55 protein-coding genes and 2 tRNA genes (2 of these 57 running past the window's edge) are annotated in these 56,395 nt (G+C 65.6%); 15 read left to right on the forward strand and 42 right to left on the reverse strand.

The features are described 5' to 3' along the window. The 3 genes in view from J2X98_RS07605 to J2X98_RS07615 are tightly spaced (at most 31 nt apart) and all read left to right on the forward strand, a layout consistent with a single transcriptional unit that may run on beyond the window. Positions 1-357: the 3' end of an HNH endonuclease gene (locus J2X98_RS07605; protein ID WP_141941708.1), read on the forward strand. The gene continues 513 nt to the left of window position 1, outside the view; only the last 357 of its 870 coding nucleotides appear in the window; the start codon falls outside the window, past its left edge; its stop codon occupies positions 355-357. 31 nt (positions 358-388) lie between these two features. Next, entirely contained in the window at positions 389-1,471 is a 1,083-nt protein-coding gene (locus J2X98_RS07610) for an alpha/beta hydrolase (protein ID WP_307306233.1), read from the forward strand. Between the two features lie 29 nt (positions 1,472-1,500). Further along, positions 1,501-2,448 (forward strand): alpha/beta fold hydrolase, encoded by a 948-nt coding sequence (locus J2X98_RS07615; protein ID WP_307306475.1) that lies wholly within the window; start codon positions 1,501-1,503, stop codon positions 2,446-2,448. Here the strand turns inward: J2X98_RS07615 and J2X98_RS07620 are convergent. After that, entirely contained in the window at positions 2,402-3,205 is an 804-nt protein-coding gene (locus J2X98_RS07620) for a glycosyltransferase family A protein (protein WP_307306235.1), read from the reverse strand. The genes J2X98_RS07615 and J2X98_RS07620 overlap by 47 nt on opposite strands. Positions 3,206-3,412: 207 nt before the next feature. Here J2X98_RS07620 and J2X98_RS07625 point away from each other — a divergent pair, with 207 nt between their 5' ends. The 3 genes from J2X98_RS07625 to J2X98_RS07635 all read left to right on the forward strand — a co-directional run bounded on the left by J2X98_RS07625 (position 3,413) and on the right by J2X98_RS07635 (position 5,410). Further along, positions 3,413-3,898 carry a hypothetical protein gene (locus J2X98_RS07625; protein ID WP_307306238.1) on the forward strand — a complete coding sequence of 162 codons (486 nt, stop codon included), beginning with the start codon at positions 3,413-3,415 and terminating at the stop codon, positions 3,896-3,898. A 60-nt stretch (positions 3,899-3,958) separates the two neighbouring features. After that, positions 3,959-4,513, forward strand: coding sequence for a DUF3090 domain-containing protein (locus J2X98_RS07630; RefSeq protein ID WP_307306241.1), 555 nt, complete (start codon positions 3,959-3,961; stop codon positions 4,511-4,513). 309 nt (positions 4,514-4,822) lie between these two features. Next, positions 4,823-5,410 carry a hypothetical protein gene (locus J2X98_RS07635; protein WP_307306243.1) on the forward strand — a complete coding sequence of 196 codons (588 nt, stop codon included), beginning with the start codon at positions 4,823-4,825 and terminating at the stop codon, positions 5,408-5,410. 60 nt (positions 5,411-5,470) lie between these two features. Here J2X98_RS07635 and J2X98_RS07640 read toward each other — a convergent pair whose 3' ends face one another. Further along, a complete protein-coding gene (locus J2X98_RS07640) occupies positions 5,471-6,016 on the reverse strand; it encodes a hypothetical protein (RefSeq protein ID WP_307306246.1) in 546 nt (181 codons plus the stop codon). 139 nt (positions 6,017-6,155) lie between these two features. After that, positions 6,156-7,094: a serine hydrolase gene (locus tag J2X98_RS07645; RefSeq protein WP_307306248.1), complete on the reverse strand. Its 939-nt coding sequence runs from the start codon at positions 7,092-7,094 to the stop codon at positions 6,156-6,158. 270 nt (positions 7,095-7,364) lie between these two features. Between J2X98_RS07645 and J2X98_RS07650 the strand changes: the two genes are divergently transcribed. Then, the gene (locus tag J2X98_RS07650) at positions 7,365-8,216 is read left to right on the forward strand and encodes a hypothetical protein (protein WP_307306251.1); all 852 of its coding nucleotides are present in this window, start codon (positions 7,365-7,367) and stop codon (positions 8,214-8,216) included. 262 nt (positions 8,217-8,478) lie between these two features. Here the strand turns inward: J2X98_RS07650 and J2X98_RS07655 are convergent, their stop codons facing one another. Beyond that, entirely contained in the window at positions 8,479-8,988 is a 510-nt protein-coding gene (locus tag J2X98_RS07655) for a hypothetical protein (protein ID WP_307306254.1), read from the reverse strand. 399 nt (positions 8,989-9,387) lie between these two features. Here J2X98_RS07655 and J2X98_RS07660 point away from each other — a divergent pair, with 399 nt between their 5' ends. Beyond that, positions 9,388-9,561: a hypothetical protein gene (locus J2X98_RS07660; RefSeq protein ID WP_307306256.1), complete on the forward strand. Its 174-nt coding sequence runs from the start codon at positions 9,388-9,390 to the stop codon at positions 9,559-9,561. On the opposite strand, the gene J2X98_RS07665 is transcribed toward J2X98_RS07660, so the two are convergent. Together J2X98_RS07665 and J2X98_RS07670 are read right to left on the reverse strand one after the other, a co-directional pair. Next, entirely contained in the window at positions 9,558-9,956 is a 399-nt protein-coding gene (locus tag J2X98_RS07665) for a DUF7793 family protein (protein ID WP_307306258.1), read from the reverse strand. The genes J2X98_RS07660 and J2X98_RS07665 overlap by 4 nt on opposite strands. A 304-nt stretch (positions 9,957-10,260) precedes the next feature. After that, positions 10,261-11,496, reverse strand: coding sequence for an alpha/beta hydrolase family protein (locus tag J2X98_RS07670; protein ID WP_307306262.1), 1,236 nt, complete (start codon positions 11,494-11,496; stop codon positions 10,261-10,263). A 471-nt stretch (positions 11,497-11,967) separates the two neighbouring features. Here J2X98_RS07670 and J2X98_RS07675 point away from each other — a divergent pair, with 471 nt between their 5' ends. Together J2X98_RS07675 and J2X98_RS07680 are read left to right on the forward strand one after the other, a co-directional pair. Then, positions 11,968-12,105: a hypothetical protein gene (locus tag J2X98_RS07675; protein ID WP_307306265.1), complete on the forward strand. Its 138-nt coding sequence runs from the start codon at positions 11,968-11,970 to the stop codon at positions 12,103-12,105. Continuing rightward, the gene (locus tag J2X98_RS07680) at positions 12,092-12,289 is read left to right on the forward strand and encodes a DUF4230 domain-containing protein (protein WP_307306267.1); all 198 of its coding nucleotides are present in this window, start codon (positions 12,092-12,094) and stop codon (positions 12,287-12,289) included. Before J2X98_RS07675 ends, J2X98_RS07680 begins: the two co-directional genes overlap by 14 nt. A 154-nt stretch (positions 12,290-12,443) precedes the next feature. On the opposite strand, the gene nrdF is transcribed toward J2X98_RS07680, so the two are convergent. From nrdF to J2X98_RS07720, 8 genes are all read right to left on the reverse strand, one after another. Beyond that, entirely contained in the window at positions 12,444-13,418 is a 975-nt protein-coding gene (nrdF, locus tag J2X98_RS07685; RefSeq protein WP_018769429.1) for a class 1b ribonucleoside-diphosphate reductase subunit beta, read from the reverse strand. 109 nt (positions 13,419-13,527) lie between these two features. Then, positions 13,528-15,648 (reverse strand): class 1b ribonucleoside-diphosphate reductase subunit alpha, encoded by a 2,121-nt coding sequence (gene nrdE / locus J2X98_RS07690; protein ID WP_141941727.1) that lies wholly within the window; start codon positions 15,646-15,648, stop codon positions 13,528-13,530. 20 nt (positions 15,649-15,668) lie between these two features. Next, a complete protein-coding gene (gene nrdI, locus J2X98_RS07695) occupies positions 15,669-16,139 on the reverse strand; it encodes a class Ib ribonucleoside-diphosphate reductase assembly flavoprotein NrdI (RefSeq protein ID WP_141946362.1) in 471 nt (156 codons plus the stop codon). Between the two features lie 84 nt (positions 16,140-16,223). Beyond that, positions 16,224-16,469, reverse strand: coding sequence for a glutaredoxin-like protein NrdH (gene nrdH, locus J2X98_RS07700; RefSeq protein ID WP_108600540.1), 246 nt, complete (start codon positions 16,467-16,469; stop codon positions 16,224-16,226). Between the two features lie 377 nt (positions 16,470-16,846). Next, entirely contained in the window at positions 16,847-18,085 is a 1,239-nt protein-coding gene (locus tag J2X98_RS07705) for a cyclopropane-fatty-acyl-phospholipid synthase family protein (protein ID WP_307306279.1), read from the reverse strand. Continuing rightward, on the reverse strand, positions 18,085-19,434 hold the full coding sequence (locus J2X98_RS07710; protein WP_307306280.1) for a cyclopropane-fatty-acyl-phospholipid synthase family protein: 1,350 nt from the start codon (positions 19,432-19,434) through the stop codon (positions 18,085-18,087). Before J2X98_RS07710 ends, J2X98_RS07705 begins: the two co-directional genes overlap by 1 nt. Further along, a complete protein-coding gene (locus J2X98_RS07715; RefSeq protein WP_141941729.1) occupies positions 19,431-20,162 on the reverse strand; it encodes a DUF1365 domain-containing protein in 732 nt (243 codons plus the stop codon). The genes J2X98_RS07710 and J2X98_RS07715 overlap by 4 nt, the downstream gene beginning before the upstream one ends. Beyond that, positions 20,159-21,556 (reverse strand): NAD(P)/FAD-dependent oxidoreductase, encoded by a 1,398-nt coding sequence (locus tag J2X98_RS07720; RefSeq protein ID WP_307306281.1) that lies wholly within the window; start codon positions 21,554-21,556, stop codon positions 20,159-20,161. Before J2X98_RS07720 ends, J2X98_RS07715 begins: the two co-directional genes overlap by 4 nt. Positions 21,557-21,652: 96 nt before the next feature. Between J2X98_RS07720 and J2X98_RS07725 the strand changes: the two genes are divergently transcribed. Both J2X98_RS07725 and J2X98_RS07730 read left to right on the forward strand, forming a co-directional pair. Continuing rightward, the gene (locus J2X98_RS07725; RefSeq protein WP_141941733.1) at positions 21,653-22,570 is read left to right on the forward strand and encodes a LysR family transcriptional regulator; all 918 of its coding nucleotides are present in this window, start codon (positions 21,653-21,655) and stop codon (positions 22,568-22,570) included. A gap of 45 nt (positions 22,571-22,615) precedes the next feature. Continuing rightward, entirely contained in the window at positions 22,616-23,122 is a 507-nt protein-coding gene (locus J2X98_RS07730; RefSeq protein ID WP_141941735.1) for a DUF2004 domain-containing protein, read from the forward strand. A 76-nt stretch (positions 23,123-23,198) separates the two neighbouring features. Here J2X98_RS07730 and metE read toward each other — a convergent pair whose 3' ends face one another. From metE to J2X98_RS07745, 3 genes are all read right to left on the reverse strand, one after another. Continuing rightward, positions 23,199-25,544, reverse strand: a complete 2,346-nt coding sequence (metE, locus tag J2X98_RS07735) for a 5-methyltetrahydropteroyltriglutamate--homocysteine S-methyltransferase (protein ID WP_307306287.1) — start codon at positions 25,542-25,544, stop codon at positions 23,199-23,201. Between the two features lie 77 nt (positions 25,545-25,621). Continuing rightward, positions 25,622-26,584, reverse strand: coding sequence for a methylenetetrahydrofolate reductase (locus J2X98_RS07740; protein ID WP_141941739.1), 963 nt, complete (start codon positions 26,582-26,584; stop codon positions 25,622-25,624). Between the two features lie 326 nt (positions 26,585-26,910). Beyond that, complete coding sequence (locus J2X98_RS07745) at positions 26,911-27,336, reverse strand: hypothetical protein (RefSeq protein ID WP_307306290.1); 426 nt, start codon at positions 27,334-27,336, stop codon at positions 26,911-26,913. A 141-nt stretch (positions 27,337-27,477) separates the two neighbouring features. On the opposite strand from J2X98_RS07745, the gene J2X98_RS07750 reads away from it, so the two are divergent. Beyond that, entirely contained in the window at positions 27,478-27,675 is a 198-nt protein-coding gene (locus J2X98_RS07750; protein WP_141941743.1) for a hypothetical protein, read from the forward strand. Here J2X98_RS07750 and J2X98_RS07755 read toward each other — a convergent pair. The 6 genes from J2X98_RS07755 to J2X98_RS07780 form a co-directional block, all read right to left on the reverse strand. Continuing rightward, positions 27,672-28,490 carry a carbohydrate ABC transporter permease gene (locus J2X98_RS07755; RefSeq protein ID WP_307306292.1) on the reverse strand — a complete coding sequence of 273 codons (819 nt, stop codon included), beginning with the start codon at positions 28,488-28,490 and terminating at the stop codon, positions 27,672-27,674. The two genes, J2X98_RS07750 and J2X98_RS07755, sit on opposite strands and share 4 nt — an antisense overlap. Next, a complete protein-coding gene (locus J2X98_RS07760; RefSeq protein ID WP_141941747.1) occupies positions 28,487-29,368 on the reverse strand; it encodes a carbohydrate ABC transporter permease in 882 nt (293 codons plus the stop codon). Before J2X98_RS07760 ends, J2X98_RS07755 begins: the two co-directional genes overlap by 4 nt. Positions 29,369-29,370: 2 nt before the next feature. Continuing rightward, positions 29,371-30,723, reverse strand: a complete 1,353-nt coding sequence (locus tag J2X98_RS07765) for an extracellular solute-binding protein (protein WP_307306296.1) — start codon at positions 30,721-30,723, stop codon at positions 29,371-29,373. Positions 30,724-30,728: 5 nt separating this feature from the next. Then, entirely contained in the window at positions 30,729-31,928 is a 1,200-nt protein-coding gene (locus J2X98_RS07770) for an ROK family transcriptional regulator (RefSeq protein WP_141941751.1), read from the reverse strand. 168 nt (positions 31,929-32,096) lie between these two features. Then, a complete protein-coding gene (locus tag J2X98_RS07775) occupies positions 32,097-33,281 on the reverse strand; it encodes a class I SAM-dependent methyltransferase (protein WP_373460851.1) in 1,185 nt (394 codons plus the stop codon). Between the two features lie 50 nt (positions 33,282-33,331). Next, entirely contained in the window at positions 33,332-34,414 is a 1,083-nt protein-coding gene (locus tag J2X98_RS07780) for an FAD-dependent oxidoreductase (protein WP_307306301.1), read from the reverse strand. Between the two features lie 46 nt (positions 34,415-34,460). Between J2X98_RS07780 and J2X98_RS07785 the strand changes: the two genes are divergently transcribed. Continuing rightward, positions 34,461-35,801, forward strand: a complete 1,341-nt coding sequence (locus tag J2X98_RS07785) for a class I SAM-dependent methyltransferase (RefSeq protein WP_307306305.1) — start codon at positions 34,461-34,463, stop codon at positions 35,799-35,801. Positions 35,802-35,861: 60 nt separating this feature from the next. Here the strand turns inward: J2X98_RS07785 and mctP are convergent, their stop codons facing one another. The 15 genes from mctP to J2X98_RS07860 all read right to left on the reverse strand — a co-directional run bounded on the left by mctP (position 35,862) and on the right by J2X98_RS07860 (position 51,521). Continuing rightward, complete coding sequence (mctP, locus tag J2X98_RS07790; RefSeq protein WP_141941760.1) at positions 35,862-37,538, reverse strand: monocarboxylate uptake permease MctP; 1,677 nt, start codon at positions 37,536-37,538, stop codon at positions 35,862-35,864. Continuing rightward, a complete protein-coding gene (locus J2X98_RS07795) occupies positions 37,535-37,912 on the reverse strand; it encodes a DUF3311 domain-containing protein (protein ID WP_307306309.1) in 378 nt (125 codons plus the stop codon). The genes mctP and J2X98_RS07795 overlap by 4 nt, the downstream gene beginning before the upstream one ends. A gap of 196 nt (positions 37,913-38,108) precedes the next feature. Beyond that, positions 38,109-38,181: transfer RNA gene (locus J2X98_RS07800), tRNA-Ala, on the reverse strand. A 195-nt stretch (positions 38,182-38,376) separates the two neighbouring features. Then, positions 38,377-38,449, reverse strand: a tRNA-Ala gene (locus tag J2X98_RS07805). Between the two features lie 117 nt (positions 38,450-38,566). Then, a complete protein-coding gene (rsfS, locus tag J2X98_RS07810) occupies positions 38,567-38,962 on the reverse strand; it encodes a ribosome silencing factor (protein ID WP_141941765.1) in 396 nt (131 codons plus the stop codon). Between the two features lie 54 nt (positions 38,963-39,016). After that, positions 39,017-40,234 (reverse strand): hypothetical protein, encoded by a 1,218-nt coding sequence (locus J2X98_RS07815; RefSeq protein WP_307306313.1) that lies wholly within the window; start codon positions 40,232-40,234, stop codon positions 39,017-39,019. Positions 40,235-40,241: 7 nt separating this feature from the next. Continuing rightward, positions 40,242-40,910, reverse strand: coding sequence for a nicotinate-nucleotide adenylyltransferase (gene nadD / locus J2X98_RS07820; RefSeq protein WP_141946368.1), 669 nt, complete (start codon positions 40,908-40,910; stop codon positions 40,242-40,244). A 1-nt stretch (position 40,911) separates the two neighbouring features. Continuing rightward, positions 40,912-41,151, reverse strand: a complete 240-nt coding sequence (locus tag J2X98_RS07825; protein WP_141941769.1) for a hypothetical protein — start codon at positions 41,149-41,151, stop codon at positions 40,912-40,914. 79 nt (positions 41,152-41,230) lie between these two features. Then, positions 41,231-42,595, reverse strand: coding sequence for a glutamate-5-semialdehyde dehydrogenase (locus J2X98_RS07830; protein WP_307306316.1), 1,365 nt, complete (start codon positions 42,593-42,595; stop codon positions 41,231-41,233). 26 nt (positions 42,596-42,621) lie between these two features. After that, positions 42,622-43,758, reverse strand: a complete 1,137-nt coding sequence (gene proB / locus J2X98_RS07835; RefSeq protein WP_307306319.1) for a glutamate 5-kinase — start codon at positions 43,756-43,758, stop codon at positions 42,622-42,624. Positions 43,759-43,762: 4 nt separating this feature from the next. Then, positions 43,763-45,352, reverse strand: a complete 1,590-nt coding sequence (gene obgE, locus J2X98_RS07840) for a GTPase ObgE (protein WP_141941773.1) — start codon at positions 45,350-45,352, stop codon at positions 43,763-43,765. 118 nt (positions 45,353-45,470) lie between these two features. Then, positions 45,471-45,734, reverse strand: a complete 264-nt coding sequence (gene rpmA, locus J2X98_RS07845) for a 50S ribosomal protein L27 (RefSeq protein WP_009372867.1) — start codon at positions 45,732-45,734, stop codon at positions 45,471-45,473. Between the two features lie 61 nt (positions 45,735-45,795). Next, entirely contained in the window at positions 45,796-46,104 is a 309-nt protein-coding gene (gene rplU / locus J2X98_RS07850) for a 50S ribosomal protein L21 (RefSeq protein WP_141946370.1), read from the reverse strand. A gap of 265 nt (positions 46,105-46,369) precedes the next feature. Then, complete coding sequence (gene thiD, locus J2X98_RS07855) at positions 46,370-47,890, reverse strand: bifunctional hydroxymethylpyrimidine kinase/phosphomethylpyrimidine kinase (RefSeq protein ID WP_307306486.1); 1,521 nt, start codon at positions 47,888-47,890, stop codon at positions 46,370-46,372. A gap of 268 nt (positions 47,891-48,158) precedes the next feature. Then, positions 48,159-51,521 (reverse strand): Rne/Rng family ribonuclease, encoded by a 3,363-nt coding sequence (locus J2X98_RS07860; protein WP_307306324.1) that lies wholly within the window; start codon positions 51,519-51,521, stop codon positions 48,159-48,161. A 438-nt stretch (positions 51,522-51,959) separates the two neighbouring features. Between J2X98_RS07860 and J2X98_RS07865 the strand changes: the two genes are divergently transcribed. Continuing rightward, a complete protein-coding gene (locus tag J2X98_RS07865) occupies positions 51,960-52,628 on the forward strand; it encodes a vitamin K epoxide reductase family protein (RefSeq protein ID WP_307306327.1) in 669 nt (222 codons plus the stop codon). A 114-nt stretch (positions 52,629-52,742) separates the two neighbouring features. Here J2X98_RS07865 and ndk read toward each other — a convergent pair whose 3' ends face one another. The 4 genes in view from ndk to ileS are tightly spaced (at most 37 nt apart) and all read right to left on the reverse strand, a layout consistent with a single transcriptional unit that may run on beyond the window. Beyond that, a complete protein-coding gene (gene ndk, locus J2X98_RS07870) occupies positions 52,743-53,159 on the reverse strand; it encodes a nucleoside-diphosphate kinase (RefSeq protein ID WP_141941779.1) in 417 nt (138 codons plus the stop codon). Positions 53,160-53,196: 37 nt separating this feature from the next. After that, entirely contained in the window at positions 53,197-53,661 is a 465-nt protein-coding gene (locus tag J2X98_RS07875; protein ID WP_141946374.1) for a DUF4233 domain-containing protein, read from the reverse strand. A gap of 2 nt (positions 53,662-53,663) precedes the next feature. Then, the gene (locus J2X98_RS07880; protein WP_307306331.1) at positions 53,664-55,022 is read right to left on the reverse strand and encodes a bifunctional folylpolyglutamate synthase/dihydrofolate synthase; all 1,359 of its coding nucleotides are present in this window, start codon (positions 55,020-55,022) and stop codon (positions 53,664-53,666) included. Positions 55,023-55,025: 3 nt separating this feature from the next. After that, on the reverse strand, positions 55,026-56,395 hold the final stretch of the coding sequence (ileS, locus tag J2X98_RS07885; protein WP_307306334.1) for an isoleucine--tRNA ligase. The gene runs 1,939 nt beyond the window's last position; 1,370 of the gene's 3,309 nt are visible here — the last part of the coding sequence; the start codon falls outside the window, past its right edge; it ends in the stop codon at positions 55,026-55,028.

Here is a 56,395-nt window from a genome sequence, read left to right on the forward strand (position 1 = left end):
GAGAGGGACCCCGACGCGCGGCGGGCTTGCCTTGCGTTCCATGGCACGAGATGCGCCGCCTGCGGCTTTTCCTTCGAATCCACTTACGGCGAAACCGGCACAGGAGCACTTGCCGTGCACCATGTGGTACCGCCGGCGATGCTTGAGGGCGGGTATGAATTGGATCCCATCGCCGACCTCGTTCCGCTCTGCCGCAACTGCCACGCGGTGGCGCATGGCGCCACTCCGCCATTGAGCGTCACCGAACTCCAAAGCATGATCTCCGGCGCGGGCCACCTTAGGGGCGACGTGGTAGCCGCCCCGGTCCTCCAGGCACAGGAGGATGCACGGCGGATCCTCGAAGCCGGCCAGGCGTAAGGTTTCCGTAACCGGCGGTAAAATTGCAGGGATGACATTGGCCGCACGCACCGGCAGGGCCTTCCCCTTCGCACGAAGCGCCCGGAATGCGCTGCGCCGCGTCCCCGTGTGGACCTGGCGGCTCCTGATGCATTCTGTCAGTGCACGCGAGCAGGCGCGGTTCAATACAGATCCGATAACCGAGGTGGCCTACACCCACGACATCGACTACGTGGGCGACGGACTCCGCGCCCACCGCCTAGACGTCCTGGCGCCGCTGGGTGCGGCACCCGACTCCCCCCGCGGAGGGGTCAGTCCCGGGGCGCCGCTTCCCGTCTACGTCTACTTCCACGGCGGAGGCTGGACATCCGGCGACAAGGCTGCGTTGACCAAGTACTGCGCCAGCCAGGTGCTGGGCGGCATGGTTGTGGTCAACGTCAATTACCGGCACGCACCCCGGTTCCAAATGGGACACGTGCTTGAGGATGCGAACGCCGCCCTGGCCTGGGTTGCCGCCAATATCGGCAGGTACGGCGGAGATCCCCGGCGTCTGGTCCTGGGCGGGGACTCGGCCGGCGGGCAGATTGCTGCGTTGCTCACCGCTGCCAGCCTGCGTCCCGAACTGGCGGCGCACTACTCGCTGGAGCCCGCTGTTCCGGCAGCGCAGCTCAGAGGGCTTGTCCAGCACTGCAGCGTGGTGGACTTTTCCGTGTTCTTCGAGGCAGGGTTTGTCCTCAGCCTCAATTTCGTCCGGATGCTCCTGCCAGCGGCCGCTCCGGTACCATACCTTTCCGCGCCCGGCAGCCGCAGGCGGGCCCCGGCAGGCACGACGGCCGCCCGGCTCAGGGCCGCGGCGGGCTTCCTGTCCCCGATTGAGTGGCTGGACGGGAACCATCCGCCGGTGTTTGTCAGTACGTCGGAGCGTGACTACTTCTATCAGGCGAACGTCAATTTCATTGAGCGGCTTCAACAGCACAGCGTACCGGTGGATGCCGTGATCTATCCGTGGGACAGCGCCAACACCGAACACACCTGGCAACAGGATTATCATTACCCGGAATCCCAGGAAGTGTATCGGCGCTTGCACGCCTTCGTCCGGGATGTGGCGCAACCACCCGCATCCGCCTCTGACTAAGCGTGGTGGGCGTGGACTATCTTGGGTACATGGCGGTACCGGACCAGAGAGAAGATGGGGTCAACCCTGAGGAGTTCGGGTCGGCCCGTGTTGACGCCGCTGCGCTGCTGGATGCTGATCTGGGCGACGTCGACTGGTTCGTTCCCCCGGCTGGAGCTGTCCTCCGCACCCTCGACGTTCCCAGCGGCAAGCTGGCCGCCATGGCCCTGGGAAACCCTGATGATCCTTCTGTTGTGCTGGTGCCCGGCGCCACCGGCTCCAAAGAGGACTTTTCACTCATGATGCCGGAGCTCGCCAGCGCCGGCTACTTTACCCTCTCCTACGACCTGGCAGGCCAGTACCAGTCGGCGGCAGCAGGCCCGGAGAACCTTGTGCCGCCCCGGAAGCATTACGACTACCGGCTCTTCGTAGACGACTTCGTTGCGGTGCTGGAGAGCACCAATACCCCTGCCCATGTTGTGGCCTATTCCTTCGCGGGGATCGTCGCCCAGCTCGCTTATGTGGAGCGCCCCGAACTTTTCAGGTCCCTTACCCTGCTCAGCTGCCCGCCTGAGACGGGCCAGAGCTTCAGGGGCGTCAGCCGCATCGGCGGGTTCAGCACGTGGGTCAATGGGCGGGCCGGTGCGGCCCTGCTGATCTGGGGCATCCGCAGCGGCAGGGCGGTCCACGTTCCTCCTCGACGGCAGAAGTTTGTGGATTCCCGTTTCCGCTTCACCCGCCGCGACTCGGTCCGGGACATCTACACACTCATGCAGAACGTTCCGGATGTCCGGCAGCGGCTGGCCGAGGCTTCCCTTCCCAAGTTCGTGGCGGTAGGCGAACACGACCTGTGGCCGCTCCAGCTCCACCGCCTGTTTGCCCAGGCCATCCGCGCCAGGATCGGTGTCTACCGGGGCGGGCACAGCCCCTGTGAAACGTCGCCGCACCAGCTCAGCCGCGACCTGCTGGCCCTTTATGCCAAGGCGGACGAGGGGTGATCCCCGCCTGCCGGTGACCATGCCGGCGGCGGGAGCGCTCCAGCCGCCGACGCAGCGGATGCTGGTACCGGAACTCGACGCGGAAAGTTTCGACGGACAGGACCATCCGTTTGCGGAACGCTGCCCACGTGGCAAACGGACGGGCGGATACGCCCACCTTCAATGTGGGATCGTAAATGACATCCGTGTCCGGGGGCAGCCGGTAGGAGATGTCCAGGTCGTCATGGACCATGGCGTTGTCCCGGACCACCGTGGTTTGGATGGCCGCCCAGACCTCACGCCGAAGCGCAAAGTTGGATCCGTAGACGGGGGGGTGGCCCAGCATGAAGCGGATGACCCCGAAGTAGCCGCCCCGGAGCAGCAGCAGCCCCACCAGGCGGACCAGGACGTTGCTCCCATAGAATTCCCCGGGGCCCGTGACGGCGGTCAGGGGCGGTGAGGCATCCAGGGTCCGCCCAATGCGCTCCAGCCAGTCCCGGGGCGGCCGCGAGTCAGTGTCCATCCTGGCGATGATGGATCCGGCTGCGGCATCAAACCCGGCAGCCGCCGTCGCCGGTATGCCGGGCAGGTCCACCGGCAACCGCCTCACCCCGGCGGCTGCGCAGACGGCGGCTGTGTCATCGCTGCTGGAGTTGTCCACCACGATGATCTCGTCTGCAGGCCTGGTCTGCACGGACAGCAGGGCCAGGCACGTCTCCAGCTGGGCGGCGTCATTCCGTGCGGGAATGACCACCGACATCAAAGTGGCGGCATCCATACCGCGCAGCCTACCGGCCCTTGGCCCGGTCCGGGCGGAAGGCCGGCTGTGGTGGGGGAAAACCGGCGGTAGCGTGAACGGACCCGGCTGATGAGCCTGGTCAAGCTGTTGTTGGTCCGCTCGAGCTGCCACTGGCTCGTCCTGCTCATCACTGGAGCAACGGGCTCCCTGAGCTTTGGCGGAGTGCAGTGCAGTAGCTTAGACGGCATGAGCGAGTCGTCACATGCGGAGCCGGAAGGGTCGAAGAAGGGGGCGGTCGCGTTCGGCGCGGTGGCCCTGTTGTGTGTTGTGGGCGGCGGCCTCGTTGCGGCAGTAACCAGCCCGCTGCATCTGGAGCATGGATCCTGGACAGCAGCGTACCTTGTGTTGGTCGGTGGAGTGGCACAAGGCGCCCTGGGCATAAGCCAATACTTCCTGGCGCCACGACGCTTCGTGGACCGGAAGGCCGTTGCGGAGCTGGTGGCGTGGAACAGCGCATCCGCGGCTGTGATCGGCGGGACTTTGGCCGGCAACCCCTGGGTTGTTGATGCCGGCGGTGCGCTGCTGGTTGCAGCGCTCGTAATGATGTTTCAGACTGTTGGCCGCCCCGGCCCAAAACAGGATTGGGCTCTTTGGGGTTACCGGGTCCTGGTGGCTGTGGTGGCCGTCAGCATTCCCGTGGGACTGGTGCTGGCCCACCTGCGTGCTGCCTGAGTTTTGCGGTGCGGGCACGGCGGACGGTGCCCTGAGGCTCGTCCTGCCTAAAATACTGACATGCCTACACTTGTTCACGAGTTTGCTTGGCCGGACCGCGTCGTCATTGGCACCATCGGTATTCCCGGGGCGCGCACGTTCTACTTGCAGGTGCGCGCAGGGACGCAGCTCGTGAGCATAGCTCTCGAGAAGCAGCAATCGGCTCTGCTCGCCGACAAAATAGACGACATTCTCGACCAGCTCATCGCCCTTGAGGGCAACCCCTTCAGCGTTCCCACCGGTACACCCATCGAATTGGTCGACAACGATCCGCTTGAAGACGTGCAGGAACAGTTTCGGACCGGTGCAATGAGCCTGGGCTGGGACCCGACGACGGCGCAGGTGGTCATTGAGGCATACCCGCTCACCGAGGTCGAGGCTGACACCGATGACGATCCCCTTGACCAGGACAACGATGAGGTACCCGAAATGCTTTTGGTGCGGATGCCGGTGGGCACTGCCCGGGCATTCACCAAGCGCACGCGCGAGGTGGTGGGCGCCGGGCGGCCCCTGTGCCCGCTCTGCGGATACCCCATGGACGCCGACGGACACGTCTGCGCTGCTCCCGAGGTGTGATGCTGCCTCCCGACCCGGCTTCCGCCGGGCCGGGACTCCCGGTGGGCCCAAGCCGCGGGGCAGTCTTGATCCAATTTTGCGGCGAACGTGGGCCGGCATTTGGGAACGGGACCTACCTTGGAGGCAAGATCCTGCCGCTGGGGCAGGGGCTTACCAATGAGGACAGGGCCGGCGGCCACCGCATCCGGAAGAGTATGGATGCCGCCCCCCAAACCGCCGCCGACCCGTCCTCCTGTACCAGGCAGATCGCCCCTGCTTCCAGCACAGCTACTGGTTGCTTCGAAGCGCGGGCATGGCGACCATGGAAACGTGGGTACGAAAGGCATCCGGCGTCTCGGCGTTCTTTTGTGCCTGCTGTTCCCCCTCACGGGAACAGCAGGTTGCTCCTATGACTACCCGGACGCAGAGCAAACTGCCCCGCCCACACCTAACGCGACGGCCGGAACGGAACCGCAACGGGTCACCGTATCCGCTGCAGCACCTGATGATCCTTCGGTGCTTGAGCGCGGCCGGCGGAACTATCAGGACCTGAATGAGCTACTGACGTCAGTGCCCGGTCCGGTCCTCCTCTTTCAAGAGGGCCCGCTGGACGGTCCTGCCAAAGGCTTTGGCACGAAAGAACAGGTTTCCGTGGCGGGTCGATACACGGTTACTGCCGCCTGCGTAGGTGCTCCCAACGCCACCATCTTCATACGGCAGGAGAATCCGAAGGTCACGCTCTGGCCGGTCGAGGTCATGGTGGACTGCCCCGGGTCCGCATCGGAGGTCATCACGCTTCAGCAGGGCTATGTTTCGGCACACCTCTCCTTGCCAGCCATTGGCGATACTCCCTGGACGGGAGCCGTGGGCGGAGTGCGGGTAACCGGTGACCAGGCATGGGCGGGTACGCCGGGTTGAACGTTTCTCGAAGACCTTGGGTGTACCGGACCTCGTTTGCCTGCGGCTTGATGGTGAGGGCTATGGGGAAGCCGAGCCCACGGCATGCTGGATCTGTTGGAGCGTGTCCCGCCGTGCCGCGATTTCAATGACGCCACTGTCCGAGTCCATAATGATGATCCAGAAATCCAGCGGCACGTCCTGTTGATGGTCATGGCGGTTGGCCTTCCGCGCCGGGACGCCGGTGGCCCCCAGCCCGGTAAAAGCCCTGCTGCGGCCGCTGGGTATCAAACTACGTTCCGTGGTCGGCTGGAAATCGATGCGGGCCGGCCCGGCGCTGGCGATCCCCATCTGCCAGATGCTGCCCAACGAGCCTGGCGGTGAGTCGCGGAACCGCAGGAAGATGACAGGCTTGCCGCTCCCATTCAGCGTGGGGCCTGCCGCCGGAAACTGGCTGGTCATAAAAAACAGGCCACCACCGATCAACAACGCGTAGAAGACCGCATTGGAGATTGCGTCGTCGGGACTGGCCCCGGCGAAGAAACCCGCCGCCAAAATGACGGCGCAGGCAAGGACGCCCACCAAAACGGCACGGAGCGCAGGATGCATCCCGCCCCACTTCCTCATGGCGCCATCCTAGGCACGGACCCTTCCCTCCGCTACGTCCTGTCCGTATGCAGCGCCGCGGCCTTCCATCCCTGGCAGCGTTCGCGTTCTCCCTGCGAAACTATGGGGACAGGGACCTGACCCGACGGCCCCGGGGAAATCAGCTCAGGACCTTGGCCACGGCAGACGTAATGTCGTGAATCATCGCGGTCCGCTGCGGGACATCCGTGAGGTCATCGCTTTTGGTGTAAATCACCAGGACCACACTATGGGTAGGAGTGGTCAGGATCGCGGCGTCATGCAGTTCACCATCGAGCAGCCCGTATTTGTGGTACACAGTCACCCCTGCGGGCAGGGCCGCCGGGATCAGATCCTCGTTGTTGGTGTTCTGCATATAGGAGAGCAGCTGTTGCGTATGTTCCGGGTTGAGCAGCTTCCCGTCGTAGAGGTCGCCCAGAATTTGTGCCATGCCGGCGGTGGCAAGGGTGTTGCCCGCCGAATCGTAGGTCACGCCGATAGCCGCTGCATCCGCTTCAAGAGTGGCATTGCCCACGGCGTTCGCCAGCAGCGTCCAGGAATCATTGTCGCTGTCCTGGATCATCTCCCGCAGCTGGAAACCGGACGTGTAATCACCCATCGGATCGTCGAGGGATGCCTGTCCTGCCTCCACCATCTCGTAATAAGCCACAGCCGTCAGAACCTTGGCGGTGCTTGCGGCTTCGAAAGGAGCTTCAACGCCGTACTGCTTCAGGGCACCGGTGTTCAGATCGAGGAGGGCAACCCCAACCTGATACTGGCTGTTGGCCTGGATGACAGCGTTAATGCTTGCGTCCGGGGTTTCATCACCCGCCACCGGGGCAGCGGTGCTGGAAGCGTTGGCCCCGGAACCGGCGGTACTTTTATTCCGGCCCGGGGCACTACCGGCAGATGCCCCCGCGCCCCCTGTGTTTCTGCTGCCGACTGCCGCGCCCGCCTTGACTGCCGCTCCCGGCTGAGGGACGAGCTGGAGCAGGAAAATGACCACAGTGGCCAGGGCGGCGGCGAGGATCAGAGCTCTGGCACGGCGGTAGGAGCGGGTCCGGTGGCGGGTAGGATTCACGATCGAGAACATAACAAGGGCTGCTATGAATCCACTGTGAACAGCCGCTTGACACGCCACCGGAACACCGCGGGTCCCGTCAGCGGCAATCATGCCGCCTTGACCGCGAGGACGCCCTTGAGTGCTGTGGCATTGGTTACGTTCCCGCTGCGGTTGGCCGGAACTCCCAGGTACGCATGGAACCCTTAGGGTGAAGCGCGACGCAGCCGGCGTACCTGACAGCAGGCCGGCCGCCCCGCCTGAAACCGTGCACAGACATAACCGGGAACCATGAATAAGAACGTCACATCCGAAGCAACCGCCGTGAACGCCCCCAAGACGAAGCGTGGCCTTGATTTGAGCCCAATCCAAGTTATTGCGGGTGGGGGTGCGGCCGCCGTAGCGTCCGTCATCGGCGGCCAGCTCGGGCTTGGCGGGACAGTGGTTGGGGCTTTCATCCTCAGCGTCGTGTCCGCCGTTGCAGTCCCCCTGTTCCGCGCCTCCCTGGAGAAGAGTCACGAGCAGCTCAAACGCGTTGTGCCCCGCCGCGGCCCGGAGGAAACCAAGGCCAGTCCGCAAATGGCCGCAGACACTGCCGGCATCATCCGGGCAAACTCCAGCAAAGTGTCCGCAAGCCCCCTGCCCGGGGAAGGGAATGAAGCTGCTCCAGGTACCCAACAACGCCGGTCCGTGACCAACCGGGCCCGAATGGCAGCCGCAGGAACAGCAGCCATCTTCGCCATCTTCGTGGTCGGCCTGGGATCCGTTCTCGGCGTTCAGGCGGCAACCGGCATGAGCCTCTCGAGCGGCACCGCCGCCCTTCAAACGGGCATCTCGCAAGTGGCCTCGAATGGGGCGAACACCCGCTCCACCCCGGTGCCGGGCGCGCAGCCCAGCTCCAAGGCCGCCGACGCCGGCACCACTCCGACTCCGGAGTCCACCAGCCCCGTTACAGCCTCAGCCACTCCCACGAGCAAGGCCAGCCCGAAACAGACAACCCCTGCAGGCACAGCGTTATCGCAGCCCTCAGTTGGTCCAACCCAGGCCGCCCCTTCGCCCACCGCAAGCAGCGCCGCTTACGGAAGCGATATACCGGCAGGCCCCGGCCTCACGACGGCGAGCGCCGGCGGTGCTGCCAAGTAAGCCAGTCTGCCATGCCGGCGGCACCAATACCTGTGTGAGGGCTTGCGCACCTGCTGGTTCGCTCTTGGGGAGTTGGTACACAGTGGAGCAACTTCAGGGAGGGGCTGCTTTGGCGACGCCCGAAGGATCAGTGCAGAATTCAGCTGCGGACGCCGCAGGTCCCCGGCCCCCGGATAATGTCGGCTGCCCATCGGGCTGCATCGTGCAACGATAAGGCCCAGCGGGTGAGCGCCGGGCCTTCTCGAAATACCTTCCCTTACCGTTAGCGGACTACGCGGGTTCCCCCACTGAAGGTGCCGCTGATGGCCAGGGATGCCCCGCTGGTATTGTCAGTGACAACCACATTGGTGTAGGACCATGCGGTCAGTGTGGCGGTCTGGCCTGACGGGCAATCCAGGACAGTGGCAGGCGCCGCAGGGGTCAGTGTCAGCGACCCGACGATGTTGCCGTTCTTGTCCGCCGTGAAATATCCGCTCGCGTACACGGGGACGTCGGTGACTGTCTTCTTGATGTCGGACGGGTTGTGCCCTGCCTTATTGAGACACTGGTAGGTCCCACTGAAGTCGGCTGAGGCAGTAACGTACTCCGAAGCCCCAGAAGGCAAGCCGGTCTCCTTGAAGGAAACGACGAGGCTTGAGCCGGATAAGGACGCGCTGGTCGCGTTCTTAATGAAGTGCGGGTTGCCGTTGGGTGGTGCGGCCTGGGCCGGGGCACCGAAGAGGAGGATTGCCGTAAAGACGGCGGCGAGAATCGCCAGAATGCGCTTGAACAAGGTTGTCTCCTGAATAGGACACGAGGTGAAGCAAAATCGCCGACAGATTGCGGCGCTGAGGGGAGGGCTCCCAGCCAGTCCCTGCATCTTGGGGCAACCCGCTAAGCGGAGGCTCCCGTACTCTCCAACCTACGCCCGTGCCGGGCTGTTGGGGTCAGCGCGCCCTACCCTATCTTGGCAAAGAGCCCCTTCCTACAGGTCAACCGTCCGCGGCTTCGACCTCGGGAACCGGAATCGACGCAATCCGCTTCGCCGTCCCACGAGATCACCTGAATGAACAGCGCCTCCCACAAGGAGGACAAGCGGGCAGCCATTAACTATCCTGCCTGCAGGAATTCAGGCGCTGACCGCACGGAGTTTCGCCCGCCCATGCCCGTCCTCCAGTCCTAGACTTTCGCCATGCACCCCTTAGTGGCAATCAGCTTGGTGTTCCTCACCGGGCTTGCCTGGATGGGCACCATCCTGACCCTTTTGGTGTCCCTGACGACAGCCCGACGGGGGCGCGGACGCAAGCTGCAGGAACCGTCCAGGACGGGGAGATCCGATTCCGGCTTGGATGAGAACGGCGCCTAGTGGTTGTTGCCCGGCTCCGTATCCGACTCCCCCGAGGCCTCCAGCAGCCACGCCAGCGCGCTGTCCGCAGATGTGAAGTATCTGATCGGGAACCCGGCTGGCACTAGGGGCAAGCGGAACATGGCAACCGCCCGATCAACAGGAGAGGAACCCAAAAGCGCCATGCGAGAAACGCTGGACGAGTCGGGGAAGACTTTTCGAGCGGCCGCGGAATGGGTCACTCCCTGAATGTCGACCAACATCGGCAACCTGGCGCCATGGCCCAGAGTGGCGATGGCCTCCAGGGCGGCCGTGGCTACGTCGATGCCTATGCATGCCCCTCGCTTCCAGCGCAAGCGAAGGACTCCACCTGACAACTCCAACGTGCCTTTGCCTTTGATGTCCACTTTGCTCATGCCGTCCCCTGCCCTTGGCTCCCGACCCATTATCGACCGTAGCCCTTTGGCGCACTTAGGTCGACGTCGCACACCAGCCGCATCCCTGTGCGAGCACCAGCGGATCACCACCAGCCAGCATGTAGATTGCCACGCATCTTGGTTCTCGGAACCAACGCGCGAACTGCGTCACGGTGCGGGTTAGGTCGCGCCGCAGCGGTTCAGCTCTGTGATCGAAGCTGGTCCCTTCCGGTCGCAGCCGTCGAAATGCGGACGGGACTTCCGCGCTTGGCGTTCGAGTTGCCGCTGGTGGAGGTTGATCGGCTCAGGATGGGGTGTGCTGAACGTCGACCTGGGGATATGGCGGGTGGCCAGTCAGCAGCGGTTCGGGCCGCCCCTGGGCGACGTGGTCGACGAATGCGCTCAGGTAAGCGTTGGTGATGGTGAGCGCTTCGACGCCGTCAATAGGACCGAGGGGGACTTGGGACCGGATAGGTGCGGCGAGGTAGTAGCTGCCGTAGTCGCTGAAATTAAAGTGCTGGGCTCCGGTTATCGTGTAGCACCAGGCGCCCCCGGTGCTGGCGGCCAGCAGCGTCCGTGCGGTGTCCCGACTGGTCTGGCTGCCGACGTCCGCCGGTTGGCAGGCGCCGGTTATGCAGGAGTTCTGGCTGCCGATGAGCATCATTGGCTTGGCGAGCCCGGCATCGACGACCGCGCCGTACTGGGTGCCGTCGAGGTCGGCCGCGCCGGCGCAGTGTGGGTCCGTGCGGCACGCCTCCAACGCGGCGGCACCGCCGAAGGAGTGGCCGGCATAGACGATCGTGCCGACGGTGATGTGCCCGGCGAAGCGGCCACTGGCGTTTAGTGCCGCAAGGCGCGTAGCGGCGAACTGGTCGTCGGCCGCCCAGACGGCGACCAGCCGGTCGCCAGCGGCCTGAGCTTCGCCCGCGTGTTCGTTCGCGGTGCCGGTCGTCGGTGGTTGACCCGCATCCGTGGCGGATACCGTCTGTCCGTTCAGGACGGTTAGGTTCGCACTGTAGGTAGGGGTGACGCCGGCGACCAGGTAGCCATGGCTGGCCAAGTCTTCCGCGAGCGTCGTGTATTGTGGCGCGGCCAAGCCCATGCCCGGTTCAAGCACGACAACGGGGAACCTGCCCGGGGCGACCGGAACGTCGGCGTATGAGTGGTCGCGAACGTCGGCGAAGCTGGTTTCGCCAAGACCGGCCGCCCCGCCCACATGCAATCCTGCCCAAGCGCCCGGCGTGTAGGGAGCGTGCTGCGCACCGGGGCCGGGGACACCCGGATACCAGAGCCAGACGGACAGCTCCCGTGGCTTACCCGGTTGCGCGGCGAGCAGATCCGTGCGGGTGCTGTCGGTCCATTCAAAAAGGGTCCGACCGACCTCGTAGGGGCCAGTCGGAACAGGCAGTGTGACCGGCTGCGCGGCCCGGATCGCGACGTAACCAGAGTAGCCGCTGACTACGACAACGAGGATGAGCGCGATCAAGAGAACCCACCGCACCCACCGGCGTTGCTGCCTACTTCTTGCGACTTCTCCCATGCCAGGATCCTAAGGGACGCGGGGTCCGGTCCCGATCACCCGACGGGGCATCACCCAGGCGCAGGACTGCGCGGCTGCGCCGTCCTGATGTTCCGAGTCCAGAGGGTTCGAACGCCACCTCACCATGCACGCGACGGGCAGGCGGCCGCCGCTCGACGTCCACCTCGAGTGCGGGCGGTCCTGCGGCTGGGTACTTCTTCATGACCTGCCGCCTAATAAAGGAAGTCGAGCTGGCCGACCTCGCGGCGCCTCTGGGCGACTTTCATGGCCACCCGAACCGCTTTAACCCGTATGTAGTCAAACGTCCTCACGACTTGTCCCGGCGACGCGTTGGATTTCTCCAGGGACCACGCGACTAGGGCGTCGTACTCCTGGCGCCCCTCAATGTCCGCGGTTAGGACACTGTCGGCCAGAGAAGCCATTCAGGCGTCGGCAAGGCTATGGCAGTCTTCGCCTGTGTGGCGGTTCTTTATGAAGCCAGCCCCCGTAGACCAGGGCATGGGCCTGGTCCTGGTCAAGGACTTTCCCGTGAATATCAGCGAGGGCCACGCCGAAGACAGAGACCGGACTGTCCTCCGACGGCAACCCGGCAACAGTGGGATTGCCTGACGCCCAGCTCGCCAAGCCCAACCTGAACCACGACCGATCCTATGTTTTCAGCCAAAATCGTGGTGTAGTCGATGCGATTTCAGATGCAATCGAACCTCCTCAACAGGCGCAATTCATCAAACTCGGCGAGGCGAAGATGACCGCTGCTGCGGAGGAATCGGAGCTGCGGACGCAAGGCCAGTGAGAACACCAAGGTTATGGTGACTGGCATGTTCAGCTCACCTGGACTGAAAACCACGTTCCTTTAACAGAAAATGATCCCGCACGCTTCAGCGCGCGGGATCATCATTCTTGCTTAACAGCAGATTCTTACGCAGGCAGCTGCAGAAGAGAAAATGCTAGAAGTCCCAGTCCTCGTCTTCGGTGTTCACGGCCTTGCCGATCACGTAGGAGGAGCCGGAGCCGGAGAAGAAGTCGTGGTTCTCGTCGGCGTTCGGGGACAGCGCTGAGAGGATGGCGGGGTTCACGTCGGTGACGGACGCAGGGAACATCGCCTCGTAGCCCAGGTTCATCAGGGCCTTGTTGGCGTTGTAGTGCAGGAATTTCTTGACGTCTTCAGCCAGGCCCACGCCGTCGTACAGGTCGTGCGTGTACTGGACTTCGTTCTCGTACAGCTCGAAGAGCAGCTCGAACGTGTAGTCCTTGATCTCCTGGCGGCGCTCCTCGGAGACTTTCTCCAGGCCCTTCTGGAACTTGTAGCCGATGTAGTAGCCGTGTACGGCCTCATCGCGGATGATGAGGCGGATCAGGTCGGCCGTGTTCGTCAGCTTGGCGCGCGAGGACCAGTACATGGGCAGGTAGAAGCCCGAGTAGAACAGGAAGCTCTCCAGCAGCGTGGAGGCCACCTTCCGCTTCAGCGGGTCGTCGCCCTGGTAGTAGTCCATGACGATCTGCGCCTTCTTCTGAAGGTTCTCGTTCTCGGTGGACCAGCGGAACGCCTCGTCGATCTCCTTTGTGGAGGCCAGCGTAGAGAAGATGGAGGAGTAGCTCTTGGCGTGCACCGACTCCATGAACGCGATGTTCGTGTACACGGCTTCCTCGTGCGGGGTCAGCGCATCCGGGATCAGCGAAACTGCACCGACAGTGCCCTGGATGGTGTCCAGCAGGGTCAGGCCGGTAAACACGCGCATGGTCAGCTGCTGCTCGGCCGGCGTCAGCGTATTCCACGACTGGACATCGTTGGACAGCGGGACCTTCTCGGGCAGCCAAAAGTTGTTCACCAGGCGGTTCCAGACATCCACGTCCTTGTCGTCCTGGATGCGGTTCCAGTTGATGGCCTCGACGTGGCTCAGCAGCTTGACCTTCTCGGTCATGTCATCCCCTATGCGTTGGGTGGGTTTTCTCTAAGTAAAAGCGTACGACGGCGGGCGGGCACCCGCCGTCGTACTCAAGCTTTGGTCTCGACAGGATCGACCACCGGGGCTACAGCATGCAGGAGACGCAACCCTCTACCTCGGTCCCTTCCAGCGCGAGCTGGCGGAGACGGATGTAGTAGATGGTCTTGATGCCCTTCTTCCAGGCATAGATCTGGGCCTTGTTGATGTCGCGGGTGGTGGCGGTGTCCTTGAAGAACAGCGTCAGCGACAGGCCCTGGTCCACGTGCTGGGTGGCCGCGGCGTAGGTGTCGATGACCTTCTCGTAGCCGATCTCGTACGCGTCCTGGTAGTACTCCAGGTTGTCGTTGGTCAGGTACGGCGCCGGGTAGTAGACACGCCCCAGCTTGCCTTCCTTGCGGATCTCGATCTTGGACGCCACCGGGTGGATTGAGGAGGTGGAGTTGTTGATGTAGGAGATCGAGCCGGTGGGAGGCACTGCCTGCAGGTTCTGGTTGTAGATGCCGTGCTCCATGACGGAAGCCTTCAGCGCCTGCCAGTCAGCCTGCGTGGGGATGTGCACGTTCTTGAAGAGCTCGCGGACCTTCTCGGTCTGCGGCACCCATTCCTGCTCCGTGTACTTGTCGAAGAACTCGCCCGAGGCGTATTTGGACTTCTCGAAGCCGCCGAATGTCTGGCCGGTTTCGATGGCCAGCAGGTTGGAGGCCCGGACGGCGTGGTACACCACGGAATAGAAGTAGATGTTGGTGAAGTCCAGGCCCTCTTCGGAGCCGTAGTGGACCCGCTCCCGCGCCAGGTAGCCGTGCAGGTTCATCTGGCCCAGGCCGATTGCGTGGCTTTGGTCGTTGCCCTTGGCGATGGACGGCACCGAGGTGATGTTGGACATGTCCGAGACGGCGGACAGCGAGCGGATGGCGGTCTCAATGGTGAGGCCGAAGTCGGGCGAGTCCATGGTCTTGGCGATGTTCAGCGAGCCCAGGTTGCAGGAGATGTCCTTGCCGGTGTCCGCGTAGGACAGGTCATCGTTGTACGTGGTGGGCTGGGAGACCTGGAGGATCTCCGAGCACAGGTTGGACATGATGATCTTGCCGTCGATCGGGTTGGCCCGGTTCACGGTGTCCTCGAACATGATGTACGGGTAGCCGGACTCGAACTGGATCTCGGCGAGGGTCTGGAAGAACTCGCGCGCCTTGATCTTGGTCTTCTTAATCCGGGAATCGTCCACCATCTCGTAGTACTTCTCGGTGACCGAGACGTCGGAGAACGGCATGCCGTAGACGCGTTCGACGTCGTACGGAGAGAACAGGTACATGTCCTCGTCCTTCTTGGCCAGCTCGAACGTGATGTCCGGGATGACGACGCCCAGTGAGAGGGTCTTGATGCGGATCTTCTCGTCCGCGTTCTCGCGCTTGGTGTCCAGGAAGCGGTAGATGTCCGGGTGGTGCGCGTGCAGGTACACAGCACCGGCGCCCTGGCGGGCGCCGAGCTGGTTGGCGTAGGAGAAGCTGTCTTCGAGAAGCTTCATCACGGGGATGACACCGGAGGACTGGTTTTCGATCTGCTTGATGGGGGCGCCGACTTCGCGGATGTTGGTCAGCGCGAACGCTACGCCGCCGCCGCGCTTGGACAGCTGCAGGGCGGAGTTGATGGAGCGGCCGATCGACTCCATGTTGTCTTCGATGCGGAGCAGGAAGCAGGAAACCAGTTCGCCGCGCTGTTTCTTGCCCGCGTTCAGGAACGTGGGGGTGGCCGGCTGGAAGCGGCCCTCGATGATCTCGTCCACCATCTGCAGGGCGAGCTGCTCGTTGCCGCGGGCCAGGTGCAGTGCAACCATGCACACGCGGTCCTCGTAGCGCTCCAGGAAACGCTTGCCGTCGAAGGTCTTCAGCGTGTAGGAGGTGTAGAACTTGAAGGCGCCAAGGAAGGTTTCGAAGCGGAACTTCTTCTTGTAGGCGCGGTTGAACAGTTCACGGATGAAGTTCATCGTGTACTGGTCCAGCGTCTCGCGCTCGTAGTACTGGTTCTTCACCAGGTAGTCGAGCTTCTCCTCCAGGTCGTGGAAGAAGACGGTGTTGTTGTTCACGTGCTGCAGGAAGTACTGGTGCGCAGCCTCGCGGTCGGCGCCGAACTGGATTTCGCCATTGGGACCATAGAGGTTCAGCATGGCGTTCAGCTCGTGGTAGCCCAGCCCCTTGTAGGCAGCGGGCATCTCAGGCTTCTGGGCCCTGGTTACTTCTGTGTCTGCGACAGTCGTGTCCAAAACGTGTCCAATCCTTGGTTGACCCGGGTGACGTCTTCCGGCGTCCCCATAAGTTCGAATCGATAGAGGTGGGGTACTTTGCACTTGGCGGCGATGATGTCCCCGGCCATGCAGTAGTTGTCCCCGAAGTTCGTGTTGCCGGCACCAATCACACCGCGCAGCAGTTGCCTGTTTTGCGGGTTGTTGAGGAACCGGATGACCTGCTTGGGAACGGATCCTTCTCCCCCGGTGCCACCGTAAGTGGGCACCACCAGCACGAACGGCCGGGTGGCGAGGAGGGGTGCGTCCTTCGCGTAGAGCGGGATCCGGGCCACCTCACGGCCTAGCTTCCTGACGAAGCGGCTGGTGTTCTCGGATGCAGAGGAAAAGTAGATGAGCTGGCTGCCGGTACTGACCGGCTCCGCATCAGCCTGTGCACTGGCCGGCGCGGACGCCTCCACGCGCTGAGCCGCGTGGTCACGCTGTGCTGTCGGTGCCACCATGGACGTCACCTCAGCTGGTTGCTGTCGGGAAAAGCGGAAACCTTAGGCCACGGAGGAAACGGCGGCCAGTGCCAGTTCCTCGATCTTGTCCGGGCGGAAGCCTGACCAGTGGTCCTGGTCGGTGACCACAACGGGAGCCTGCATGTAGCCCAGTGCCTTCAGGCGCTCAAGCGCCTCTGCGTCCTGGGAGATGTCGACGCTCTGGTAGGTGATGCCCTTTTTATCGAGCGCACGGTAGGTGGCGTTGCACTGAACACAAGCAGGCTTCGTGTAAACCGTTACGGTCATTGTCGCTGTCCCCTTAGTTGAAATCTATTGCTGGTGCGGTGTCCCCGTCCAAGCCGTATGAAGATACTACATGTAGTGCAGGCGCCTCTTTTGGACCCCAAGATGATGTATTACAAGTATGTCATTTAATGCACCGTTAATCCACAGGCACGGGTCGGCAAAATGGCCGGGATCCCGGGTTTTTTGTTAGTCCGGTCCACACCCTGTGGACTACTTAGCCACAATTAACGGCCCGCGTGTCGCGGAAACTGCGGCGTGTCGCAGCGTTGTCCACAAGGCCTTCGGACACGGAAAAGGGGTCCCGAAGAGACCTTCGGGACCCCTTGGGGTGACCAATCGCACCTGCCTCCGTGGCACCTGCGGCCGGGGGCCCACTGCTACAGCGGAGCGGGCCTGCTGCAGAGCAGCTGTTCCACGCCCATCCGTCCTTCGGCGAAGCTGCGGAGCGCCCCCACCAGATACAGACGCCATACACGGACTACTTCCGGGCCCATCATTTCCTCGGCCCGGTCCTGGTTTTGCTCAAATGTCGCGTACCAGGCTTCGAGGGTGCGCACGTAGTGCCGGCGCATGCCTTCGACACCCTCCACCTCGAAGCCCGCGCCCTCGAGGAAGTTCAGCGTCTCCCCCACCGGCCGCATGTGCATGTCAGGAGCGATGAATGATTCGATGAACGGACCGCCGCCAGGGTGCCGGCCGCGCCGGGACATCTGCTGGACCAGGACCTTCCCGCCCGGTGCCAGGTTGTCGAACAGCGCTTTGGCGTACACGGGATAGTTTTTCTGCCCCACATGTTCGCCCATCTCCAGGGACGCGACGGCGTCGAACGGCCCGTCCGGGATCTCCCGGTAATCCTGTACCCGGATCTCCACCTGGTCCTCCAGGCCGTACTCCTTGATCCGCGCATCAATAAATGCCTTCTGTTCCACGGACAGGGTTACACCAACCACCTTGGCTCCGTAGTGCCGCGCGGCGTGCAGGCTCAGGGAGCCCCAGCCGCAGCCAACATCCAGCAGCCGCATGCCCGGCTGCAGCCCGATCTTGCGGCACACCAGGTCCAGCTTGTCGCGCTGGGCGTCCTCTACGCCGTAGCCCGGCCCGGGCTCCTGGGTCCAATACCCACTGGAGTAGGCCATCTGCGGATCCAGGATCAGGCCGTAGAAATCGTTGCTGAGATCGTAGTGGTGGCTGATCGCGGCCCGGTCACGGAGCAGGCTGTGCAGCCGTCCCCGGACCCTGGCCTGCGTTGCCGGCGGAGCCGGGGGTATCCCCAGCGCGCCCGCCGAGCGGGCAATCCTTCCTATGCCGGCGATGACGCCAGGCGTGAGGCGGATGCCGGACAGCCGGCGTTGCCGGACTACTTCCCACAATTGCCGCAACGCGGAGTTGAGGTCCCCTTCGACATCCAGCTCGCCCGTGACATAGGCCTGTGCGGCGCCAAGTTCACCGGGACTCCACAGCAGCCGCCGGATGGCGTCCGGGCTGTTGAGCCGGACCACCGGCGCGTCCTCCGGGCCCGCTTCCGAGCCGTCCCAGGCCTTCAGGCGAACCGGCAGTTCCCCGCCCACCACTGGCCGCAGGACCTCTGCAATCGTTTCGGCAAGTACAGCAGTCATCAGCGGCTCCCGTTGGCGGCGGCGTTCTTCTTCTGGTCCAGCACAATCTGCTGGACGTTGAGGTAGCCCGAGGCGAACCCGGCCCGTGAGTAGCACAGGTAGAACAGCCACATCCGCTGGAAGACGGCGTCAAACCCCAGTTCGGCCACTTCATCCTTCCGCGCCATGAAGCGTTCCTCCCAGAGCCGCAGCGTCTCGGCGTAGTGTTCGCCGAAGGCGAGCCGTTCCCGGACCTGCAGTCCGGTCCGCTTTTCGGTGACCTCCTCGATGGCGCGCACCGACGGAATCACCCCGCCCGGGAAGATGTACTTGTGCACCCAGGTATAGCCGGTCCGGGTGGCCAGGAGGCGGTCGTGCGCGATGGTGATGGCCTGGATGGCCACCTTGCCGCCCGGGGCCAGGACACGCTCGATGGTCTGGAAGTACGTGGCCCAGTATTCATAGCCCACTGCCTCGATCATCTCGACCGAGACCACGGCGTCATACTCGCCCTCCACGGCGCGGTAGTCCTTCAGCTCTATGGTCACCTGGCCGGCATAGCCGGCCTCCGCCACCCGTTGCCGGGCCAGTGCCTGCTGCTCGCTGGACAGCGTGACCGAGTAGACGGTGGCGCCGCGGGCGGCTGCACGCAGCGCCAGTTCGCCCCAGCCGGTGCCGATCTCAAGCACCCGGGTTCCGGGTCCGACGGCGGCCTTGTCCAGCAACCGGTCGATCTTCGCCTGCTGGGCGGCGGCGAAGCCCTCCCACTGCATGTCCTTCACGGCACTTCCGGACGCGGGGAAGAGTGCGCTGGAGTAGGACATGGTCTCGTCAAGGAACGTGGCGAAAAGTTCGTTGGAGAGGTCATAGTGGCGGGAGATGTTGGAGCGGGTGTTCTTCAGCGAGTTGCGTTCCGTCCGCGGCTGGCGGGGCAGGAAGACGGACCGCAGTTTCTGCAGCGGGACCGGTATCAGGGTGCCCGCCCGGGCCGCGAAGACCTCCAGCACTGCCGTGAGGTTATCTGCATCCCAGTCACCCGCCATGTAGGACTCGCCAAGGCCGATCAGGCCCCCGTCACCCAGCCGCAGGGCAAAGTGCCCGGGCCGGTGGATGGTCATGACCGGAACACGCGAGCCTGCCGGGGCTGAGCCCAGGACCTGTCCGTCCGGGTAGCGGACCTCGATCGGAAGGCGCCGCACAGCGGCCTTGAAGATCCCGTCCGCGATCCGCGCGGCAGCGTTCGCCTTGAAACCGGAGGGTACCGTGGCAATTCCGGGCCAGATGGCCGCATCAATGGACGCGGGGGGCTGCGGCACGGTGTACGCCGGCCGCTCGGCCGAAGCGGTGCCGTTATCGTCCGTCATTGTCATTGAACTGCCTCCTGTGGGGGGTGATGTGGTCTGGCGACGACGGGCAGGCGTCTTGCCCAGAGCTTAATGCCCTGGAGCCGGATCAGGGCGGATACCAGCAGTGGCGCGGCAGGCACCGTGACGGCCGCGGCCAGGATGTTCCGGATGGTAGCCGGTTTCCGCCTGCCGTCCATGGTGGCAACGAACGGTCGGTGCCCTTCGCGCTCCAGGACGATTGATACCGCAAGCCGCTCCCCCGGCGCCGGGAGCTTCATGCGGTACTGCCCGTCGACGTCGTTAAAGGGTGAAACGTAGAACGCCTTCGGTACCGTTGCCCGGCCGGAGGGATCCGTCCGGAGCAGGTAGCAGTGCCGTTCGCCGTAGGTGTTGTGGACCTCGGCCACTACGCACCGGAGTTCTCCGTTGGTGCCGTAGCACCAGAAGAGCGTCAGCGGGTTGAAGACATAGCCAAAAACCCTTGCACTGGTCAGCATGTGGATGGGACCGCCGTCGGGATCCACCCCCTGCGTCCGCAGGTACCGCTCCACGTTGGCCCTGATACTGGCGTCAGGGTCCCCCAGATGATCCGCGGCGCGGAACACTGCCAGCGGCCGGAGCAGTCCGGGCAGGCGGGGGAGGTCATCGATGTCCACGAACCAGCTGTAGCTGCGGTAGGTGAAGGCATTCTTCAACGGGGTGCGCCGCACATGGGAAATGGACGTGCGGTAAATCGAGGCTTCCATGCTCATACTGGTTCCGCGGACAGCAGTTCCCGCTCCCCTTCGCCGGTGGCGTCCGTGGAATCGGCGGTCCGGGCCACCGGCCAGGTCCGGCCAAGCTTCTCCGCAGCACGCACTCCAGAGAGCGCGCCGTCCTCGTGAAAGCCCCAGCCAAGGTAGGCGCCTGCATAAGCGATCCGGCTGTTGCTCAACGCGGCGATGGCCTGCTGCGCCTTCAGGGATTCGGGGGTGTACTGCGGGTGTTCGTAGACCATCCGTTCCAGCACGGCGTCGTCGGCGATCAGTTCCGACTCGCCCAGGCTCACCAGGTAGGGGCGGCCGTCTGCGGGCTCAAGCCGCTGCAGCCGGGTGAGGTCATAGCTCACCAGCACCTTGTCCGGCCGGGCGTCACAGGCCGGGAGCCGGTAGTTCCAGGACGCTTTGGCGTTATCCGCCGCGGGCAGGACCGCGGGGTCCTGGTGGAACACGGTGTGGTTCACCGAATAGGGCATGCCGCCGAGCGCCTCCTTTTCCTCAGGGGTGGCGTCGGCCAGGAACCCGAGTGCCTGTGCCGGATGGGTGGCAATGACGACGGCGTCAAAATCCTCCAGGCCGCCGGCAGTGGCGAACTCCACCCCATCGGGCGTCCGCCGGACCGCGGTGACAGGCGTGCCCAGCCGGACGTCGGGCAGCGCGGCGGCGAGCTTCTCCACGTACCGGGCGGATCCGCCGGTGACCGTGCGCCACTGCGGCGAGCCCTTGATGCCCAGCATGCCGTGGTGGCCCAGGAACGTGAAAAGGTAGCGCGCCGGATAGGCCAGCGCGGTAGTGGGGTCGCAGGACCAGACGGCGCTGACCACCGGTGTCATGAAATGGGAGATGAAGTAGGGGCTGAATTTTTCCCGCTCCAGGAACGCCCCCAGGGTCAGTTCCGGCACATCCACTTCGCCACTGACGGCCGACGGCGGCGCAGTCCTGAGCAGTTCCCTCGCCTTCCGGTAGAAACGGGTGACCTCCAGCAGCATCAGGAGGTAGCGTCCGCGGAGCAGGCTGGAGGGCCTGGCGATGATTCCCCGGGCACCGTCGCGGGCACCGGCGTACTCCAGTCCGCAACCGTCGCAGCGGATGGACATGCTCATCTCAGAATCCTGGGTTTCCACGCCCAGCTCGGCGAACAACCGCAGCAAGGTGGGGTATGTCTTTTCGTTGTGCACGATGAACCCGGTGTCCACCCCCAGAACGCTTCCGTCAAGCTGCGGCATGTCGTGGGTGTGGGCATGTCCGCCCAGGCGCTGGTCGGCCTCGAACAGGGTGACGTCGTCCTGCCTGTTAAGCACATAGGCGGCCGTCAGTCCTGCCACCCCGCTGCCGATGACGGCGATCCTGCGCCGTCCGCCTGCATTTCCTGCTGGGTCAAGTGACAATTCATGCTCCTCTGCTGAACATTTGCCGCTGTGCTGGGTGTACAGATGGCTATTCGGCGCCGGAGCAGCCGCGGATGGGTGCAGTACTGTGGGCTCGTGGTAAATCCCGTGCACCTGAAGACCCTCCTGGAGGTTACGAGGCTGGGCTCGTTCGCCGCGGCGGCGGCAACGCTAGGCTACACGGCGTCCGCCGTCTCACAGCAGATGTCCGCCCTGGAGCGGGAAACGGGCGTCACCCTCTTCCAACGGTCGGCGCGCGCCGTGATTCCTACGGAAGCCGCCGTCGTCATGACCCGGCACGCCGCCAAGGTGCTCACGGATATTGAAGCGCTGATGGCAGCCGCCTCCAGGACGCGGGACACGGAAAGCCAGGAACTGCGGCTGGGCATCTTTCCCAGCCTGGCCACGTACGTCCTGCCCCGGATCCTGAAGAACCCCGCGTGGAAGAAGCTCGGCATCGACCTGCGCGTGTCCGTCGCGGAACCCGGCCAGACCATCCAGGGGTTGCGGACCGGCGGCGACCTGGACCTCGCCGTGGTGTTCCAGGTGGGGCAAACCGGATTCGCCTGGCCCAACACCATCAACCGCCAATGGATCGGTGACGACGACTTCCGGGTGGTGCTGCCGGCCGGGTGGGGATTCCGTGCCGACGCCAAGGTGGCGGCGGATCATCTTTCGGAAATGCCGTGGATCATGCACCACCCCGGCACCAGCGACGCCATGGTGATCGAGCGCCTGTTCGCCGGCTGCAACCTGCACCCCCGGGTGGTGGCGCACAGTGACGACTTCCATGCCAGCCTGGAAATGGCAGCAGCGGGGCTTGGCGCCGCGCTGGTTCCGGAGCTCGCGCTGCGGAACAAACCGGCGGGCGTGGTGGTGCTGGATGTCCCGGAAATTCGGCTGGCCAGGAACGTGTTTGCGTTGCTGATCAACGACCGGAAGACCGCGCGCGTACAGCTATTTGTTGACCTGCTGGCCGAAACCCTGGCCGGAATGCGCACCGCGGTGAATTAGCCCCGAACGCTGGAATGGTCTGCCCTTCGGGTCTATGTTGAGACTATGAACAAGGTAGCGAGCCAGCACTTTGGAGAGATTGAGCTCAACCACGGCGCGGACCACCTCTTCGCCGCCAAGCACGAGCTGCACGGCCATCCGCTGGAACTCGACCTGAACATCAACGCCCACGATCACTTCGACGAGGCGGCACTCCGCAAAGTTGAGTACCGGCTCCGCTTCCTCCCCGAGCTCGTTGACGAAGTCCGGGAAATGATTGCAGAGGAGCTTGAGCAGGAGGGCACCAGCCCGCAGGAGTATCTGCACTTCCACTGCAACGCGCTCAAGGACGAGCACCTGCATAAAGTCTTTGGCGTCCAGGACCGCAGCCAGCTCACCAACGAGGTTTTCCTCAAGGCCCTGAAGCTGGGCCACGTGGGCATCTACCCGGGCCAGCCCGAACGCTACTTCGTCATGGACTTCACGCTCGGCGAGCACTTCACCGATGAGGTCCTGGTGGCCTCCGCGGACCAGGACGGCGTGGTGGACGACGAGATCGTCTGGGAGTCCTGAATTAACGACGGCGGGTTTCGACGGGCTCAACCACCGGTGGTTGAGCCCGTCGAAACCCGTTATTTTTTCTTGGTTGCTACTTGGCTGCTTCCAGCAGTTGCGCACGGACCTGCTGGGTGGCCTTGACCAGGTTGCGCAGGGACTCCTCGGTCTCGGCGTAGCCGCGGGTCTTCAGGCCGCAGTCCGGGTTGACCCAAAGCTGGCGGGAGGGAACGTGCTTGACGGCGGTGGACAGCAGCTCGCTGACCTCGGCCTCACCCGGGACGCGGGGCGAGTGGATGTCGTACACGCCGGGGCCAACACCGCGGCCGAAGCCGTGGGATTCGAGGTCGTGGACAACCTCCATGCGGGAGCGGGCCGCTTCGATGGACGTCACGTCGGCGTCCAGGCCGTCGATCGCGTCGATGATCACGCCAAACTCGGAGTAGCAGAGGTGGGTGTGGATCTGGGTTGAATCGGCGGCTCCGGCCGTAGCCAGACGGAACGAGTCAACCGACCACTTCAGGTAGTGGGCCTGGTCGGCCTTGCGCAGCGGGAGCAGTTCGCGCAGGGCAGGCTCGTCCACCTGGATGACCTTGATGCCGGCCCCTTCAAGGTCCGCGATTTCGTCACGCAGCGCCAGGCCGACCTGGTTGGCGGTCTCGCCCAGCGGCTGGTCATCGCGGACGAAGGACCACGCCAGGATGGTGACCGGACCGGTGAGCATGCCCTTCATGGGCTTGCTGGTCAGGGACTGGGCATATTCTGCCCACTTCACCGTGATGGGGGCGCTGCGCGTAACGTCGCCCCAGAGGATGGAGGGACGGGTGCAGCGGGAGCCGTAGGACTGGACCCAGCCGTGGACCGTGACGTCGAATCCCTCAAGGTTTTCCGCGAAGTACTGGACCATGTCGTTGCGCTCGGGCTCGCCGTGGACCAGGACGTCGTAGCCCAGCTGTTCCTGCAGGCCCACCACGCGCCTGATCTCGTCCTTCATAAGCTGTTCGTACTGCTCATCGCTCAGCTCGCCCTTGGTGTTGCGTGCCCGGGCGGAACGGATTTCAGCCGTCTGCGGGAAGGAACCGATGGTGGTGGTGGGCAGCGGCGGCAGGTGGAGTGCTTCTTCCTGGGCTGCTTCACGGACGGAGTAGTCGGAGCGGGCGAAGTCGGCCGCGGTCAGGGCTTCGGTGCGCGCACGGACGTCGGCGCGGCGGACACCTGCTGCGGTGGCACGGGAGGCGATCACGGCGGTTGCTTCGTCGATGGCGGCCCGGGCGGAGGCTGGGTCCGCCAGGTAGGACGCCAGGGTCCTGACCTCGACGGCCTTTTGGTCGGAGAACGCCAGCCAGCTGCGGAGCTGCTGGGACAGCTGGGTTTCCTCGTCGACGTCGTGCGGGACGTGCTGGGTGGAGGTGGAGGTTGAAACGGCGAGCCTGCCGGCGGCTGCCTTCAGCTGGTCCAGCTTGGCAGCTGACGCGGCGAGGTCGTTGCGCCAGATGTTGTGGCCGTCCACGACGCCGGCCACCAGGGTCTTGTTGCCCAGCCCGGCCAGCGCAGCTGCGGAGGGCACGGCACCCTTGAAAACATCGATGTGCAGCGCGTCGATGTTGGTTGCGGCGAGGGTGCCCAGCTGGCCCTCGAGCGAACCGTACGGGGTGGAAACAAGGATCTGGGGCCGGTTGGCTGCCGCCGTCAGGACACCGTAGGCCCGGGCAACAGCGGCTTCAATCTCGGCGGCGGGGGTGTCCTGGTCTACCACCAGGGCGGGTTCGTCGAGCTGGATCCAGCCGGCGCCCGCGGCGGACAGCTTCTGCAGCAGCTCTACGTATACCGGAAGGATGTCCTCAAGGCGGGACAGCGGTGCGAAGCCGGCCGGAGCCTCGTCCGAGGCCTTGGACAGGAGCAGGTAGGTGACCGGACCCACGATGTAGGGGCGGGTTTCGACGCCGTTTTCCAGGGCGAAGGCGAACTCGTCCACCTTGGCGGTGGAGGCAAGGGCGAAACTGGTCTCCGGACCTATTTCAGGCACCAGGTAGTGGTAGTTGGTGTCGAACCACTTGGTCATTTCCAGGGGCTGCTGGTCCTTGGTGCCGCGGGCCAGCGTGAAGTAGCCGTCGATGTCCAGCTGACCTTCAGCGTTGAGGAGCTTGCCGAAGCGTGCCGGAACAGCGCCCAGGTGCGCGGTGGTGTCCAGGACCTGGTCGTAGTAGGAAAAGGTGCCCGGCACTGCGGCGGCTTCGGTGAGGCCGAGTCCCTGCAGGCGCCTGGCGATGGACAGCTGGATGTCCCTGGCGGCCGCCTCCAGGGCAGCGGCGTCGATTTTTCCGGCCCAGTAGGCCTCAACGGCCTTTTTGAGCTCGCGGCGCCGGCCGATGCGGGGGTAGCCGAGGAGGGAGGCGGAGGGGAAGGGTGTGGCGTTGGTGGGCAGGGTGTTTTTGGGCATGGCGAAGTTCCTTGGGTCGAAGACGTGTGTCGAGTCCGGGGTTTGGCGCCCGCGGGCGAAGGTTGTGAAAGTGCTGGTCAGCCGGCGAGCTGGGCGGCGCCGGAGGCACGCCGGCTGCCGGGGCGGCTGCGCCGCGGAAGGGCCAGCTTGTCCAGCACCTCCAGTGCGCTCTGGTGCTCGTTGAAGGTGTAGATGTGGATGCCGGGAGCACCCGCATCAAGGGCGGCATTGGCGAGGTCGACGGTGGCGTCGACGCCGATGTGGAGCCGTTCGAGGTCACTGCCGGCCGCGGCGAGGCGCGCCATCAGCTGTGGTGCCGGCTCCACCCCGGTAAGCTCTCCCAGCCGTTTGAGCCGGCGGAGGCTGGTCAGCGGCATGACTCCCGGGATGATCGGGATGGTCACGCCGGCACGGCGTGCCCGGGTCAGCAGGTCCGCGTACTGCCTGGTCTCGAAGAACACCTGGGTGATGGCAAAGTCAGCCCCGGAGCGCTGCTTGGCCAGCAGCACCTCCACGTCGTGTTCCTCGCTGGGCGATTCAGGGTGCCGCGAGGGATAAGCGGCCACACCCACGGCGATCTTGCCGGCGCAGAGCAGGGCTGAACGGCGCTGCTCCACCCGGCGGATGAGTTCGATCAGGTCCTGGGCGTAGCGCAGGGATCCGGCGGCCGGTGCGCTGGCGTCTTTGGGAAGGTCGCCGCGCAGGGCAAGGATTCCGCGCACCCCGGTGTCCAGCAACTCACCGACGATGCCGGCGAGTTCCTGTGGGCTGTTGCCCACGCAGGTGAGGTGGGCAAGCGGCCGCAGCGTGGTTTCGAGCAGGAGCCGGTTGATGAGTTCGACGGCGGTGTCCCGGTTGGATCCGCTGGCGCCGTATGTCACCGAGACATAGTCCGGCTCCGTTGTTTCCAGCTCGCGGATGGTGGTCCAGAGCGTCTCCGCCGCCGCAGGCGAACGCGGCGGGAACAGCTCGTAGGACAGCGCCACCGGGGCGGTGTCGGAGAGGTTTGGGTGTGCGTCAATCAGGCTTGGTGGTGACATTTGCGTCCTTGGCTTTGGGCCATTGGGGTCCCCCGGCGAAAACGGAAGGGAGACCGGCAATGAATTGAGTTTGGGAACACGGAGGGACTCCACAAGGGACGCAGCCGCGACTGTTACGCCTTGCATGAAGTAGTCCGTGAGCAAATGTCAGGCCCACATGGGGGCACCCACACCCTCCGGAGCGGAGGATCGCTGACACGTTACCGCGGTAACTTGTATAAGACTTTAGGCGGCCACCCGGGGCGGGTTCAAGTCGGCGCCGAATTAAGACGCACTTTTACAGCCCGATTCTTCCGGCCGCAGAATTTCCTTCGCCAGTACCGAATCTACCAGGGCCGTTCGGGCGCGCTGCCGTCGTTGCTGTCCAGGTACTCTTCCCGTTCGCGTCCGCTGTTGCGCTCCCGCCCCGCCTGCCGTGACCTGTCCTGCAGCTGATCCAGCCGGTCCTGCAGCGCCCCTGCCGGCGTTTCCCCGGGAGATTTCCCGCCGGGCGCGGGCTTGGTGGATTGCCACGCGCCGAGCTTGGCGTCCAGCCGTTCCCCGGCCTCCGCCAAGCGGGTGCCCGTTCCTGCTGCCGCGTCCGCAGCTTGACAGCTTTCCGGTGCCTGGCCGGCCGCTGCCAGCGCCTCCCTGTAAAGGGGAAGGGCCGACGCCGGGTCCCCGGTAGCGTACGCCGCTTTTATGCGGTCCGACGACGTTGGCCATGGAAAGTCTGCCGGCTGGATTCTTTCGGGCACGCTGGTCGAAAGCACTGGATTTCCGCCTGGTGACGGTATTGGGCGGGCTGCCGGGCCGGCCGTGTCCCGCCTGTCATCCTATCCAAGCCCGGCACCACGAACCCCGGCAATGGGCACCCCTCCCCATGGGGACGGGTGCAGGTCTATCCTTTTGCCATGATTGAGCTTCCAGCCAGCTACAAGGAATATCTCGCCGGCAAGAGCCAGCACTTCGTCGATACGGTCCGGCCCGTGCTGATGCAGTCTGCGGCGGAAAAGCTGCATGGGGTCCGGGTGGTGAACAATCCCACCGGGCACCAGGCGCATCTCGATGACACCCTGCCTTTCGGCGTGGTCCTCGAGGACATCGACTAACCCCTGACGGCCCCCGAAAGGGCCAGGGCGTTGCCGGACCCGCGCGCCACGACGACGTAAAGTGCCAGGACCGGCACCGAATAGAGAATCGAGAATGCGGCCAGCTGGCCGTACGCCACTGCGCCGTGCTGGCCGAAGAAGCTGAAGATCGATACTGCCGCGGGCTGGCTGGACTCGGACAGCAGGAGGACGAACGGGACGAAGAAGTTCCCCCAGGCCTGGATGAACACGAAAATGAATACAACGCCCAGGCCCGGACGCATGAGCGGCAGCACAATGGCCCGCAGCGCTGCCAACCTGGAAGCACCGTCCACCCACGCCGCCTCCTCCAGGGCCAGCGGTACGCCATCCATGAAGTTCCTGGTCATCCAGATGGCCATGGGCAGGCTGGTTGCGGCCAGGAACAGCACCGTGGCGGGCATGGAGTCCAGCAGCCGCAGCTGCACGAACAATCCGTACACCGGGACCATGATGGCAGTCACCGGCAGGCAGGTCCCGAAGAGGATGCCGTACATAAAGGGCGTGTTGAAGCGGGACCGGTAGCGGGACAACGGGTACGCAGCCAGCACGGCAGCCACGACGGTCACCAGCCCGGTCCCGGTGGAGAGAAGGAAGCTGTTCCACAGTGGCAGGAACAGCAGCCCGGGCGTGAAGACCGCGGCGAAGTTCCCCAGGCCGGGCTGTTGGGGAACCCGAGTAGCGTGGCCGGCGGCCGGGTCAAGGGAACCGAAGACCAGCCACAGCAGCGGCAACACGAAACAGGCACCCACCAGCAGCAACACCACATCAGCCCAGGTACTGCCACGCGGTTTCACGGCCTCTGCTCCCTGAGCAGGCGGAGGTAGGCCGCGCCGAACACGCCGCCAATGACAATCAGGACAGTGGCCACAGCCGTGCCGTAGCCAATGTCTCCGAACTTGAAGGCCTCCTGGTAGGCCAGCACGGGCAGCGTGGTACTTCCGTTGGCAGGACCGCCGGCGGTCATCACCCAGATCAGGGTGAAGACAGCCAGGGTCTGCAGCGTCACCAGCATCAGGTTGGTGGCAATGCTTCCCCGGATCACCGGCAGGGTAATGTAGGCCAGCCGCTGCCAGGCGCCGGCGCCGTCCATCTGCGCCGCCTCGGTCAGCTCGGCCGGGACGCCGTTCAGTGCGGCGCGGTACACCAGCATGGAAAAGGCTGTCCCCCGCCAGACATTGGCCAGTACCACCGCCGCCATGGGCACCGTGTAGAGCCAGTCGGTCTCCGGCTGTCCCAGGCCGCCAAGGAGTTGGTTGAGCGTGCCGTCGCGGCTGAAAAAAGCATAAGCGGCGAACGCGGCCACGATTTCCGGCAGGACCCAGGCGGCAACGACGGCGGTGCCCACCGTTGCCGAGACAGCCGGACGTGCGCGCCGCATGAGTACGGCGAGGGCCAGCCCCAGCACGTTCTGGCCCAGGACGGCCGATCCAGCGACAAACAGGACCGTCAGCCCCAGCGACAGCGGAAAGACCGGGTCCTGCACCAGCCGCTGGTAGTTTTCCAGCCCCACCCATTCCGGGTTCCTGGCGTGCCGTCCCGTGAGGCCAACATTGGTCATCGAGGCGTGGAAGGCCCACAGCACGGGGCCCGCGAGGAACACGAGCAGCAGCACGGCCGCGGGCAGGACCGGCAGGTAGCGGACCACCTGCCGCCCCCGGTGGGTGGCGGCCAATGCTACTTCCGGATTGTCTTGTCCGCGCCGACTATCCCGGCCACGGCCGCGTCATAGTCGGCGGCCGCCTGTTCCGGGGTCCTCTTCCCGGTGATGACGGCCTCGGTGGCTTCCTGGACGGCAGCGGAGATCCGGGGGTAGTCAGACGTGGCCGGGCGGAACCTGGTGACGGACACCAGGCCGGAGACGTCCTTCACGAACGGATTCGCTGACTGGTAACCAGCGTCAGCGGCAACGTCCGAGCGGACGGCGATCTGTGAACTGGCCACGGTGAACTTCAGGGAGTTCTTGGCGTTGAGGGCCGTGGTGAGGAAGTTGAAGGCAAGGTCCGGCTGCTTGGTGTCCGCACCAACGGCCAGGGTCCAACCGCCGGACATGCTGACCGCCCCCGGGGCCCCGCCACTTTCCGTGGGGAATGGAGCCACGCCCATGTCCTGCGCGTAGCCCGGCCAAGCGTAGCTTCCGCCGGCCTGCCAGAACGACGGCGCGTAGGAGCCTTCCACGGTTGCCCCGAGCTTTGCTTTGGGGAACCACTCTCCAAACACCTTCTTCCAGATGTTCGGGTCCAGCGCGTCGGCCGGGGCGACCGCCAGGTGTTCCTTGTAGAGCGTGTCGAGGAACGTCAGCGAGTCCTTGAAGCCGGTTGAGCCGACGACCCACTTTTTCGAATCCTGGTCGTAGAGGGCCGCGCCGGTGCCGTACAGGAGCTCATAGAAGCCCTGCATGACCGTACCCTCGCCGGTGCCTTTGCCGGCGTACATGTTGAAAGGGATCACATCCGGCTCGGCGGCTTTGATCTTCCTGGCGGTGTCCAGGATGTCCTGCCAGCTGGACGGATGCCACGGCACGCTGATGCCTGCCGTCTCCAAAACCTTCTTGTTGTACCAGATGGCCCTCGTGTCGGTGCCCAGCGGCACCGCGTACGTGCCGCCGTCGTCCGCTTTGCCTGCTTCCTTGGCGCCGGCGTCGAACTTGCCCCAGTCGCCCCACCCTGCCAGGCGGCTGTCCAGCTTCAGGAGGTATCCGGCGTCGACGTCGGAGCGGACCTTGAAGGTGTCTTCGTAGAAGACGTCCGGAGCCGTCGAGGGTGACCGGAGGGCGAGTGCCAGCTTGGTTCCGTAGTCGTCGTCGTTGGCCTGGATGGGCTGCAGGTCGACCGTGACGCCTTGGTTTGCGGCTTCGAACTCCTTTTTTGCATCCTGGAGCATGCTGTCCAGGGCAGTGAAGGAGTCTGTCTTCTGATAGGCCACTTTGATGGTCTTGTTCCCGCCGCCCGGATCGGCGGGCGTGCAGGCTGCCAGGACCAGGGTGGCGGCAGCGAGGAGGGACAGCGTCCTGGGTGCGCGGCGAAGCATGCCCGTCAGCTTTCCAGCAGGAGACGCTGGGCCCGGGGCGCCAGGGTATGTTCAAGGACCAGTGAGGCGGCGCCGATGGCGCCCACGTCCTCCCCCACCCCCGTACCGACGACCTCGATGGGGTGGATCAGGCGGGCATCGCTGTTGGCGTCCAGGAGCGGCGGGACCAGTTCCAGGTAACGCTGCGCCAGGCAGGTCCAGAACGGGCCGCCGAAGACCACGCGTTCCACGTCCAGGGTGTTGGTGACCACCGAGGCGGCCCTCGCAACCAGTGTGGCGGACCTGTCCAGGATGGCGGAGGCCCCTTCATCTCCTGCGTACGCACGCGCACAGAGCTCGGAAAAGCTCTGCTGGATTTCGGCGGCGCTGCCGGCCGCAGGGCCTTCCAGGATTCCGGCCGCTTCCGCCTGCGCCACCAGGACCTGCGGGATGGCGGAGGATTTGACGCAGCCGCGCTGGCCGCAGTCGCAGGGTGGCCCATCCGGGTCCACGATGATATGGCCGATTTCACCGGCATTGCCGGACGTTCCCCGGACCACCTCATCGTTCAGGACGATGCCGCAGCCGATGCCGGTGCCCATGTACATGAAGATGAAGCTGCCGGCGCCGCTGGGGCCGCCCGCCCACGTTTCGGCGACGGCGGCGCTCGTAACGTCCTTGTCTACCAGGACCGAGTACCCGGTGGCCCTGGCCAGCGCGTCGCGCAGTTCCACCCGGTCCCAGCCGGGGAGCAGAGGGGGGTCCACCACGGTGCCGTTGTCCAGGTCGATGGGGCCCGGGGCAGCGACGCCGAGCCCTGCAATGCGGCTGCGGTCAACGCCGGAGTCTTCCACGAGCTGCGCGAGTTCCGCTGCGATGGTGGCGATGACGGCGGACGGATCGTTTCCGCCGGGTGTCTTGATCCGCGAATGCCGGACAACGGCACCCACGAGGTCCAGCACCACGAAAGTTGTTACTGCCGGGTCCAGGTGGACCCCGAGGGCATACATGCCGCCGGGATTCAGGCGGAGGATGGTGCGCGGCTTGCCTGGGCCAGTCCCCTCCTTGCCCGCCTCCACGATCAGGTTCTGGTCCAGCAGGCGCCGGGAAATATTCGAGATGGTCTGCGGCGACAGGCCAACGATCTGGGCCAGCTCCACGCGGCTGAGGCCACCGGAAGTCCTGCGGATTGCGTCAAGGATGACGGTGAGGTTGAAGTCCCCCATCCTGGGCAAGTTGGTTCCGCGTCTCGGAGAGGATTGGCGGATCTCAGACACTGTGTCCCCTAAACGTCTTCGGCTACCTGTGATGGTGATGCTTTGAATCGTACGTTAAGGGTGCGCCGCCGCCCATATGTATGGCCGGCGGCGCGGCGCGGCATGCGTCTTCCCACGTCAGCGGGTGGGGCGTCTGCTCCGCGTGACGGTGAACTTCGCGTTCCGGCCCTCCACGTCTGTAGGCCCCACGAGCCGTTCCAGTGCCGGTACGTAGGCCAGGTGGCGGTTGAAGACCGTCCACAGTTCGCCCCCGGGAGCCAGTACCCGGCCGGCCGCCCCGATCATCTTCAGGCCGGCGCCGGCGTGGACGCCGGCGCCCACGTGGAAGGGCGGGTTGAGCAGCACCGTTTCCACGGTGCCGTCAGGGAAGGTGCTGAGCGCGTCGTCCTGCAGCACGGTAATCCGGTCTGCGAGTCCGTTGGCCCGCGCGGTGGCCAGGGCGGACTGCACGGCCGCCGCGGACTGGTCGGTTGCCGTCACTGAAGCGGCCGGGAACTGCCGGGCGTACATCGCGGCCAGGATGCCGGTACCGCATCCCAGGTCCACCGCATGGCGTGCGGGTTTCATCGAGGGCAGGAACGTCAGCAGGAAACGGGTGCCGATGTCCAGGCGGGGGCCGGCGAAAACAGCCCCGTGGGCCGCCACGTCCAGGTCCAGTTCCGCGAGATGCTCCACCACGGGAAAGCGGGGGGACGTTGTAACCTGCCTGGGGCCGCAGGCCAGGAGGATCCGGGATTTTTGCCGTGCGAGCTGCGGCTGGACGGAAACGAAGTACCGTTCGAGGACCGCGTTCATGCCCAGTGACATGTGTTTGACCCGGCCCCCTGCGAGCAGGCGGATGCCTGGTGCCGCATGCCGGGCCACCAGGGCGGCGACTTCCTCCAGTTCCGCAAGGGTTTTGGGGAGCTGCAGCAGCACAGTGTCTGCTTCCGCCAACAGTTCGGGACCCAGGGGCAGCTGGACGAAGCCATTCCCGGTATGGGCAGCATCAGTCGCGGCAGGGCCGGGTGGGTGGCCGTCTTCGCCAACCAGGGCAGCAGCATTCAGCCGCAGGGCCCTTTCGCCGGTGATCAGGTCCTGGTGCACCCGCAGCGACGCGGGGGCAAGCACCGCCGAAGCGCCGAGCGTCAGGGCGCCGTAGCGGTCCCCGATAACAGTGATTTTGCTGCCGGCGCGGCCCAGCTGCACGGCCGTCTCCAGCAGCAGCCGGTCCGTGGCATCCCAGGCCTGCAGGTTGGGGGCTTCGACGTCCGGGCGCCGGCGCAGGACCCGGAAAATGTCCTCCAGCGTGTTTGCTGCCACCGGTGTCATGCCGCCTTCTGTTGCCTTTGCCCGCCCCGGCTCCCGGGGCATCACCCCCACGTTACCGGTTCCACCCCTGCCGGCATTCCAGGCAGCCTCATGATCGCCGCCACTGCTGCCCGTCCGGCCCGGTTGGCGCCAATGGTGGACGACGACGGTCCGTAACCCACCAGGTGGATGCGCGGCTCGGCTGCCACCTGCGTCCCGTCCATGGCAATACCGCCGCCGGGGCCACGCAAGTGCAGCGGTGCGAGGTGTTCCAGTTCCGCCCTGAAGCCCGTAGCCCATAGGATGACGTCGGCCTTCAGGAGGCTGCCGTCGGCGCGGCAGACGCCGTCAGGTTCAATCGATGTGAACATCGGCTGGCGGTCCAGGGCGCCCCTGTCCCTGGCGTCCCGCAGCGCAGGTGTCCAGATCAGCCCGGTTACCGAAACAACGCTTTGCGGCGGAAGCCCCTGGCGGACGCGTTCCTCCACCAGCGCCACGGCGTCATGGCCGGCCCTGGCGTCGAACGGCCCGTCACGCCACACCGGTTCCCGGCGCGTGAACCAGCTGGTGGAGGTGACCAGCGAGATCTCCGCCAGCAGGCCGACGGCGGAGATGCCGCCACCCACCACGATGACGTGTTTGCCGCGGAACTCTTCCGCGGAGACGTAGTCGGCCACGTGCAGCTGCCTGCCCCGGAAAAGGTCCCGGCCCGGATAAATGGGCCAGAACGGACGGGTCCACGTACCCGTGGCGTTGATGACGGCCCGGGCGCTCCATTCGCCGTCGGACGTTTCGATCCGCAGCCGGCCGGCCGGATCATCGTCTTCCCGCCTGACGGCGCGGACGTTGACGGGCCGCCGCACGGAGAGGCCCAGCTGCGCCTCATAGGTTCCAAAGTAGCGGGTCAGGAAACGGGAGCTGGGCTCCGCCGGATCAACCTCAGGTTTGGGAATGCCCGGCAGGTCGCTGATTCCGTTCACCGTGGCCATGCTCAGGCTCTTCCAGCGGTGCCGCCAGGCACCGCCGGGACCTTCCTCCCCGTCGAGCACGGCGTAGTCAAGTCCCCGGCGCTGGAGGTGGTACGCGGCCGACAGGCCGGCCTGCCCCGCTCCGATGACCACCACATCGGTCCGGTCAGGAATCACTCCCCAATGATAGTCGCGGAGGCCCGCGCGGCCTTAGGGTGGGCGCATGGACAGTGGAACAGCGCCGCGGACGGGAACCGGAACCACAGGGCATGCGGCCCGGCTGGAAAGGGCTCTGGGGGTGGTCCTTGGCACCGGGCAGATACCCCTGCGGCTGCGCGCCTGGGATGGATCCGAGGCAGGCCCGGCAGATGCACCCATCCTGGAGTTCAGGTCCCGGAAGGCACTGCGCCGCATTCTGTGGTCGCCCGGGCAGCTGGGCTTGAGCCGGGCGTACGTTGCCGGTGACATCGATGCACCGGGTGACATCTTCGCGGCCTTCTCGGCGTTGAGCTCGGCCGGTAAGTTTTCCGAGCCCGGCCCCTTCCGTCCGCCGTCGGCCGCCGAGCTTTGGCTCCTGGTGCGTACAGCCGTCCGGCTGGGTGCGCTCGGTCCCAATCCCGCTCCCCCGCCCGAGGAGGCACGCGTCGCCAGGAAAGGCAGGATGCACTCCAAGGGCAGGGATGCGGCCGCCATCTCGCACCATTACGACGTCGGCAACGATTTCTACGCCCTGGTATTGGGGCCTTCCATGGTCTATTCCTGCGCGGTGTGGCCCCCGGACGGCGCCGGACAGTCTGCCAATGCAAAACCGGAGGACGGCTTGGACGCCGCGCAGGAAGCCAAGCTGGACCTGGTCTGCCGCAAGCTGGGCCTGGGGCCCGGAATGCGGGTCCTTGACGTTGGATGCGGCTGGGGCAGTTTCGCCATCCACGCTGCGGCCCGGTACGGCGTCAGTGTGGTGGGCGTGACGCTGTCCACTGAACAGGCGGTACTGGCGCGTAAGCGTGTTGCGGACGCGGGGCTGACGGACCGTGTGGAGATCCGGGTGCAGGACTACCGGGATGTTGGGGACGGGCCCTTCGATGCGATCAGTTCCATCGGCATGTCGGAGCATGTGGGGCGGGCGCAGACCCCTGCCTACGCCGCCGCGCTGTTTGGGCTGCTGCGGCCCGGCGGCCGGTTGCTGAACCACGCAATCTCCTGGAACGCCGGACCCACCAGCCCGGACCCGGATTCGTTCATCCCCCGGTACGTCTTCCCGGACGGCGAGATGATCAGCCTGGGCGAGATGGTGTCCGCCCTGGAGACTGCCCGGTTCGAGGTTCTGGACGTGGAGGCGCTGCGCCGGCACTACGCCCTGACCCTCCGTGCATGGGTCAGCCGGCTGGAGCAGAACTGGGAGCAGGCGGTACGGCTGGCCGGCGAGGGCCGCGCGCGTGTCTGGCGGCTCTACATGGCCGCGAGTGCCATCGGTTTTGAAAACGGACTGACCGGGGTCAACCAGGTCCTGGTGCGCCGGCCGGGCGGAGAGGAACCGCCGCTGCGGCGCACGGACTGGCTGTAACGGCAGCGCCCTCCTGCCGGGACGTAACCCGGCAGGAGGGCGGTTTATCCCCCGGGGGGCCTACGCCACCGGGGACGGGCCGCCGGGCTGGGTGTAGTGCTGGATCTTTTCGATCTGGACTACCTTCGGGTCGGTTTCGTCGGCCGCGTAGTCCGTGGGGCGCGTCATGTCCTCGCCCGTCCGGACCTTGAGGGCCCTCAGCACCAAAGTCAGGACGGCGGCGACCACCAGGTTCAGCGCAAAGGCTGATACGGCGATGTAGACGCTGATGTCCGTCCCGGGGATGGGAGCCACCGAACCGCCGAAGTGGGCCTTGGTGACCGGGTTGACCACGTTGTAGGCGGAAACGGTGCCGAAGATGATGCCGACCGCCCAGCCGACCAGCAGCGCCCAGCGGTCGAACCACCGGGTGTAGAGCCCCGCCACCACAGCCGGGAAGGTCTGCAGGATCCAGATGCCGCCCAGCAGCTGCATGTTGATGGCCGCCGACTGGTCCATGGCTATCACGAAGACCAGGGCACCCACCTTGACCACCAGCGAGACGATCTTGGACACTTTCGCCTCGGTCCTGGCGTCCACGTCCGGGCGGATGAAGTCCCGATAGATGTTGCGGGTGAACATGTTGGCCGCGGCGATGGACATAATGGCCGCGGGCACCAGGGCGCCGATAGCGATTGCAGCCAGGGCGATCCCGGCGAACCAGGCCGGGAACTGGTCAAGGAACAGCTGCGGAACCACCAGCTGCGGGTTGACTGAGCCGTCCAGGTCAATCGGCTTGGTGCCGGCCTGGATGGCCACGAAACCGAGCAGCGCAAGGAAGCCCAGCATCAGTGAATACAGCGGCAGGATGGCCGCGTTGCGGCGGATGGTGTTGCGCGCTTTAGAGGCCAGCACCGCCGTCACGGAGTGCGGGTACATGAACAATGCCATCGCCGAGCCCAGGGCCAGCGACCAGTACGCCGAGTAATTGGCGGCGCCGGGAATGAAGACGCCGGCCGGTTTGCCCGTGGCCTGGTTCACCGTGGCCAGTTTGCTTTGGGCCGACCCGAAGATGGTGTCCCAGCCGCCGAACTTGATGGGCAGGTAGATGACGGCCACGATCACGGCAAGGTAGATCAGCAGGTCCTTGACGACGGCGATCATCGCCGGCGCCCTCAGGCCCGACGTGTAGGTGTACGCGGCGAGGACGACGAAGGCCAGGATCAGCGGCAGGTCGGTCAGCAGCACGTTGCCGGAACTGCCCAGGCCCAGAACGGTCAGAACTGCCTTGATGCCAACCAGCTGCAGCGCGATGTACGGCATGGTGGCGACGATTCCCGTAACGGCAACAGCCAGCGAGAGCCACCGGCTCCCGTAGCGGCCACCGACGAAGTCCGCCGATGTTACGTAGCCGTGCCGGTGGGACACTGACCACAGGCGGCTCATGATGATGAAAATAATCGGATACAGCACGATGGTGTACGGAACGGCAAAGAAGCCGCTCACCGCGCCCGTCGCCCACATCGCTGCCGGTACCGCCACGAAAGTGTAGGCGGTGTAGAGGTCACCGCCCAGCAGGAACCAGGTGATCCAGGTGCCGAAGCCGCGGCCCCCGAGACCCCACTCGTCCAGGCTGTGCAGCCCCTCCACGTCCGTGCCCCGGCGCCACTTTGCCGCCAGGAAGCCCATCACGGCAACGACGACGAAGAGCAGCACAACAATGACCAGGGCAGTCCAGTTGATTTCGCGCCCGTTCATGGCCGGTCCCCTTCCAGTCCCGTTCGGGCAGAGGCACTCCCTGCCTGGGGCGGCCCACCGGCGCGGGCCTCGGCACGGCGTCGCCGGTCTTCCTTGGTGACGAGCCAGTAGGAAGAGCCGGTCAATATCGCCGAAACCGGCACCCAGGCCAGCTGGTACCAATAGAAGAACGGCATCCCGCCCAGCCGCGGCGCGTCAAAGGCATAGAGCTGGGGCAACAGCGGGAACAGTATGGCGGCGGCCAGCAGGATGCCGGCGCCGATATAGGGAGCGGGCCTGGCCGGTCCGCGGATGGCGGTATCGCGCGTCAGGCGCGAATCTTCGGGAAAAGCTTCGCCGTTCTGGCTGTAGCCGGAACCGTCTGAGTGGGACATCTGCGACCTCCTCGTCAGCCCATCCCGCGGCCGCCGCTTTGGATGAAAGCCGTCCGGAGGCGGGACGATGGTGCCCTCATTCACAGTTGTACCGCGCTTTGACCTGCGCCGGAAGGGTTTTGGCCCACTGGCGGTTGCCGATGGCAACAAAAAAGGGAACCATCACGTGGTGATAATTCCCTTTTTTGTGTACCGGTGGAGCTGAGGGGACTCGAACCCCTGACCCCCTGCATGCCATGCAGGTGCGCTACCAGCTGCGCCACAGCCCCGTACTTTTGTCGTTTCCGGCCGAATTCCCCGGAGCAACCTGACCAGAGTAATGCACTTTTCCGCTGGACGCCAATCGGCCTTCAGCCGGCGCGCCGTGGCCCTGAAGCACCCGCCACTGGACACTTCACCGGGGAACGCGGGGGAGTGGAAACAAAAAGTCCGCCGGAACCAGTGGTTCCGACGGACTTACCCGGTGGAGCTGAGGGGACTCGAACCCCTGACCCCCTGCATGCCATGCAGGTGCGCTACCAGCTGCGCCACAGCCCCGGATTGTTGCTGCTCTTGCGAGCCTCGTTCAGGGTCTCCCCCGAAGCAACTCAAATATCTTAGAACAGCAATTCCGAAAATTCCAAATCGGGAATATTCGCCGCCGGGCGCGCCCAGCTAGTCCGAAACTGCGGCAGCTTTAGCGGATGCGTCGTCGCCGAGCTGCAGGTCCACGACGGGGCAGTCCTTCCACAGGCGCTCAAGGGCATAGAAAACACGGTCTTCCTCATGCTGGACGTGGATCACGACGTCGGCGTAATCCAGCAGGACCCACCTGCCGCCCGAACGGCCCTCACGCCGAACGGGACGGAGGTCCTGCTTGGCGAGTTCTTCCTCGATCCCGTCCACGATGGCGTTGACCTGGCGTTCGCTGGGCGCGGACGCGATGAGGAAGACGTCGGCAAGTGCCAGGCGCTCACTCACGTCCATGGCCACAATGTCCTGGGCAATCTTGTCGGCGGCAGCTTTCGCGGCCGTACGGGCTATGGCAATGGACGATTCTGTTGCAGTCATGGGACTCCTTGTTTGGGTTAAGTGTTGAAGCCGGCAGCGCGCTGTGATGCGGGATCAGCGGGACATGCCGCTGACGATCAGGATGATGCCGGCAATGAGGGCCAGGATCCCGAACGCGAGGACGCAGAACTGAAGGACACGGTTCCGCCGGGCCCGGGTGAGTCCTGCGGTGGCGGCATCCAGTGGGTCAAGGCCGTACGCGGACCGGGCAGGCACCCTGGGAAGATCCTCGAAGAGGTCCTCGGACGGGGCTTCCGTGAGGCTCGCCGGACGGGCGGCCGGCTTGGGCCGCGTGGCAGCCTTGGCGGCAGCCTCCGCGCGGGCGATGACCTGCGAACGGCCTGTGGCGGAGGCGGCCGCAGACGGCTTGGGACGTGCCGGGGTTTTGCGTTTTCCAGCCCCCGGCAGCTTGGTCCCGGGCCGCGTTGTGACGGGTACATGGGAAGTGGCCGGGGGCTTCATCACGGGACGATCGACGCCGGGCACCTGGACGAACTCAAGAGGCGTCACCATGGCCAGGTTGTTGGCGGTGGAGGGGCCCGGTTTGTCAGCGGGAACGACGGGCCTGGCGGGGGCGGCCGGCGTACCGGCCTGTTCAGCCAGCTTTCGCCGTGCCATGGCCCGTCGGTTCAAGACTGCTGCCCGCTCGGCAAGGGCAATCTGCTCGGCCAGGTCCTCGGGGTCCACGGCTTCGGGATCGGGGGAAGCGCTCTGCTCCACCTTGGCGGTATGGTTCCCCGCCTGGGCCGCGATGAGCGCCCGCGCCTCCAGGGCCTGCTCCACCGTCATGCCATCCGGGGCGCCAAGGGGAGCCGCGGCCGGGGGCTCAGGTGCTTTCGTCGCGGCCGCGCTGCTTCCGGCCTCAGGCGCAGGGGCTGGAGGAGCGGCGGAGGGAACAACAGGGTTCGCAGCCGTGAGCGCCTGCTCTTTGAGTTGCTGCAGGCGCAACTGGCGGCGGGTGGGCGGCCCACCGGCAGAAAGCTGCCCTTCCTTTTCCTCAAGCTCCTTGAAGGTCCGCAGCGCGGCACGGTCGCGGGCCCGTATCTGGGAGGAACGCTGGGTGGAAGGCTGCTCCGGGGCGGGCTGTGCACGGGGCGGGGATGCGGCGCCGGCCGAACCGGCAGCATCCGGCCCTGCCGTCGCAGGAGCACGGCCAGCCGTGTGGTCGGCGGCAGGCTGGATCTGCTCCGATTCGGGCGTGGCAGGCTGCTGGGCTTCCCTGGCCTTCCGGAGTTCCCGGCGGCTGCGGATTTGTGGCTGTTCCTGACTCATTGAGGACTCATTCAGTACTGGCTGGTTCGCGTGCTTCGGAAGTTGGTTCCTCCGCGCCTTCGGGCGGGTCGGAATACAGGCCGTATTTGGCGATGTACTGCACTACCCCGTCCGGGACCAGGTACCAGACCGGGTTGTTCGCTGCCACGCGGGCGCGGCAATCCGTGGAAGAGATGGCCATCGCCGGGACTTCCAGGAGGCTCACGTCGTCGCGGCCCATGCCGTCAAGGACGTGCCCTGGCCTGGTGACTCCCACGAAGTGGGCCAGCGACCACAACTCGTCGATGTCCTTCCAGGAGAGGATCTGGGCCAACGCGTCCGCCCCCGTGATGAAGAAGAGATCTGCGTCAGGCCGCTGCGCCCTAAGGTCACGGAGGGTATCGATGGTGTAAGTGGGACCAGGACGGTCGACGTCGACACGGCTGACGGTGAAGCGCGGATTGGAAGCCGTGGCAATGACAGTCATCAGGTAGCGGTGCTCAGGCTCGCTGACCTGCTTATGGGACTTCTGCCATGGTTGCCCGGTGGGTACGAAGACCACCTCGTCAAGGTCGAATTCGGCCGCGACCTCGCTGGCCGCGACCAGGTGGCCGTGGTGGATGGGATCGAAGGTCCCGCCCATCACGCCCAGCCGCAGCCTCCCCCGGGCACCATTGCGGTGCAGGTTGTGGGAAATCTTAGTGGCCCTGCCCGCGATCGTGCTTGTTGGGGTGCTGCCGGTGCGGATCCGCGTGCTCGTCCGTGGGGGCGTGGCGGTTGCCCAGGTTGTTGTAGGACCAGGCGATGAACATGAGCACCACCAGGATCGCGAACATCGACACGCCGAAGACCCACGGCTCAGCCCACAGCGGCGCAGGCGCCTCGTGGCCGGATTCACCTGCGGCGGCGACGGACATGGCAATCTGCTGGAGCAGCATTTTCTCCCCTATGTTCAGGAATTTACGGGCAGCGGAACATTCCGCTGCTTTCCGGGTTCTGGTCTATGTTACCGCGTTGCTATGCGCGGACTTGGCCTTCACCCTGGACAATCCACTTCGTGGTGGTGAGCTCGGTCAGGCCCATGGGACCGCGGGCGTGGAGCTTCTGCGTGGAGATTCCTACTTCGGCACCAAGACCCAGCTCCCCGCCGTCGGTGAACCGGGTGGAAGCATTGACGATCACGGCGGCCGAATCGACTTCCGCAATAAACCGCTCGGCGTTGGCCAGGTCATTGGTGAGGATTGCTTCCGTGTGCCCGGTGGACCAGGTCCGGATGTGCTGCATGGCTTCGTCCATGCTGTCGACCATGGCCACGGCAAGATCCAGGTCCATGTATTCGGTGCCCCAGTCCACGTCTGTGGCCTCGAGGGTTTCGACCCCCGGCAACGCGGCCTTGATCCGGTGGTCCACGTGCAGGCGGACGCCGGCGCTGCGCAGGGCACCGGCAACTGCAGGCAGCACCGTTGAGCCGGAGTGCACCAGCAGGGTCTCCACCGTATTGCAAACACTGGGCCGCTGCGTCTTGGCATTGAGCAGGATCTCGACAGCCATGTTTTCGTCAGCCGATTCGTCGATGAAGATGTGGACGTTCCCCTCCCCTGTCTCGATCACGGGGACGGCCGAGTTGGTCACAACGGTCTGGATCAGGTCCCGGCCGCCGCGGGGAATCAGCACGTCCACCCTGCCGCGGGCCTTCATCAGGACGTTGGCACCGGGCCGGCCAAACTGGTCAACGGTCTGCACGGCGTCGGCAGGAAGGCCCACGGATTCCAGGGCCTCCCGAAGCACCCGCACCAGCACTTGGTTGGTGGCTTCGGCAGCGCTGCCGCCACGCAGGATCACGGCGTTTCCGCTCTTGAGGGCCAGGCCCGCAATGTCCACGGTGACGTTGGGACGTGCCTCGTAGATGGCTGCCACCACACCCATGGGCACATTGACCTGGCGGAGGCGGAGTCCGTTGGGAAGCGTCTGGCCCCGGACCACATTGCCCACGGGGTCCGGAAGGTTGGCCAGGTTCTCAAGGGCTGCCACCAGGCCGGCTACCCGGCTTTCGGTGAGCGTGAGCCGGTCAAGCAACGCCTTGGAGGTGCCGTTGTCCTTGCCGCGCTGGACGTCCATGGCGTTGGCGGCGAGGATCGCCTGCACATTTTCCTGCAGGGCAGCCCCCACGGCACGCAGGCCGCGGTCTTTCCAGGCCCGATTGGCGGTGGCCATCCGGCGGGACGCATGGCGGGACCGATCGGCGATGGCGTGCACGGCAGCTTCCACCTCTGCTGCGGAAAGCGCCACTTCAGCTGAGGCCGGTTCCGCTGAGGCACCCGGCTGCGCGTGGGCAGCAGTGGTTCCGGTATTTTCAGCAGCGTGCATCAGGGCTTCAGTCATGCTCCAAGTTTAGGCGAGCGGGCAGCTCAGACCAGCACCAGGTCATCAACATGAACAACTTCGCGGTCATAGCCGCTGCCCAGCTCCTCGCCGAGTTCCCGGGTGGACCGTCCCAGCATGTGCGGCAACTCCTGGGAGGAGTAATTGACCAGTCCCCTGGCAACAACGGTGCCGTCGGCACCGGCCAGTTCAACGGCGTCCCCAGGCTCAAAGTCGCCGTGCACTGCGGAAATGCCTGCAGGCAGCAGCGACGTGTGGTGGTGGCGTACGGCGCGGACGGCCCCTTCGTCCAGGACCAGGCGCCCCTGGACCGAGGCTACGTGGGCAAGCCACAGCAGGCGGACCGGCTTGCGGGAGCCGTTGACGGCGAACCAGGTGCCAACGTCCTCGCCGTTCAGGGCCGCGGCCGCGTTCGGCGTCGAGGTCACGAGGGCATGGATGCCGGAGCCTGCGGCCATGCTGGCTGCTTCCACTTTGGTCATCATTCCGCCGGTGCCCACACCGGCCTTGCCCGCCTTGCCGATGGACACGCCCTCGAGGTCGTGCGGACCGGTGACCAGGGGGATGCGTTTGGCACCCTGGGCAGGCGGCCCGTCATACAGGGAGTCGACGTCGGACAGCAGCACGAGGGCATCCGCGCGCACCAGATGCGCCACGAGGGCGGCGAGCCGGTCGTTGTCGCCGAACCGGATTTCGTGGGTGGCCACGGTGTCGTTCTCGTTGACGACGGGGACCACTCCAAGGTTCAGCAACCGGTCCATGGCGCGCAGTGCGTTGGTGTGCTGGCTGCGGCGCATCAGGTCCTCGGCCGTAAGCAGGACCTGGCTGACCGTGACGCCATGCGCCCCGAAGGCCTGCGTGTACCGCGCCATGAGCAACCCTTGGCCGACGCTGGCGGCGGCCTGCTGGGTTGCCAGATCGCGGGGCCGCTTGGCCAGGCCCAGCGGCGCCAGGCCGGCGGCGATGGCGCCGGAGGAAACCAGGATGATCTCGGCGCCGGCGTTGCGTTTGGCCGCCAGGGCGTCAGCGAGGGCCGTGAGGGACTCTTCCGAGATGCCGCCCTTGATGCTGGTGAGCGAGGATGACCCCACCTTCACCACGATGCGGCGGGCACCGGCCAGCGCGCTTCGGTCCCCGGCAGAAACGCCCGGGTCCGCGGTCATGCCCCTAGAGGTCATCGTCCGCTTCCAGTCCGCTTTCCTTCAGCGGCTGGGCAGCCCGACGTGCGCTGACGGACTCAGTCCAAATTCCTGCCCGCCGCTCAGCTTCAAGCTCGGCACGGGCGGCAGCCTTGGCATCCCGGCGCTCCTGCTGCTCTTCGCGCTTCTGGCTTCGGGTGGGCCGGTCACCTATGTCCGCGAAGCGTGGATCCGTACCGCGCGGGGAAGCCAGCAGTTCGGCGCCTGCCATCATGGTGGGCTCCCAGTCGAAGACGACGCCGTCGTCTTCGCCGATGACCACGGTGTCGCCGGGCTTTGCCCCCTGCTTGAACAGCTCGGTTTCAACCCCCAGCTTGGCGAGGCGGTCCGCGAGGTAGCCAATGGCTTCCTCATTGGTGAAGTCGGTCTGCTTGACCCAGCGCTCCGGCTTTTCGCCGAGGACGCGGAACAGCGGCTCCAGGTTCTTCTCCTCGCGGCGGATCTTGAACCCGGTTTCGTTGACGGCGCGCGGCCGCAGTACGACGGGCTGGACCTTGGGCGGCGCGGCAGCAACGGCGTCGCGGGCGGCCTTGACGATTTCCGCCATGGCAAAGCCCAGCTGGCGCAGGCCCTCATGGCTGGTGGCGGATACCTCGAAGACGCGGTAGCCACGCGATTCGAGTTCCGGGCGCACGAAGTCCGCCATGTCCTTGCCGTCCGGCAGGTCCACCTTGTTCAGCGCAACCAGGCGGGGGCGGTGGTTCAGGGGAACCACTTCGCCGTCCTGGCCAGCGTAGCTCATGTCCACGGCGTACTTTTCCAGCTCCGCCTCGATGATGGCGAGGTCCGAGAGGGGGTCGCGGTCCGATTCAAGGGTGCCGCAGTCCAGCACGTGGACCAGGGCGGCGCAGCGTTCAACGTGGCGCAGGAAGTGGTGGCCCAGGCCGCGTCCCTCGCTGGCGCCTTCGATGAGCCCGGGAACGTCGGCGATGGTAAAACGCACGTCTCCCGCCTGGACTACCCCGAGGTTGGGAACCAGCGTGGTGAAGGGGTAGTCGGCGATCTTGGGGCGGGCAGCGGACATGGCTGCGATGAGGCTGGATTTCCCGGCGGACGGGAAGCCCACCAGCGCGATGTCCGCAATTGACTTCAGTTCCAGGACGATGTCGCGGGAGTCGCCCTCGATGCCGAGCAGCGCGAAGCCGGGGGCGCGGCGTTTTTGCGAGGAAAGGGCAGCGTTGCCCAGGCCGCCCAGGCCGCCTGCGGCCGCCACGAACTCGGCACCTTCGCCGACGAGGTCAGCCAGGACCTCACCGTCCTTGGTCTTGACCACGGTGCCGTCCGGCACGGGCAGCACCAGGGTTTCGCCGTTTTTCCCGCCGCGCCAGTCACCCATGCCGGGGCCGCCGTTGCTGGCGTGCCGGTGGGGTGCGTGGTGGTAGTCCAGGAGGGTGGTGGTCTGGTGGTCGACGCGAAGGATCACGTCGCCGCCGTTGCCGCCATTTCCGCCGTCGGGGCCGCCCAGTGGCTTGAACTTCTCACGGTGGACGGAGACGCATCCGTGGCCGCCGGATCCGCCGGATACGTGCAGGACTACCCGGTCTACAAAGCTGGCCACGTGGATCTCCTCGAGTGGTGTCTGTGTGGGCGTCCGCGGACGCCACATCGATTGTAATGCGCTTAAAAGAACAGTGGAGCGGACCCTCAGGCCCGCTCCACCGCTTCAGAACCGGTTGTTACTCTGCAGCTGCAGCAGCAACGATGTTGACTACGCGACGACCGCGGCGGGTGCCGAATTCAACGGCGCCCGGGGTCAGGGCGAACAGGGTGTCGTCGCCGCCACGGCCAACGCCGGCGCCCGGGTGGAAGTGGGTGCCACGCTGGCGGACGATGATTTCGCCTGCGGAAACTACCTGGCCGCCGAAGCGCTTGACGCCGAGGTACTGAGCGTTGGAATCGCGGCCGTTGCGAGTGGAGCTCGCGCCCTTTTTATGTGCCATCTGAAATGCCTGCCTTTAAATTCTGGGGAATCTGTTGAAATACCTGAACAGTAACCGGTGGTTACTTGATGCCGGTGATCTTGACCTTGGTCAGTTCCTGGCGGTGACCCTGGCGCTTCTTGTAACCGGTCTTGTTCTTGTACTTCTGGATGACAATCTTAGGACCACGCAGGTCCTGGAGGATTTCAGCCGTAACAGTTACCTTGGCCAGGTCAGCGGCGGCGGAGGTGACCTTGTCACCATCAACCAGGAGCAGTGCGGGCAGCTCGATGGTGCTGCCGGCTCCACCGGCGACGCGGTTCAGGGTAACGAAGTCTCCAACGGAAACCTTCTCTTGGCGGCCGCCTGCGCGGACAATCGCGTACACCACTTGGGAACTCACTTCTCTCGACGTTTATTACAAAATTTGCGTGCGGAACCGACATGCTAAAAGCCTGGGTTCCCGCTGTGCCTCAACGCCGTGGGGTCATAACCCAAGTGTTGGCGTAAGCACCGAAGATCCAGAATACGCTAAATCCGTCTTCGGCCGCAAATGAGGCTGGTTCCGGCGGGCCGGCTGTGGTAAGAACCACAGGGCCGGCAGACTGCACCGCAACCGCGCCCCTCCATAATAGCGGCGGGCCGGCCTGCAAACGTCAGGAATGCAGCCTCGGCGCGTCGAAGAAAGCCACCTCCAGGCGGCAGGACTGTTTGAACGCGGTCAGCATCGCTGCCCTCTCCTGCGCAGAGGCGTTCCGTCCGGCGGCGTCAACGATCGATATGGCCCGGCGGGTGGCCGCGGCAAACGCCTCATCCGCATAGGTGCGGAGCCACGAGGCGTAGGCGTGCCCGTCAGGCTCACCGGCGGCAACGAACCGCGCGTGGAGCTTCTCCCCCACCTCGGCGTAGAGCCAGAAACAGGGCAGGACGGCGGCAGCCAGGACTGCATAGCTGCCCGATGCCGACGCCGCGGTGAGGTGGTCCACGTATGCCTTTGTGACGGGGCCCAGTCCGCTCTGCGCCGGGCGGGTACTCAGCCAGGAGCGGTGGAGTTCCGATTCCACCTCGAGGCACTGCTGTGCGGAGCCGGCCCAGAACAGCTGCTCGGCTTCCGATGGTGCGAGGGCGCTGGCCCGGGCCAGGACCCTGGAGTAGCCGTTGAGGTAAAGGGCGTCCTGGGCCAGGTAGTAGGCGAAGTCCTTCTCCTCAAGCTCGCCCGAGGCCAGGCTCCGGATAAAGTCCAGCGCGTAGATGTCGTCGAGGTCCTGTTGGGCTTCGTCCCACAGCCGGGCAGCGAAGCCCCCTTCATGAAGGGCGGGCCGCAGGTGGTGGAAGTGGTGCACGGGTCCGTTCCCGTGGCCCACCTCCAGCTCTCCGGAGTTCTCAAGCGCACCGGCGAGCCAGGGCTTCACGGTCCGCAGCGACGCTTCCCAGTCGCCCACCCGGGCCTGCACGGTGGCCATCGCAGAAGACAGGGAGCAGCCGGTGCCGTGGCTGTTGCGGGTGGCAATCCGGTTGCCCCGGACTTCCACCACGTCCTGTGCCAGCAGGCCTGAGGCGTTGACCAGCGCGTCAGGGCAGTCCGTCCCCGCCAAGTGGCCGCCCTTCACCAGTACCGTGGCTCCGGTGGTCTTCGCCAACTGCTTCCCCTGGTCCAGGGCCGCGTCCCAGCTCTCCGCCGGCTCCGCCCCCACCAGCATGGCAAGCTCGGGCAGGTTGGGGGTAATGAGATGGGCAAGAGGCAGCAGTTCCCGGAGGGCAGCTTCGGCGGATTCCTTGAGCAGGCGGTCACCGCTGGTTGCCACCATCACCGGGTCCAGGACCACGACGGCGGGACGTACTTTCTCCAGCCAGCCGCGGACAGTGCGGATTACCGCTTCATCTCCCAGCATGCCGATCTTGACGGCGTCGATGCTGATGTCGTCGCTGACGGCGTCCAGCTGCTGCGCCAGGAACGCAACCGGGGGAACGTGCACGGCCTGCACCCCCCGTGTGTTCTGTGCGGTGAGGGCCGTAATCACGGCCATGCCATATCCACCGTGGGCGGCGATGCTTTTCAGGTCTGCCTGGATCCCTGCTCCACCCGAGGGATCGGAGCCCGCGATGGAAAGCACCCGCGGAACGTCGCGGCCCACGGGCGCCCCCGCAGGAGCACCCGGTACGGCCGGCAGGGTCATGGAAAGGGTCGTAGACAAGAGACATCCCTTCGCCGGTGCTCGGACAGGTTCAACGGGTCTGGATCTCAGCCGGCCTTCTGCTCGGCACCCCGTGTCGAGGTCCAGCCTAGCCGCTGGCGCGCATCCGGAAAAAGGTGACAGCCCCTTCCCTGCACCCAGCAGAAATCCCCGCCCTGCGGAGAGTTCCCCCTGTACTTACAGGGGGAACTGTCCACAAAACGGGGACTCCTGGCTGTTTCTGTGCTGCTGTCCGTTCCGGACGTGTGGCTTACAGCTCCGAAGCGGGCACACCGACACCGAGGATGATCGGTTCCTCGGCGGCCTTGCCCACCTCAGCCGACGGAACAGCGGTCTCCGGGGCCTTGGCCTCGTGGGAGTGGCCCGACGCGGTCGCCTGGACACTCTCGTGGTGCTGCACCGCGGTCTCGTTGGCGGCGCCCTGGGCACGGCTGGCAGCGCGGTGGCGGCGCGGCCGCCGCTGCCGGGACTGCTCCAGAGTGTGGTCCGAATAGTCCTTTTCAGCCGGAGCATCAACGGTGGCGCGCGCTTCCCCTCCCCCGGCAGTCCGCCCTTCCGGTGCCGGCTGGTCAGCTGCAGGTTCGGCGCCCGTCGGGGCAGCGGCGGCCTTGCCGGGTGCATCCTCGACAGAGGATGCGGGCTGGCCCAGGTGGGCGAACGCTTCCGCGAGCCGGTCCAGGGTCAGGGCCGGCTTGGGGTGGTGCTCCTCCGCGTGCTCCACGAAGGGAAGCGGGACTTCCTCTCCCCCGAAGGTCAGGACAGCCGCCGGTCGGGCCGGGGCGTCGGCGTCGTGCTTCTCCTCCATGGGTGCAGGCGCAGGCGGAGCCGGTGGCACCTGCCGGGCAGCCGCCACCTCATCGTCGTGCAGATGGGCGGCATGGGCAGCAGCCGCGATGTTTGCCAGGGCAAGCCGGGTGGCTTCTGCCTTGGCGTGCCGCTCCGCGTCTGCCGCCTCCGGCAGGACCGTGTGGACCTGCACCGCGGGCACCGGCGCAGCCTCGGGCTGCTGGCCGCCGCGTCCGCGCCGGCGCTTGCGCTCGGAACGGGGTCCCTGCTGGGCGTTGTCGGTCCGCTGCGCCTCGGGGCGGTGCACTTCGGCCCGCGGTTCGGGGCGGCTGTCGGTGCGCTGGACGTGGTGCTCGGCGGCCACGATGTTTGCGCGGCGGTGTTCCACCGGATCGTCGTGGGTGACGACGCCGCGGCCGGCGCAGGCCTCACACTGCTCGCCAAAGACTTCCAGCAACCCGGTGCCCATGCGCTTGCGGGTCATCTGGACAAGGCCCAGCGACGTCACTTCGGCCACCTGGTGCTTGGTCCGGTCCCGGCCCAGGCACTCCACCAGCCGGCGCAGGACAAGGTCGCGGTTGGATTCGAGGACCATGTCGATGAAGTCGATGACGATAATGCCGCCGATGTCGCGCAGGCGCAGCTGGCGCACCACTTCTTCGGCTGCTTCGAGGTTGTTCTTGGTGACGGTTTCCTCGAGGTTGCCGCCGCTGCCGGTGAACTTGCCGGTGTTGACGTCCACCACTGTCATGGCCTCGGTGCGGTCGATCACCAGGGACCCGCCGGAGGGCAGGAAGACCTTGCGCTCAAGGGCCTTGTGGATCTGTTCGTCGATGCGCCAGGCGGAGAAGATGTCCTGGTCCTTGGTCCACTTCTCGAGCCGCCCCACCAGGTCAGGTGCCACGTAGGTGACGTAGGCCTCGATGGTGTCCCAGGCTTCCTCGCCGGAAACGATGAGCTTGGAGAAGTCTTCGTTGAAGACGTCTCGGACGACCTTGATGGTCAGGTCCGGTTCGCCGTACAGCAGTTCCGGAGCCAGGATCTTGGTGGACGCGGCCTGGCTTTCGATGCCTTCCCACTGGGCGCGCAGCCGGTTGATGTCGTGCGTCAGCTCTTCCTCGGAAGCGCCCTCGGCGGCAGTACGGACAATGACGCCGGCGTGCTCGGGCAGGCGGTCCTTGAGGATGCGCTTGAGCCGGTTGCGTTCGACGTCGGGCAGCTTGCGGGAGATGCCCGTCATTGAGCCGCCGGGCACGTAGACCAGGTAGCGTCCGGGAAGCGAGATCTGGCTGGTCAGGCGGGCACCCTTGTGGCCCACGGGGTCCTTGGTGACCTGGACCAGCACGGTGTCGCCGGACTTGAGCGCGTTTTCGATGCGGCGCTGCTTGCCCTCGAGGTTCACGGCTTCCCAGTTGACCTCGCCGGCGTAGAGGACGGCGTTGCGGCCCCGGCCGATGTCGACGAATGCAGCTTCCATTGACGGCAGCACGTTCTGCACCTTGCCCAGGTACACGTTGCCGATCAGTGAGTCCTGCTGGGTCTTGGACACGAAGTGTTCTGCCAGGACGCCGTCTTCGAGGACGGCGATCTGGATCCTGTCGTCGCGCTGGCGAACGATCATCTGGCGGTCGACGGACTCCCGGCGCGCCAGGAACTCTGCCTCGGTGATGACGGTGCGGCGGCGGCCGGTGTCGCGGGATTCACGGCGGCGCTGCTTCTTGGCCTCAAGCCGGGTGGAACCCTTGACGCTGGTCACCCGGTTGCTCACCGGGACTTCGCTGACAGGTCGCGGTGCACGGACCCTGGTCACCGTGTTGGGGGGATCGTCATCTCCGCCGCCGGTCAGTTCAAGGTCCTGGTCACCGCGGCGGCGGCGACGGCGGCGGCGGGAGGTCACCCCGTCCTCCACCTGCCCGGCGGTATCCTCGTCGGCCTCGTCTTCGGTGTCAGCCTCCGCGCCGTTTTCAAGGTCCTCGTCGGTCCTCTCGCCGGTCCGGCTGCGGCCCCGGCGGCCACGGCTGCGGCGCCGGCGGCGGCTGGAGGAGTCGTCGGTGTCTTCGGTCTCCTCCTCTTCAGGCTCCTCTGCGGCGGCCGCGGCGGGGCGGACAACCGTGCTGAGGTCCGGGGCCTGGAAGAGCACTGAGGTGGGCGACGCGGGTTCCAGGAAGAGCGAGCCAAAGGGGCTGGCGGGCGCGGCGGTTTCTCCGGCCGGAGCGGCCGCTGGTTCCCTGTCCTGCTTCGCAGCCTCTGCGGCGGTGGGCTCCTGGGTGGCCTGCTGCTCACCGGCATCCGGGGCGGCGGGTTCCTGGGCGGCGGTGGCTGCCTGGACGGAGCCGGACTCCTGCTCCCCGGCGTTCGACGCTATGGATTCAGCAACGACAGCTTCCGCCTCGTTGGCTTCCACCACGGGGGCCGCAGCGGGGGATGCAACCTTGCGGGTGGCGACCCGGCGGCGGCGAACGGGTTTGGTTTCAACGTCGGCCGCAGGTGCCGGAGCAGATGCAGCACCGGGCTCCTCAGCGGCGGGACTGTCAACAACGGCAGCGGCGACGGCGGGGTCTGCTTCATCGGCGAAGGCGGGCAGGGGTTCGGCAGCGTCGACTTTTTTCCTGGCGCGGGTCCGACGGGCCGGCGCCTTGGGCGCCTCTTCCGACACGGCGCCCTCAGCACCGGTGGTGTCAGGGGCCTCTGAGCTGCCCCCGGCGGCCGTCACGTCTTCGCTGGTCTTTGGAGCCGCCTTGCGGCGCGTACGCGGGGCCTTCCTGGGTGCAGCAGCATCGGCGTCCGCTGCTGTGTCATTAACGGCCAGTTCCTGATCATTGTCCATATGTGGCAACACTCCTGCCCCTGACGTACCGCCACATCCGGCACCCATTGGGGCACATATTGTCAAAACCCGCAGGCGTTGACAGAAGTCAAGTGGATACTCCCAGGTTCGCACCGTCGTTGGGGTGCGGCAGCCCGTGGGAGCCGGTGGATGTTCTGAAAACCCGTTGTTCCACGTGCCACAACCAGGTGCCGCCCAATGGAGTCGCGGGTGTGCCGGAAGAATCCGAAGCCTGCCCTGCTCATCATTGGCGGTCTTGGGAACAAACCACCGGACCGGAGTCCGAATGTGGATCGGCTTCCAGCCACGTTCATTCTCTCATACCGCGGCAGGATCGCCGCGGAGGCAGGTGCTGCTGTTCCCGTTGCTGTGTGATGGCTCCAGCCGCCGGCGTTACAATCAGGCACAGGAGCACCGGACGAAAAGGACGCCACACCCATGCCCAGCATCTCCCCCGTCAGCGCCCAGGAACATGGACGGGCAGCCGATCCACAGGCCAGTGCTGCCGGAAGCCTTCCCCCCATGGCCCGGAACCGGCCTTTCGGCTGGCTGCTGGTGATCACCGGCATCACAGGCTGGCTTGCGTCGGGAACCCTGGTCCTGGAAAAACTCGAAGTACTTAAGGATCCCAACCACGCCACGGTGTGCGACGTGAATCCCTGGATTTCGTGCGGCCAGGTAATGCAGACGTGGCAGAGTTCCGTATTCGGCTTTCCCAACATGTTCATTGGGATTGTGGCCTTCGCCGTCATCATCACCGTGGGCATGGCCCTGCTCTCCGGGGCGACCTTTGCCCGCTGGTACTGGCTGGGGCTGCAGACCGGAGTCACGCTGGGCTTCGCCTTCGTTGTCTGGCTGTGGTCGCAGGCCCTGTACTCCATCCACATCCTCTGCCCGCTGTGCATGATCGTCTGGGCAGCCATGATCCCGCTCTTCGTGTGGACCACCATCAGGAACATCGCAGCCGGCGTCATTCCCGTCCCGGCAGGTGCGACCCGGCTCCTGGGTGATTCCGGCTGGATCCTTACCGCGCTGCTCTACGTGGCCGTCGTCGCCACCATCTTCTTCGCGTTCATCCAGGTGTTTGTGGGGACCTCGGGCTTCTAGCCGGGCGGCTCCCCCGGCGGATAAAAGATAAGGCCAATGTTCACAAGAACATTGGCCTTATCTGTCAGTTGGCAACGCTTTGGTCCACGCCACTGCGCGGGGCGCGACCGCCGGTTACTGGAACCAGATCTTGATCTCGCGCTCGGCGGAATCGGTCGAGTCGGAGCCGTGCACCAGGTTCTGCTGGACCTTCAGGCCCCAGTCGCGGCCGAAGTCGCCACGGATGGTGCCGGGGGCCGCCGTCGTGGGATCGGTGGTGCCTGCGAGTGAGCGGAAACCTTCGATGACGCGGTGGCCTTCGAAGATGGCCGCCACCACGGGGCCGCTGAGCATGAACTCCACCAGCGGCTCGTAAAAGGGCTTGCCCACGTGTTCCTCGTAGTGCTGCTCCAGCAGTTCACGGGTGGCGTCAACCTTCTTCAGCTCAACAAGGCTGTAGCCCTTGGCTTCAATACGGGCCAGGATGGCGCCGGTCAGGTTACGGGCGACGCCGTCGGGCTTGATCAGGACGAGGGTGCGCTCTGTAGTCACAACTGCTCCAATGGGTTGGTGGGGTTTCGGGACAAGTCTACGGGGACTGGGGCTGGGCCGGACCGGCAGCCTGGTCGGGGTGGGCGGCTTCCCATTCCGCCTGCTCGCGTGCTCGCTGGGCGGCCTCGCGGTCCAGCCGGATGCCGGTGCGTATGCCGTACCACCAGGCGAGGGCGAAGAGCGCGCCCACCAGGTACATGGTCGGTTCGATAATGCCCATGAGGATCAGGACCAGTTGCAGGACCCACCCCACACCGATTCCCCAGGGTCTGTTGAGGACCGCGCAGGCGGCGACCATGAGCACGCTGAGGCCGATGCCGACCCCGAGGATCAGCACCGGCGGAAACTCACCGCGGCGGAGGCCGAACACCGCCAGGGTGGCGAAGAACATGACGAACGCTTCGAGGAGCAGGACCGTTGAGGCGAACATGACCTTGGTGGAACGCCGCTTCTTCGGCATCCCGGGACGCCACTCGCGCTGTGCTTTGGTGAGTCTGGCCACGGTCACGCCTCCGTTTTTCCGAGCAGGATCCGCGCTTCGGCCACCAGCGTGATGGAGCCGGTGACCAGCACACCGCCGGACAGGTCCTCGTTGGCTTCGGCCCGTTCCACCGCCCATTCCAGCGCGTCGTCCAGTTTCTCGGCAATGTGGACATTGTCCTCGCCGAAGCCCAGCTCGATCGCCAGCTCAGCCAGTTCGGCAGCAGGAACGGCCCGGGGCGAGTTGGACTGCGTGAAGCAGTATTCGTCCGCTACCCCTTCCAAGGACTCCTTGAGTTCCCGGAGGATTTCCTCAGCATCCTTTTCCTTGAGCACGCCCACGACGGGAACCAGCTTGGTGAAGGTAAATGCTTCCTGCAGCGCGGCAGCGGAGGCCTTGATGCCATCCGGGTTGTGCGCGGCGTCCACGATGATCGTGGGGGCAGTCCGCACCACCTCGAGGCGCCCCGGGGATGTCACAGCCGCGAAGCCTTCCTGCAGGACCTCGAAGTCGAGCTCCTTCTCGCCGCCGAAGAATGCCTCCAGCGCGGCCACCGCAACGGCGGCGTTCTGCGCCTGGTGCGCGCCATGCAGCGGCACCAGCAGGTCCGGGTAGCGGCCTGCGATGCCCTGGATGGTGACCAGCTGCCCACCAACAGCGACAGTGCGGGACTCGACGCCGAACTCCACGCCTTCGAAGCGGAACGGCACACCCACTTCCTTGGCCTTTTCCAGCAGCACCTGGGCCGCGTCAAGGGGCTGGGCCGCGCTGATGAGGTAGCCGCCGGGCTTGATGATGCCGGCCTTTTCATAGGCGATGTCCGCCGTCGTATCCCCCAGCAGGTCGGTGTGGTCCAGCGAGATGGGAGTCACCACGGAGACCTGGCCGTCGCCCACGTTGGTGGCATCGGTGATGCCGCCCAGTCCCACCTCGATGATGGCCACGTTGACGGGCTGGTCGGCGAAGATGGCGAAGCCCAGGATGGTGAGGCACTCGAAGTAGGTCAGCCGCGGCTGGCCCTCAGCTTCCAGTTCGGAGTCGACGATCTGCAGGTAGGGCCGGATTTCGTCCCAGATCCGGACGAACGTCTCGTCGGACACGGGGTGGCCGTCGATGCTGATCCGCTCGGTGACCTTGGACAGGTGCGGACTGGTGTACCGGCCCGTGCTCAGGCCGTGCGCGCGGAGCACGGACTCGATCATCCGGGAGGTGGAGGTCTTGCCGTTCGTGCCGGTCACGTGGATGATCGGGTACGCCTTGTTGGGCTCGCCCAGCACGTCCATGGCACGGAACAGCGGCGCCAGGCGGGGCTCCATCTTGTTTTCCGGAGCCCGGCCCAGCAGTTCGGCATAAACGCTTTCAACCGAGAATTCGTCGGTCATGTCCTAGGCCTCCACTTTTTCCACCGCGACGGCGGGCTCGGACACATCGGCAGGTTCAGCGGCCAGGTCCACCGTCAGCGTCTCACCCTTGACAAGTTCAGCGTTGGCGAGCAGGGCATCCACCACGTTCTGCGCGGCGGTGACCGTGGTCCGGATCCGGTCGCTCACGTTGAGTCCGGCGTCCTTGCGTGCCTGCTGGATGGCGCGGACCATGTCGCGGGCCAGACCTTCGGCTTCCAGCTCCGGCGTGACCTCGGTATTGAGCACAACGAAGCCGCCGCCGGGAAGTACGGCAACAGCTGCCGAACCGCCGTCGGATTCTGCCACCACCGTCTCCAGCGTGTACTCCTGCGGCTCCAGCTGGAGGCCGCCGGCGGTGACCACGCCCGCATCGTCCACGGACCAGTCCCCGGACTTGGAGCCCTTGATGGCCACCTGGACATTCTTGCCCAGGCGCGGACCGGCGGCACGGGCGTTGACCACCAGCTTCTGCTGGATGCCGAACTCTTCGGGGGAAGCGGTTGCGGCGTCCAGCAGGCGGACGGACCGGAGGTTGAGTTCATCGGCGACGACGGCGGCAAAGCCTTCGAGTGCGCCCGCGCCGGGTGCCACCACGGTGAGTTCCTGCAGCGGCAGGCGGACGCGCAGGTTCGCTGCCTTCCGCAGCGAGGAGCCGGTGGAGCAGATCTGCTGGACCCGGTCCATGGCTTCCACCAGGGACGGGTTGGCCGGGAACAGGTCAGCGTCAGGCCAGTCGGCGAGGTGCACGGACCGGCCGCCGGTCAGGCCGCGCCAGATCTCCTCGGAGACCAGCGGCAGCAGCGACGCAGCAGCACGGGTGACGGTCTCCAGCGCGGTGAACAGTGCGTCGAAGGCGTCCTGGTCCTCGTCGAAGAACCGCTGCCGGCTGCGGCGGACGTACCAGTTGGTGAGCATGTCCAGGTAGCTGCGCAGCGAATCGCACGCGCCGGAGATGTCATAGGTGTCCAGTTGGCCGGTCATGGTGCGCACCAGGTCTCCGGTGTTGGCCAGGAGGTACTGGTCCAGCGTGTCCCGGTAGCCCTCATAGCGCAGCTTGGCGTCGTAGCCTGCACCGCCGTTGGCGGCGTTCGTGTACAGGGTGAAGAAGCTGTACACGTTCCACAGCGGCAGGATGACCTGGCGGACGCCGTCGCGGATGCCCTGCTCGGTGACGATCAGGTTGCCGCCGCGCAGGATGGGGCTGGACATCAGGAACCAGCGCATGGCGTCGGAGCCGTCACGGTCCAGGACCTCGGAGACGTCCGGGTAGTTGCGCAGGCTCTTGGACATCTTCTGGCCGTCGGAGCCGAGCACGATGCCGTGGCTGATGACGTTCCTGAAGGCGGGCCGGT

The sequence above is a fragment of the Pseudarthrobacter enclensis genome (assembly GCF_030811655.1).
In the GTDB taxonomy this organism is placed as follows: domain Bacteria; phylum Actinomycetota; class Actinomycetes; order Actinomycetales; family Micrococcaceae; genus Arthrobacter; species Arthrobacter enclensis_A.

Excerpts from the sequence above, each read along its gene's own strand:
- J2X98_RS07610 (WP_307306233.1), top strand. The coding sequence starts at position 389 with ATGACATTGGCCGCACGCACCGGCAGGGCCTTCCCCTTCGCACGAAGC.
- J2X98_RS07615 (WP_307306475.1), top strand. The coding sequence starts at position 1,501 with ATGGCGGTACCGGACCAGAGAGAAGATGGGGTCAACCCTGAGGAGTTC.
- J2X98_RS07620 (WP_307306235.1), bottom strand. The coding sequence starts at position 3,205 with ATGGATGCCGCCACTTTGATGTCGGTGGTCATTCCCGCACGGAATGAC.
- J2X98_RS07625 (WP_307306238.1), top strand. The coding sequence starts at position 3,413 with ATGAGCGAGTCGTCACATGCGGAGCCGGAAGGGTCGAAGAAGGGGGCG.
- J2X98_RS07630 (WP_307306241.1), top strand. The coding sequence starts at position 3,959 with ATGCCTACACTTGTTCACGAGTTTGCTTGGCCGGACCGCGTCGTCATT.
- J2X98_RS07640 (WP_307306246.1), bottom strand. The coding sequence starts at position 6,016 with ATGAGGAAGTGGGGCGGGATGCATCCTGCGCTCCGTGCCGTTTTGGTG.
- J2X98_RS07650 (WP_307306251.1), top strand. The coding sequence starts at position 7,365 with ATGAATAAGAACGTCACATCCGAAGCAACCGCCGTGAACGCCCCCAAG.
- J2X98_RS07660 (WP_307306256.1), top strand. The coding sequence starts at position 9,388 with ATGCACCCCTTAGTGGCAATCAGCTTGGTGTTCCTCACCGGGCTTGCC.
- J2X98_RS07665 (WP_307306258.1), bottom strand. The coding sequence starts at position 9,956 with ATGAGCAAAGTGGACATCAAAGGCAAAGGCACGTTGGAGTTGTCAGGT.
- J2X98_RS07670 (WP_307306262.1), bottom strand. The coding sequence starts at position 11,496 with ATGGGAGAAGTCGCAAGAAGTAGGCAGCAACGCCGGTGGGTGCGGTGG.
- J2X98_RS07675 (WP_307306265.1), top strand. The coding sequence starts at position 11,968 with ATGAAGCCAGCCCCCGTAGACCAGGGCATGGGCCTGGTCCTGGTCAAG.
- nrdF (WP_018769429.1), bottom strand. The coding sequence starts at position 13,418 with ATGACCGAGAAGGTCAAGCTGCTGAGCCACGTCGAGGCCATCAACTGG.
- nrdE (WP_141941727.1), bottom strand. The coding sequence starts at position 15,648 with ATGCCCGCTGCCTACAAGGGGCTGGGCTACCACGAGCTGAACGCCATG.
- nrdH (WP_108600540.1), bottom strand. The coding sequence starts at position 16,469 with ATGACCGTAACGGTTTACACGAAGCCTGCTTGTGTTCAGTGCAACGCC.
- J2X98_RS07705 (WP_307306279.1), bottom strand. The coding sequence starts at position 18,085 with ATGACTGCTGTACTTGCCGAAACGATTGCAGAGGTCCTGCGGCCAGTG.
- J2X98_RS07710 (WP_307306280.1), bottom strand. The coding sequence starts at position 19,434 with ATGACAATGACGGACGATAACGGCACCGCTTCGGCCGAGCGGCCGGCG.
- J2X98_RS07715 (WP_141941729.1), bottom strand. The coding sequence starts at position 20,162 with ATGAGCATGGAAGCCTCGATTTACCGCACGTCCATTTCCCATGTGCGG.
- J2X98_RS07730 (WP_141941735.1), top strand. The coding sequence starts at position 22,616 with ATGAACAAGGTAGCGAGCCAGCACTTTGGAGAGATTGAGCTCAACCAC.
- metE (WP_307306287.1), bottom strand. The coding sequence starts at position 25,544 with ATGCCCAAAAACACCCTGCCCACCAACGCCACACCCTTCCCCTCCGCC.
- J2X98_RS07740 (WP_141941739.1), bottom strand. The coding sequence starts at position 26,584 with ATGTCACCACCAAGCCTGATTGACGCACACCCAAACCTCTCCGACACC.
- J2X98_RS07750 (WP_141941743.1), top strand. The coding sequence starts at position 27,478 with ATGATTGAGCTTCCAGCCAGCTACAAGGAATATCTCGCCGGCAAGAGC.
- J2X98_RS07765 (WP_307306296.1), bottom strand. The coding sequence starts at position 30,723 with ATGCTTCGCCGCGCACCCAGGACGCTGTCCCTCCTCGCTGCCGCCACC.
- J2X98_RS07770 (WP_141941751.1), bottom strand. The coding sequence starts at position 31,928 with ATGGGGGACTTCAACCTCACCGTCATCCTTGACGCAATCCGCAGGACT.
- J2X98_RS07785 (WP_307306305.1), top strand. The coding sequence starts at position 34,461 with ATGGACAGTGGAACAGCGCCGCGGACGGGAACCGGAACCACAGGGCAT.
- mctP (WP_141941760.1), bottom strand. The coding sequence starts at position 37,538 with ATGAACGGGCGCGAAATCAACTGGACTGCCCTGGTCATTGTTGTGCTG.
- J2X98_RS07795 (WP_307306309.1), bottom strand. The coding sequence starts at position 37,912 with ATGTCCCACTCAGACGGTTCCGGCTACAGCCAGAACGGCGAAGCTTTT.
- rsfS (WP_141941765.1), bottom strand. The coding sequence starts at position 38,962 with ATGACTGCAACAGAATCGTCCATTGCCATAGCCCGTACGGCCGCGAAA.
- J2X98_RS07815 (WP_307306313.1), bottom strand. The coding sequence starts at position 40,234 with ATGAGTCAGGAACAGCCACAAATCCGCAGCCGCCGGGAACTCCGGAAG.
- J2X98_RS07825 (WP_141941769.1), bottom strand. The coding sequence starts at position 41,151 with ATGCTGCTCCAGCAGATTGCCATGTCCGTCGCCGCCGCAGGTGAATCC.
- J2X98_RS07830 (WP_307306316.1), bottom strand. The coding sequence starts at position 42,595 with ATGACTGAAGCCCTGATGCACGCTGCTGAAAATACCGGAACCACTGCT.
- proB (WP_307306319.1), bottom strand. The coding sequence starts at position 43,758 with ATGACCGCGGACCCGGGCGTTTCTGCCGGGGACCGAAGCGCGCTGGCC.
- rpmA (WP_009372867.1), bottom strand. The coding sequence starts at position 45,734 with ATGGCACATAAAAAGGGCGCGAGCTCCACTCGCAACGGCCGCGATTCC.
- thiD (WP_307306486.1), bottom strand. The coding sequence starts at position 47,890 with ATGACCCTGCCGGCCGTACCGGGTGCTCCTGCGGGGGCGCCCGTGGGC.
- J2X98_RS07860 (WP_307306324.1), bottom strand. The coding sequence starts at position 51,521 with ATGGACAATGATCAGGAACTGGCCGTTAATGACACAGCAGCGGACGCC.
- J2X98_RS07865 (WP_307306327.1), top strand. The coding sequence starts at position 51,960 with ATGCCCAGCATCTCCCCCGTCAGCGCCCAGGAACATGGACGGGCAGCC.
- J2X98_RS07880 (WP_307306331.1), bottom strand. The coding sequence starts at position 55,022 with ATGACCGACGAATTCTCGGTTGAAAGCGTTTATGCCGAACTGCTGGGC.